Origin of the sequence: Nocardioides sambongensis (genome assembly GCF_006494815.1) — a bacterium.
GTDB classification, from domain to species: domain Bacteria; phylum Actinomycetota; class Actinomycetes; order Propionibacteriales; family Nocardioidaceae; genus Nocardioides; species Nocardioides sambongensis.
In genome coordinates this window covers 1,432,961-1,488,931 of record NZ_CP041091.1, presented here as the reverse complement: position 1 = coordinate 1,488,931, position 55,971 = coordinate 1,432,961, and the positions used below count along the sequence as shown (strand labels likewise).

Below are 55,971 nucleotides of genomic sequence, written 5' to 3'. Positions count from 1 at the left end.
CAGCGTTCCGGGGGTGGGCGGATGCGGCCGCCACGGACCCGCTCGAGGTGCGGCTGCGGGTCTCGGCACGGGTCCACGACGAAGACGCCGCGCACGCGGTCGGGTGGGAGGTCGAGTCGCTCTACACGAACGGCCCGGCAGGCGGCGGAGGTGCCCGCGGGCTGCGCCACGAACGGGTGGCGATCCGCTCGTGCCTGGTGCCGCGCGACCTCGTGACACCCCGGGTGGAGGTGATCTGACATGACGGTTCTCGACGACCTCGCCGACGTCCGGGCCGGCGACAAGGGCGACACCCTGATCCTCGCGGTGCTGCCACGAGACCCCGACGACCATCCCCGGCTCGTCGCCGGCCTGACCGAGGAGCGGGTGGCCGCGCACTTCGGTGGTGCGCTCACCGGCCCGGTCCGTGTGTCCGAGATGCCGACCCTGCCCGCGCTGGTGCTGACCCTGCCCGGTGCACTCGGGGCGGCGTCACCGGGTCGACGGTGCTCGACGGTCACGGCAAGGCGCTGAGCTACCACCTTCTGTCGATGGCGCTGGACTAGGGTCGTGCGGCGGTCGCGCGGCCACGGTCTCCCGCACGCCGCCGACCGCCGATGTGCGGGATGAGAGGGCTCTCATCCGGACCTCACGGACGCCTCACGGCGGCTCGGCAACGTACTCCCCGTCAGACACCCACGACGAGGAGGAACCATGAAGCTCAAGTCCACCGCCACGCTCGGTCTCGCCGGACTGGTCACCACCGGCCTGGTCGCGCTGCCGGTCGCCGCCTTCGCCGGCGACGACCTGTTCAAGCGCGACGACGACACCCCCGGGGTCACCCAGGTCGACGACGACGGTGACGACGACGTGGACCGCACCCGGAACGACCGCGACACCCGCTCCAAGAACACCAAGTCGAAGAACACCAAGTCGAAGAACACCAGGAACACCAGGAACGACCGGTCCCGCACCGGCAGCCGGAGCGGTCGTGACAACAGTCGGAACAAGAAGGTGAAGGACTGGACGCGCGACGGTGGCGACCGCACCCGTGACTGGTCGCGCAACAAGACCAACGACCGCAGCCGCAACAACACCCGCTGAACGGGCCGGGTCCGATGAGCACGCCCCTGACGATGCCCGGCACCGCCGGCACCACCCCCGACGGCGAGAGCTGGGCGCTCGTCGAGGGCGCCGCGATCACCCCCGAGCTGACCGCCCTGCGGTTGCTCGGGGGTGGGTCCGCCTTCGAGGCCTACCTCGCCTTCGACGAGATCACCTACGGCACCGTGGTGGTCAAGCTGGTCCGCCCGCACCTGATCGACGACGCAGCCACCCTGGCCGGCCTCGACCGGGAGGCCCGCGCGCTCGACATCGCCCACCACCCGGTGGTGGTGCGGGGACTGCGCCACGACAGCGCGGGAGCCCGGCCGCACCTGGTCCTCGAGCACGTCGAAGGCCCCCACCTGGGGCGTCTGCTGCGCCGGCACGGCCGCCTCTCCGAGCAGCAGTACCTGCCGCTCGCGGTCGATCTGGCCAGCGCGGTGCACTTCTTCGGACATGCCGACGTCTGTCACCTCGACATCAAGCCGAGCAACCTGATCATGGGCTCGCCCGCGCGGCTGATCGACCTCTCCGTGGCCCGCTCCGCCGCGGCGGCGGAGGAGATCACCGGGATCATCGGGACCGACGCCTACCTGGCGCCCGAGCAGGCCGATCCGGGAGGACGGTACGGCGCCCCCGGACACGCCTCGGACGTGTGGGGGATCGGCGCCACGCTGTTCCACGCGATCACCGGACGCCGCCCCTTCCGGTACGGCGAGCCCGACGCGCCGACGCCGGCCGCGCGGCATCCCCAGTTGGTCGAGGACGCGGCCCGCTTCGACGTACCGGTGGCGGCGGAGGTGCGCGAGGTGGTACTCGCCATGCTGGAGCGCAGCCCGGGCGACCGGCCGCTGCCGCACCAGGTGGCCGACGCGCTGGAGCCGGTGATGGCCCGCCAGCCGGCGCCCCAGCTCTCCTTCAAGGTCGGCGGTCGCTGAGCCGCCGGCCGCTCGGCGTGATCAGCGCCCGAACCGGTAGCCCATGCCGCGCACGGTGCTGATCGCGTCGGCGCCGAACTTGCGGCGCAGGTAGCCGACGTAGACGTCGACGACGTTCGACCCGGGGTCGAAGTCGAGCCCCCACACGTGGTCGAGCAGCTGCTCGCGGGAGAGCACCTGCCCGGCGTTGCGCAGGAAGATCTCGGCGAGCGCGAACTCGCGCGCCGACAGGTCGACCTGCCGGCCGGAGACCTGCGCCCGGCGGGTGCGCAGGTCCAGCGAGATCCCAGCGGCGCGGAGGCTCTCCTCGCGCCCGCCGGCGCCGGCCTCGGCGCGCAGCCGCAGCTTGATCCGGGCGTTGAGCTCGGCGAACCGGAACGGCTTGGCCATGTAGTCGTCCGCGCCGCCCTCCAGGGCGGAGACGGTGTCGCCGACGGAGTCGCGTGCCGTCAGCACGACGACCGGGACCCGCGACCCCTGCGAGCGCAGCTGGTCGAGCACCTCGAAGCCGTCCAGGCCCGGCAGCCCGATGTCCAGCACCACCAGGTCGAACTCGCCGGAGAGCGCGTGCTCCAGGCCGGTGTGGCCGTCGGCGGCGACCACGCTCTGGTGCCCCTCGGCGCGCAGCCCCTTCGCGACGAACGAGGCGATCCGCTCCTCGTCCTCGATGATCAGGATCCGGGCCATCAGACCTCCAGGGTGTCGAGCGGACGGACGGCGGGCAGCGCGAGCACGAAGCAGGCGCCGGGGCCCGAGGGCGGGTCGGTCACGAACGCCCGGCCACCGTGCGCGGCGGCGATCGCGGCGACGATGGAGAGGCCGAGGCCGAACCCCTCGTCCTGGTCCGGCACCCGGGATCGGCCGAACCGTTCGAAGATGCGGTCCCGGTCGGCGTCCGGCACGCCGCGGCCGGTGTCGCGGACCCAGTAGCGGACGGTGCCGCCGGACACCGCGGTGCCGATCCCGATCTCGGCGCCCGGGGCGGTGTGCTTGACCGCGTTGTCCGCGAGCTGCAGCAGCGCCTGGGTGATCCGCTGCTCGTCCAGCAGCAGCGGTCCGGCGGCCGCCGACCCAGCCGCCGACCCCGTCGCCGGGTCGAGCACCCAGCTGCGGTCGCCGAGGGCGCGGGCCTTGGCGAGCACCGTGGCGACCAGGTCGTCGGGGTCGGACTCGCCCAGCGCGAGGAAGTCGGGGCGGTCGCTCTTGGCGAGCAGGATCAGGTCGCCCACCAGCCGGGCCATCCGGTCCACCTCGTCCACCAGCAGCGCCCGGGTCTCGGCGACCTCCACCGGGTCGTCCGGGTCGAGCAGCTCCAGGTGGCCGCGCAGCACGGTCAGCGGGGTGCGCAGCTCGTGCCCGGCGTCGTCGAGGAACTGTCGCTGCCCGGTGAAGGCGGCCTCCAGCCGGTCCAGCATCCCGTTCACGGTGTGGGTCAGCGCGGTGACGTCGTCACGGCGGGTTGGCGAGCCGTCGTCCCGGGTGGCCTCCGGGATCCGGCGGGAGAGGTCGGTGGCGCTGATCTCCTCCGCGGTGTGCCGCAGGGTGCGCAGCGGGAGCAGCAACCGCCCGGCCAACCATCCGGCGGCGAGGGTGATCAGCAGCGCCGAGACGCCGGCGGTGATCGCGTAGGTGCGCATCGTGGACAGCAGCTCGGCGCGGTCCTCGGCCAGGTACGTCGCCACCAGCAGCGCGCCGTCCGCGTCGCCGGTGACCGGCTGGGACCGCACCCGCACCTCGCCGTCCGGGGTGGACAGGTAGGTCGTCCCGCCGTCGGTCACCAGCGGCGCGACGGCCTCCCGGAAGGCGGGATCGTCGACCAGCGGGTCCGCGGGGAACTGGGCGACCGGCCGGTCACCCACCCAGGCGACCAGCAGCTCGTCGTCGTCGGGGACGTTGCGGCGCAGGAACTCGGTGAGCAGCGCGCGCGTGCCGACGTCGGGGTCGGCTGCCACCATCGCGTCGCGCAGCGCCACGAACTCGTCCAGCTCCTGCTCGACCTCTCGCTCGGTGGAGTTCTCCACCCGCTCGGCCTCGATCACGAAGACGATCAGGCCGGCGCCGGCGAGGGCCACGGTGACCAGCAGCGCCACCAGCGCGGTGATCCGGACCCGGACGGACAGGCCGGGCCGCCGGGCGGCGTCACCCGTCGTCCCCGCTCCCGTCATCGTCGTCCTCGTCATCGTCGTCCGCGTCGTCGTGGGCCTCGCCTCGGTCGTCGTCATCATCCTCGTCGTCATAGGGCTCCGGGGTGATCACCTCGACGGTGTCGTCGTCCCGGTCGTCCCGGTCGTCCCGGTCGTCCCGGTCGTCGTCGCGGGGCGTGGGGGAGGGCGAGCCGCCGGGCCGCGGCCGCGCGGTGCGCCCCGGGGCCGGGCCGGTCGACTCCGTGGTGCGTTGGGTGGTGAGCTCGACCGGTGCGCGCTTCCCGGGGCCGTCGTCGGACGCGCCGACCACGGTCCCGGCCACGAATCCCGCCAGCGGCAGCACGACCGCGAGGGCGAGCACCGCTCGCCACACCGGGCTCCGCCACCCCTGCTCAGGCCACCACCGCATAGTGGGCACGATCCTGCCCCAAGGTGGCGCCCGGGTGAGAGCAGGATGAGAGCACTCTCATCCGGCCCGCACGGGCGGCCGTGCGGCGCGACACCCCATCGGGGGTGGACCGCGACCGACACCACCGGCCTATCGTGGCGACGATCACATCCACCTGGAGGGGTGTCCATGTTCGTTCCGTTCAGCGTCAACGACTTCCTCGACCGCGCCGTCACCGTGTACGGCGACCGCGTCGGCGTCGTGGACGAGCCGAACCAGCCCGCAGCCAGCCTCGGCGAGCTCACCTACGCGCAGGTCGCCGACCTGGCCCGCCGCCAGGCCGCCAAGCTGGACGAGCTCGGCATCGGCGTCGGCGAGCGCGTCGCGGTCGTCAGCCACAACAGCGCCCGCCTGCAGGTCGCCTTCTTCGGCGTCAGCGGCTGGGGCCGGGTGCTGGTGCCGGTGAACTTCCGGCTGCGGCCCGACGAGATCCAGTACATCGTCGACCACTCCGGTGCCCGGGTGCTCTACGTCGATCCCGAGCTCGAGGAGTCACTCAAGGGCATCGAGTGCGAGCACAAGTTCGTGCTCGGCACCGACTCCGACCTCTACGCCGACCCCGGCGCCGTACCGGTGCCGTGGGAGCACGACGAGGCGGCCACCGCGACGATCAACTACACCTCGGGCACGACGGCCCGGCCCAAGGGCGTGCAGATCACCCACCGCAACATCTGGACCAACGCGCTGACCTTCGGGCTGCACGCCCAGATCGGGGACCGCGACGTCTACCTGCACACGCTGCCGCAGTTCCACGCCAACGGGTGGGGGATGCCGTTCGCGATGACCGGGGTCGGCGCGCAGCACGTGATGCTCCGCAAGGTCGACGGCGCCGAGATCCTGCGCCGGGTCCGCGACCACGGGGTGACCGTGATGTGCGCGGCACCGGCCGTCGCCGCCGCCGTGCTCGAGGCGGCCCAGACCTGGGACGGTGAGATCCCGGGGCGCGACCGGGTGCGGATCATCATGGCCGGCGCACCTCCGCCGACCAAGACCGTGGTGCGCGTGGAGGAGGAGCTCGGGTGGGAGTTCATCCAGATCTACGGCCTCACCGAGACCTCCCCGCTGCTGACCTTCAACCGCACCCGCGCCGAGTGGGACGACCTGCCCGGCGAGGAGCGTGCGGCCCGACTGACCCGGGCCGGGGCGCCCGCGATCGGGGTGACGCTGAAGATCGACGACAGCGAGGAGGGCTCCGGCGAGGTGCTGGCCCGCTCCAACGTCGTGCTCGAGGGCTATTGGGACAACCCGGAGGAGTCCGCCCGGTGCCTGGCCGACGGCTGGTTCCACACCGGCGACGGCGGCACCATCGGTGAGGACGGCTACCTGACCATCGCCGACCGCAAGAAGGACGTGATCATCACCGGTGGGGAGAACGTCTCCTCGATCGAGGTCGAGGACGCGCTGTTCTCGCACCCGTTGGTCGCCGAGGTCGCCGTGATCGGAGTGCCCAGCGAGAAGTGGGGCGAGACGATCAAGGCGCTGGTGGTGCTCGCCGACGGTGGCGTCGCCGGCCCGGAGACCGAGGCCGAGCTGATCGCCTGGTGCAAGGAACGGCTGGCCGGCTACAAGGCGCCGACCTCGGTGGAGTTCCGCGACGAGCTCGCCCGCACCGCGACCGGCAAGCTGCAGAAGTTCAAGCTCCGTGAGGGCTACTGGAAGGACCGGGACCGTCAGGTGAACTGACGCCTGCGGCCACCCGGCCGAGGGTGACCTCCCAGCCCGCCTCGCGCCACGCCGCGGCGGTTCCCTCGGCCCAGCGGCTCCCCGACGCGGTCAGGATCGTCACCGCGGTCGGGTGGCGCGGTGGGCCGGGCGCCGGCAGGGGCGCGCCACTGATCGGGTCGTGGTCGTCGGCGGCATCGCGGCAGGTCACCGCGGCGAGGACCAGTCCGAGTCGGCGTTGGTGCAACGCCAGCGACAGCACGGCGACCCCTGAGCTGCCGTGCCCGACCAGGGTCAGCGCGCGGTCGGGGCGGGAGAGCCGGGCGGCTCCGACCGCGGCCAGGATGTCGGCGCGGGACAGGCCGTCGGGGAGCACCACGGGCGCACCGGCGTCCGCAGGGGCGGGCGCGGCGTCGTACGGCACGGGCCCACCGTAGGCTGTGCGCACCACACGTCCCGTGGAGCAGGAACCCGGTGAGACTCCGGGGCGGTTCCGCCACTGTGACCGCGTGGTCGACCTCGGTCGGCGACGCGCAGCCAGACACTGACCACGGGATGTCCGACCGATGAGGGGCGAGAACCCCGAGGAGGATCCGTGCGCACGATCGCGCTGCTGTCCACGTCCGACACCGACTTGCTCTCGGCCCGCGCCAGCGGCGCCGCCTGGACCTGGGCGAACCCGTCCCGCAGCGAGATCGGCGCCCTCGCCGCCGCGGCGGCGGCCGCGGACCTCGCCGTGGTCCGGCTCCTCGGCTCCCCGCAGGAGTACGACGCGCTGCTGGCCGCGCTGCACGCGACCGGCACTCCGCTGGTGGTGCTCGGCGGCGAGGCCGCCCCCAGCGCGGAGCTGATGGAGCGCTCCACCGTGCCGGTCGGCGTCGCGGCCGAGGCGCACCGCTACCTCGCCGAGGGCGGCCCGGCCAACCTGGCCCAGCTGCACGCCTTCCTGGGCGACACCGTGCTGCTCGAGGGGGACGGGTTCGAGCCGCCCGCGCAGATCCCCACCTGGGGGCTCGAGGAGCGGCCGACCCCGCCGACGGGTGACATGACGGCCGGGCGGGCCCGGGTCGGTGTGCTCTACTACCGGGCCCACCAGGCCAGCGGCAACACCGACTTCGTGCATGCGCTCGCGGACGCGATCGACGCCACCGGGGAGGCGGTCGCCGTCCCGGTCTTCGCCGGCTCGCTACGGTCCGCGCCCGACGACCTGTTCGAGGCGTTGCGGGACCTGGACGCGCTGGTGGTGACCGTGCTGGCGGCAGGCGGCGCGACGCCGGCGGCCGTCTCGGCCGGCGGCGAGGACGAGAGCTGGGACGTCGAGCGGATCGCGGCCCTCGACATCCCGGTGCTGCAGGGGCTCTGCCTGACCGGGAGCCGCGCGGAGTGGGAGGAGTCCGACGACGGGGTCAGCCCGCTGGACTACGCCAACCAGGTGGCGATCCCGGAGTTCGACGGCCGGATCAGCACCGTGCCCTTCTCGTTCAAGGAGCTCGACGCCGACGGACTGCCGCACTACGTCGCCGACCCCGAGCGCTGTGCCCGGGTGGCCGGCATCGCAGTCAACCACGCGCGGCTGCGGAAGGTGCCGGTCGCGGAGAAGCGGATCGCGCTGATGCTCAGCGCCTACCCGACCAAGCACGCGCGGATCGGGAACGCGGTCGGCCTGGACACCCCGGTCAGCACCGTCCGGCTGCTCCGCCGGATGCGGGAGGAGGGCTATCACCTGGGCACCGACAACGTGGTCACCCGGATCCTCGACGACCCCGCCCATGCCGAGGACGAGACCGCCGCGGGAGACGCGCTCATCCACGCGCTGATCGAGGCCGGCGGCCAGGACGAGGAGTGGCTGACCGGGGCGCAGCTGAGCGACGCTCACGTCCGGGTCGGCCGGTCCGCCTACGACGCGTGGACGGCGGACCTCCCCGCCCGGCTGCGCGCGGAGGTGGAGGAGGCATGGGGCGCGTCGCCGGGGACCCTCTTCGTCAACGACGACGGCGAGATCGTGCTCGCCACGCTGCCGGCCGGGAACGTGGTGGTGATGATCCAGCCACCGCGCGGCTTCGGCGAGAACCCGGTGGCGATCTACCACGATCCGGATCTTGCTCCGAGCCACCACTACCTGGCGGCGTACCGCTGGTTGCGGGCCGGTGTCGCGGACGGCGGGTTCGGCGCCCACGCCGTGGTGCACCTGGGCAAGCACGGCTCGATGGAGTGGCTGCCCGGCAAGAACGCGGCGCTCTCGGCCGCCTGCGCCACCGACGCCGCCATCGCCGACCTGCCACTGGTCTACCCGTTCCTGGTCAACGACCCCGGCGAGGGCGCGCAGGCCAAGCGACGCGCCCACGCCACCATCGTCGACCACCTGGTGCCGCCGATGGCCCGCGCCGAGAGCTACGGCGACATCGCACGCCTGGAGGGGCTGCTCGAGGAGTACGACAAGATCTCCGCGATGGACCCGGCCAAGCTGGCCGCGATCCGCGGCGAGATCTGGCAGCTGATGCACGCCGCGGAGATGCACCGCGACCTCGGGATGGCCGAGCGCGGCGCCGACGACCGGCCGGACGACGAGACCTTCGACGACTTCCTGCTGCACGTCGACGGCTGGCTCTGCGAGATCAAGGACGCGCAGATCCGCGACGGGCTGCACGTGCTCGGGAACGCCCCGGCCGGGGAGGCCCGGGTCAACCTGGTGCTCGCCATCCTGCGCGCCGCCCAGGTCTGGGGCGGCGCCAGCAACGCGGTGCCGGGTCTGCGTCGGGCGCTCGGGCTCGCCGACGACGCCGACGCGCCGACCACCGACCGGGTCGAGTCCCAGGCGCGGGACCTGGTGCAGGCGATGGAGGACGCCGGATGGCACCCCGCCGCCGCCGACGGCCTGCACGAGGACCCCGAGGTACGACGCGTGCTGGCCTTCGCCGCGACCGAGGTGGTGCCCCGGCTGGACGGCACGGTGGCGGAGATGGACGCCGTTCTGCACGCGCTGGCCGGCGGGTTCGTCCGCTCCGGGCCGTCCGGTTCGCCGCTGCGCGGACTGGTCAACGTGCTGCCGACCGGTCGCAACTTCTACACCGTCGACCCGCGCGCGGTGCCGTCCCGACTGGCCTGGGAGACCGGGCAGGCGCTGGCCGACTCGCTGCTCCAGCGCTACCTCGACGACGAGGGCGACTATCCGAGCTCGGTGGGCCTCTCGGTGTGGGGCACGTCGGCGATGCGGACCTCCGGCGACGACATCGCCGAGGTGCTCGCACTGCTGGGCGTGCGGCCCGAGTGGGACGAGGCGTCCAAGCGGGTGCGGTCGTTGGAGGTGGTGCCGCTGGCGGAGCTCGGCAGGCCGCGGATCGACGTCACGGTGCGGATCTCCGGCTTCTTCCGGGACGCGTTCCCGCACGTCGTGACGATGCTCGACGACGCGATCGCGATGGTCGTCGACCTGGACGAGCCCGACGAGATGAACCACGTGCGCGCCCACGCCCGCGCCGACCTGGCTGAGCACGGTGACGCCCGTCGGGCGAGGACCCGGATCTTCGGGTCCAAGCCGGGCTCCTACGGCGCCGGCCTGCTGCAGGCCATCGAGGCGGGGTCCTGGCGCGACGACAACGACCTCGCCGAGGTCTACACCGCGTGGGGCGGCTTCGCCTACGGCCGCGACCTGGACGGTGTCGCGGCCGCCGACGACATGCGTGCCAACTACCGCCGGATCAAGGTGGCCGCGAAGAACCTGGACACCCGCGAGCACGACATCGCCGACAGCGACGACTACTTCCAGTACCACGGTGGCATGGTGGCCACCGTCCGGGCGCTCACCGGACGCGACCCGAAGGCCCTGGTCGGCGACTCGACCTCGCCGGACGCGGTCCGCACCCGCAGCCTGCAGGAGGAGACGAACCGGGTCTTCCGGGCCCGGGTGGTCAACCCCCGGTGGATCAGCGCGATGCAGCGGCACGGCTACAAGGGGGCGTTCGAGCTGGCCGCGACGGTCGACTACCTCTTCGGCTTCGACGCCACCACGGGCGTGGTGCACGACTGGATGTATGAGTCGCTGGCCAACTCCTACGTGCTCGACGCGGAGAACCAGGCCTTCCTCAAGCGGTCGAACCCGTGGGCGCTGCGTGGCATGGTGGAGAAGCTGCACGAGGCGGTCGACCGCAAGCTGTGGGCCGAGCCGTCCGCCCGGACGCTGGCTGCGCTGCAACAGGTCTACCTCGAGGTCGAGGGCGACCTCGAGGACCGGTGAGGTCGCGGTGAGCACACGCAGGGTGCGGGTGATCGGGATCGGCCCCGGCGGGGTCGACCAGGTCACCGTCGAAGCCGTCGCGGCGATGCGCTCGGTCGACTGGTTCCTGGTGCTCGACAAGGCGGCGTCGGTGCGCGACGGCGCACCGGACCCGCTGGTGCGGGCCCGGGAGGCGGTGCTCGCCCGTCACGTCGGACCGTCCGCGACGGTCGTGTACGTCGACGACCCGCCCCGCGAGCGTCGTACCGGGGCCGTGGGGGCCGATGCCGACTACCGGGCGGCGGTGGCGGCCTGGCACGACGCCCGCACCGAGAGGGTCGCCGACGCGATGGCGGCCCGTCCCGGCGACGTCGGGTTCCTGGTCTGGGGCGACCCGGCCTTCTACGACTCCACGCTCCGGGTGCTCGACCGGGTCGCGGACCTGCCGGCGTCGCGGACCGGCTCCGGGGAGGCCGTCGAGGTCAACGTGCTGCCGGGGATCTCCGCCCTGCAGCTGCTCGCTGCCCGGCACCGGATCGTGCTGCACGAGGTCGGCCACCCGCTGCACGTCACCACCGGCCGGGCGCTGCGCTCGGCGGTGGACGCCGGCCAGCGCAACATCGTGGTGATGCTCAACCGCGACCTCGACGAGCTCGAGCAGACGGACCTGGCCGCGTGGTCGCTGTGGTGGGGCGGCAACCTGGGGACCACCACCGAGCGCCTGGTCACCGGGCGGGTGGCCGAGGTGCTGCCGCAGGTGCGAGCCGCCCGGGATCGGCTGCGCGCGGCGGCCGGATGGGTGATGGACGTCTACCTGCTGCGCGCGCCGGAGGGGGAGCGATGAGCCTGCCCGATCGCGACGTGCTGCGGCCCCATGCGTTCGAGGGCCGCCGGTGAGTGCGCTGCTGGTCGCCGGGATGACCTCGGACGCCGGCAAGACCGTGCTCGTCACCGGGCTGTGCCGGGCGTTCGCCCGGCGCGGCATCCGGGTGGCGCCGTACAAGGCGCAGAACATGTCCAACAACTCGATGGTGGTGCCGCTCGGCGCCGACCCGTTCGACGGCCACGGCGAGATCGGCCGGGCGCAGTGGGTGCAGGCCCTCGCCGCGGGGGTGCCGCCCGAGGTCGCGATGAACCCGGTGCTGCTCAAGCCCGGCAGCGACCGGCGCAGCCACGTCATCCGGATGGGTCTGCCCGACGGTGAGGTCACCGCCCGGGACTTCGTGGACGGCCGCCGCCGGCTCGCCGCCGCGGCCTTCGACGCCTACGACGACCTCGCCGGCCGGTTCGACCTCGTGGTGGCGGAGGGCGCGGGGAGTCCGGCCGAGATCAACCTGCGCACCTCCGACTACGTGAACATGGGGCTGGCGCAGCACGGCCGGATCCCGACCGTGGTGGTGGGCGACATCGACCGCGGCGGCTGGTTCGCGTCCGCCTTCGGCACCGTGATGCTGCTCGACGCCGAGGACCGGGCCCTGGTCCGCGGCTTCGTGGTCAACAAGTTCCGCGGCGACGTCGACCTGCTGCGCCCCGGCCTCAGCGACCTGCAGGAGCGGACCGGCCTGCCGACCTTCGGGGTGCTGCCCTGGCACCCCGACCTCTGGCTGGACTCCGAGGACGCGCTCGACCTGGAGGGCCGCCGCGCCGCCGACGGAGCGCGACGGGTCGCGGTGGTCCGGCTGCCGCGGATCAGCAACTTCACCGACCTCGACGCGCTCGGGCTGGAGCCCGACCTGGACGTGAGCTTCGTCAGCGATCCCGGGCGACTGGCCGACGCCGACCTGGTCGTGCTGCCCGGCACCCGGGCGACGCTGGCCGACCTGGCCTGGCTCCGCGCCCGCGGACTCGACCGCGCCATCGCCCGCCACGTCGCGGCCGGTCGTCCGGTGCTGGGGATCTGCGGCGGGTGCCAGATGCTTGGGCGCCGGATCGAGGACCCGGACGGCGTGGAGGGCCCGGTGGGGGGCGCCGCCGAGGGACTGGGGCTGCTCGACCTGGTCACCCGCTTCACCCGGGACAAGCGCCTGGCCGTGCACGCGCCGGCCGGCTACGAGATCCACCACGGACGGATCGACGGCGAGACCCGCAGCGGCGGCGTGGTCGGCACGATGGTGCACGGCTCCCTGGAGGACGACCGGGTCCGCGCGGACTACCTCCACGAGATGCTCGGCGTGCGGTCGCGGGCCTCGTTCCCCGCCGCCCGAGCCCGGAGGCTGGACCTGCTCGGCGACCTGGTCGAGCAGCACCTCGACCTCGACGCGCTGCTGGAGGTGGCGGATGGCTGAGCGGACCGCCGCCGGCGCGGCGCCCCGCGTCCTGCTGCTGGGCGGTACGTCGGAGGCCCGCACGCTGGCCGAGCTGCTCGTCGGCGACGGGGTGGAGGTGGTCTCCTCGCTGGCCGGCCGCGTGGCCCGTCCCCGCCTGCCCGTCGGCGAGGTGCGGATCGGCGGGTTCGGAGGAGTGCCGGGGCTGGTGGCCGAGCTGGCGTCGTACGACCTGATGGTCGACGCCACCCACCCGTTCTCCACCGGCATGTCGGCCAACGCGGCGCAGGCCGCCCGCCGGACCGGGGTCGGGCTGCTGCGGCTCGAGCGGCCAGGGTGGGCGGACCGGACGGCACCCTCGTGGATCTGGGTCTCCACCCACGAGCAGGCGGCGACCGTCGCCGGCGAGCTGGGCAACCGTCCCTTCCTGACCGTGGGCGGCAGGAGCTCGGCCGGTTCGCGCCGGCGCTGGCGGAGAAGGAGGTGCTCGCCCGGGTGGTCGACCCACCGGAGGGGGAGATCCCGGCCGCCTGGCGGCTGGTGACCAGCCGCGGACCCTACGACCTGGACGGAGAGCGTGAGCTGATGCTCGACCACGGTGTCGACGTGGTGGTCACCAAGGACTCCGGCGGCGGCTACACCTGGCCCAAGATGGAGGCTGCCGCCGAGCTGGGGCTGCCCGTGGTGCTGGTGCGCCGTCCGGCGCCCGAACCCGACGTCGAGGTGGTCCACGACGTCGAGGCTGCGCGCAGGTGGGTGCTCAGCCGGCGTCCCTGAGGTCGTCCATCGCGACCACGCGCACCACCGTGTCCGTGGCGAGGTGGACGGGCCACCCGTCGCCGCGGACGGAGAGCTCGTGGGCCCAGGCCAAGTCGGCGGGCGTCAGTGCCGCGCCACCGGGGCGGGCGTAGAGGAACGCCAGCCGGTCCTCCGCCCGGTCGGTGAGGTGCTGGAAGCACCCCACCATGGTCGCCACGGTCCCCGGGTCGGGGCAGAGCGGCACGTCCTCCACCTTGGTGACGAAGCGGGCGGCGCCCCGGCGCAGGACCATCACCCACACCTGCGGCTCGGTGAAGCCCAGCTCGCCCATCATGGCGCGCCAGAGATGCTCCAGCGAGGCCTGGTCGACAACCGGTGGCATCTGGTCGGGCGGCAGCAGCGCCGGGATCTCGTGGTCGGTCATGACGTCCACTGTGCGCCTGTTCGCGGATCGCCGCAGGCGTTCTCCACAGGTGCTCCGAATCGGCTGCGTTCCGGACCCGGACCGCTGCCGAGTCTGCCGATCCGTCAGGCGACCTCGTCCACCACCAGCCGGTCGCCGACCGCGATCGGCCCGGCCTCGATCACGCGCGCGTAGATGCCGAAGTTGGCGCCGAGACCGAGGATGGAGGGCTGGCGTCCGCGATAGCCCTTGATCAGGCGGAGCGTCTGCAGGTCGGACTCGCCGGAGTCGGGGTGCCGGGTGGTGGCGGCGCAACGCTTGACCGGACCCTCGCACGAGAGGACCGCGCCGCCGACGCGGAGCCGGCGCCCGTCCCAACCGTCCTCCACGTGCGGGTCCTCGCTGGAGAAGTCGATCAGCATCCGGAACCGGCGAGCGTCCACCCCGTCGAGCCCGGCACGGTCCGCCAGCTCCCGCACCGAGGCGGAGCCGAGCAGGGTGACCGGTGCGACGTCGTAGGCGGAGTCACGGGCCTGCACCAGGCGGACCCGTCGGCCGACGGCCTCGGAGAAGAGCTCGCCCCACATCGGGTCGGTGACCGTGTCGGCCTCCAGCGTCCGGAGGCCGGACATGTCGGTGGCCACGGGTCGGTCGCGCTCGATGACGCCGGCCGCGACGACGTCGTCGCCGCGGCGGACCTCGAGACGGCGGGAGGACTCCTCCCACGACGCGCTCAGCTCGTAGAGCCCCTGGTTGCGGGTGCAGCTCTGCACCGTGCCGGCCTCGTCGACGAGGTAGAAGCGGCGGTCCCCGGCCGCGCCGGACGGGGTGAGCTCGACGGCATCGGGGTGATGCAGCCGCAGGCCCTTGACCGGAGTGGTCGACAGTCGGGTGATCAGGTGTTCGGTCGCCACGGGACCAGCCTGTCACGGGCGGGGCGCGCGGCGACGCCCGGCTCGGTGCTCACGCGTCGGTCACCCCCGGGCCGCCGCGCTCAACCCGGCCACGGCCAGCGCGCCGAGGTCCACGGCCAGCGCCAGCCTCCGCGCCCGGGACAGGTCGGCGACCTCGGGTGTCCGCCCGTCGCCCATCACCGCCCGATCCTCGACCCACTGGTCGCCGGGCGGTCCGTAGACGTTCCGGCCGCCGAGCCGGACGCCGAGTGCGCCCGCGAACGCGGCCTCCACCGGTCCCGCGTTGGGGCTGGGGTGGGCCGCGGCGTCCCGACGCCAGGCGCGCAGCGCGCCGGAGCGGTCCGGGCCGACCAGGCAGGTCAGCGCCGCCGACAGCCGGGAGCCCGGCAGGTTCAGTACGTCGTCGAGGCGGGCGCCGGCCCAGCCGAACCGCGCGTAGCGGGTGGACCGGTGACCGACCATGGCGTCGAGAGTGTTCGCGGCCCGGTGCGCCAGCAACCCCGGGACACCGGCCACCGCACCCCACACCAACGAGGAGACCACGGCGTCGGAGGTGTTCTCGGCCAGCGACTCGAGCGCGGCGCGAACGATCTCGGGCTCGGTCAGCCGGCTGGTGTCCCGGCCCACCAGGTTGCGCAACCGCCGCCGGGCCCCGTCCAGGTCGCCGGTGAGCAGCAGCGACTCCAGCGCCGCCACCTCGCGATCCAGCGACCTGCCACCGAGCACGGCCCAGGTCGCGGCGCCGACCAGCAGCGTGCGGGGGAGCGGTCGACGTACCTGCTCGGTCAGGGCGCCGAGGGCGATCGCGCCGCCGACGAGGACGCCGACGTGCACGGCGCCGGCCGGGCGGGAGTCCTGCCAGGTCCGCTGCTCCAGCACTCCCGCGACCCGTCCGAAGCCGGCGACGGGGTGGAGTCGCCGCGGATCGCCGAGCAGGCGGTCCGCGGCGAAGCCGAGCGCGAGACCGGCGGCCCGAGTCCCGGCGGCCCGACTCACAGGGTCGCGGCGAGCGCGCGGCGCCGGTCCTCCGCCCGGACGCGGTCGGTGAGGCGCCCGACGGACGCGACCAGGCCGACGCCGAGGGTGGCCCAGAGCGCGGCCAGGGTGAACAGCGAGGAGCGTCGGAAGTACCAGAGCGTGTCGGCGGGGAAGGCTCCCAGTTCGTTGACCGTGGGGAGCAGCGCGGCGGCGACACCGACCACCACCAGGTAGCCGAGGCCGGCCACGCCGACCGCGGTCCAGGGGTCGAGCCGGGTGCGCAGCCGGTTCGCGACCAGCACGGCCGCGATCATGGCGAGCACGGAGACCAGCAGCATCGCGAAGTACTCCGCGGTCCGGGACCCGATCGTGTCCCCGCTGCCGACGGCCGGAGGCGTCGCCGGGTACTTCAGGAACGGCACCAGAGCGACGGCGACGAAGCCGAGCCCGGCGACCAGCGCGGTGCTGGCGCGTGGCGACAGCGAGCCGAGCCGGCCGAGCGCGCCGGCGGCGGCCAGCGAGATCAGTCCGCCGAGCGCGGCGCCGATCGCCAGGGTGCCGGTCAGCAGCCCCCAGGACTTCTGGTTCTCCCGGGACACCTCGACCATGCCGGGCTCGTCGGCCTCGGCCTCCTCGGCGGCGATGTCGGCCGGGGTGGCGTCGGCGGAGGCGGCCTCCTCGAGCGCGATCGCGTCGTCGATGTGCGGCTCGCCGAGGGCGAAGGCGACCAGGAAGGCGATCAGGCCGGCGGCGAGGCCGGCGGCGAGGCCGCGGACCACGAAGGCGGCCGGCGTGAGGGCAGGGGTGTGCTGCGAGTCCACGACCGCAACCCCTCAGTGGCAGGGGTAGCCGAGCAGGTGGCGGGCGTCGTGCACCCACTCGTGCACGGCGTTGCCGGCCGGCAACGAGACGGCGCCCTGGTCGGCGCTGACGAAGAAGATGACCAGCATCGCGAGCAGGCCGACGAAGACCAGCCAGGTGCCGACCGCCATCAGCGGGACGGTGGGGAGCGCGACGGGCGAGCCGGCGACGGGGGCAGCAGACGACTGCGACATGAGTCCTCCTCAGGGATTCAGCGTCCCTGTCTCGACGTGGTGGAGTGTGCTCGCCGTCGGGTCTGACTCCACCACCCCTGGCCGGTCTCCCGGCCCGGAGGCGATGTCACAGTAGCGCGACTGTGCCGGACTTCCACCGGCTTCCTCGGGCGTGCCGGCTCAGCCTAGGGCATCGACGACAGCGCGTGCAGCAGTACGTCGCAGGTGTCCGGGGGCCGGACGGCGACCCGGATCCAGGTGTCGTCCAGACCGGGGAAGGTGTCCGCACGCCGGACCGCGATCCCGCGATGCCGCAGCACGTCGCGGACGCCGCGACCGGGCCGCGCCAGGACGAACGACGCGGCCGACGCGACGTGCTCCACCCCGAGGTCGGTCAGCCCGCGTTGCAGGTGGTCGCGCCACACCGCCACCGCCTCGGTACGACGCCGGGCCTCCGCCGCGGCCCAGGGACCCAGGCACGCCTCGACCGCGGCGGCGGCCGTGGTCGCCAGCGACCACGGCGTCTGGGCCCGACCGAGCGCGGCCACCGTCTCCGGCGGCCCGAGCAGGTAGCCGGCCCGAATCCCGGGGATGCCCCAGTGCTTGGTCAGCGAGCGGATCACCACCAGCCCGGCGCGGGACTCCCCGGTCAGGGAGGCGTCGGGGTCGTCGACGCAGTCCATGAAGGCCTCGTCCACGACGACCAGTCGGCCTGGGCGCAGCAGCGCACGGATCGTCTCCGGTGGGTGCAGCACCCCGGTCGGGTTCGTCGGGTTGCCGACGACCACGAGATCGGCGTCGGCGGGCACCGCCGCCGGGTCGAGCCGGAACGGCGCGGTGAGGACGTGCTCGGTGACCCGGTGACCGGCCTGCGCCAGCGCGGCGTGCGGCTCGGTGAACTGCGGGTGCACGACGACCGGGCGGCGCCACGGCCGGAGCCGGGACACCAGCGTGAAGGCCTCGGCCGCCCCGGCGGTGACCAGCACCTCCGTGCCGGGTCGCCGGTGGTGAGCGGCCACGGCGGCCGCGGCCCGGTCGGCGCTGGGGTAGCGATCGACCTCGTCCAGGGAGGCGAGCAGGGCGGCATCCAGCCACTCGGGACGGGGGCCGGCGAACACGTTCACCGCGAAGTCGAGGAGGCCGGTCCGGGCCTCCACGTCACCGTGGTGTCGCAGCGGGTCGGGGAGCGGATCGGGCTGTGGGCCGGGCTGCCGGTCGGGGATCGGGTCACGCACCGGCGCGCACCGCCTCGGCGAAGCGCGCGGCCAGCTGCGGGTGGCCGGCCCAGTGGGTGTGCAGGTAGGAGGCGTGCAGGGTGGCGGAGGCGAAGCCGACGACCTCCTGGTCGATCTGCCACGCGGGGGACGCGCCGGTGGGCGGACTGGTGGTGGTGCGGTGGAACTCGTGGCCGGTGACCCGCTCGCCGTGCCGGGTCAGCAGCGAGTCGGACACCGCGGTGGCGGTCGGATAACGCAGGGTGAGTCGCCCGCTCATCGCCGCGTCGGCCGGCAGCACGCCGGCCATCGGTGTGCCGTCGAGGCTGCGGCACAGGTAGAGCAGTCCGGCGCACTCGGCCACGGTCGGCATTCGGTCGGTGACGGCGTCGCGGATCGTCGTACGCAACCGCGTGTTGGCGGCCAGGGCCTTCGCGTGCTCCTCGGGGAATCCACCGCCGAGGTAGAGGCCGGCGGTGCCGGCCGGGAGGTCGGGGTCGGTGGTCGGGTCGAAGGTGACCACGTCGAGTCCGGCGGCGGTGAGCAGCTCGGTGGTCTCGGCGTAGTGGAAGCTGAAGGCGCGGCCGCCGGCCAGTGCGACGGTGGGCCGGGAGAGCGGCTCCGCCCGCGACCTCACCCCTGCCTCCACCTCCGGGTCCGGGACGGGCGCGCAGGGGCCGGGGTCCACGTGGCCGCGGTCAGCGGAGCTGCGCTGCCGGCGATGGCGAGGACCGCGTCCAGGTCGACGTGCTCGGCCACCAGGGCGCCCAGCCGCTCGACGACGGCGGCGGCGTCGCCGCGCTCGGCGGCGGTGACCAGCCCCAGGTGGCGTGACGGGGTCGCCACCTGTTCCTCGCGCGGGATCACACCGAGCACGGGCAGCCCGATCGAGTCGGCGACCTCGCGGGCGTGCCGCGGCGACCCGGCCCGGTTCAGGATCACCCCGGCCACGCGGACGCCGGGGTCCCAGGTGGCCAGCCCGTGCACCACGGCGCCGATCGTGCGGGAGGAGCGTGCGATGTCGACGACCAGCACCACCGGCGACCCGGTCAGCGCGGCGACGTGCGCGGTCGAGGAGAACCCCTGACCGCCGATCCGCCCGTCGAAGAGGCCCATCACGCCCTCGATCACCGCGACGTCGGCGGGAGTCGGCGTCCGCGCCCCGTGCCGCAGCAACGGCGCCACCAGCTCCTCGCCGACCAGGTGCGGGTCGAGGTTGCGGCCGGGGCGGCCGCAGGCCAGTGCGTGGTAGCCGGGATCGATGTAGTCCGGGCCGACCTTGTGCCCGCTGACGGTGCGCCCGGTGGCGCGCAGCGCGGCCATCAGGCCGGTCGCCACGGTGGTCTTCCCCTGACCCGTGGACGGCGCGGCCAGGACCACCCTCGGCAGCGCCGCCGGGTCTGCAGTGGAGTCCGCCGTGGAGTCCGCCGTGGAGTCCGCCGTGGAGTCCGCCGGGCTCACCACTCGATGCCTCGCTGGCCCTTCTGGCCGGCATCCATCGGGTGCTTGACCTTCGTCATCTCGGTGACCAGGTCGGCGGCGTCGAGCAGCGCGGGATGGGCCCGGCGCCCGGTCACCACCACGTGCTGGCGGCCCGGGCGCTGCGCCAGCGTGGTCGCGACGTCCTCGGCGTCCACCCAGCCCCAGTGGATCGGGTAGGTGAACTCGTCGAGCACGTAGAGGTCGTGGGTCTGCGCGGCCAGCCGGCGCTTGATCTCCGCCCACCCCTCGGCCGCGGCCGCGGCGTGGTCGGCCTCGGTGCCCTCCTTGCGACGCCAGGACCAGCCCGACCCCATCTTGTGCCACTCCACCGGGCCGCCCTCGCCGGTCTCCTCGTGCAGCACGCCGAGGCGCTCCAGCACGGTCTGCTCGCCGATCCGCCACTTCGCGGACTTCACGAACTGGAAGACGCCGATCCGGAACCCCGCGTTCCAGCCGCGCAGGGCCAGGCCGAACGCGGCGGTCGACTTCCCCTTGCCGTCACCGGTGTGCACCATCAGCAGCGGACGGTTGCGGCGCTGGCGCGTGGTCAGGCCGTCCTCGGGTACGGCGACGGGCTGTCCCTGTGGCATCAGTGGCTCCAGGTCTCGTGGTGCACGGCGTCGGCCAGCGGTCGCCGCGAGCGCCAGCCGTGCCGTTCCAGGTCGGGGACGTCGGCGAGGTGGGTGACCGTGCCCAGGCACAGCCAGGCCACCGGGCGGACCTGCGCGGGGATGTCGAGCAGTCCGCGCAGGAACTCCTCGCGGTAGAACGAGACCCAACCGAGGCCGAGGCCCTCCGCGGTCGCCGCCAGCCACAGGTTCTGGATCGCCAGCACGGTCGAGTAGAGCCCGGTGTCGGCGATCGTGCGCCGGCCCAGCACGTTCGGCCCGCCGCGGCGCTGGTCGTGGGTGACCACGACGCCGATGCTCGCCTCCCGGATGCCCTCGACCTTGATCCGGTCGAAGGTGGCCCGCCGCTCGGGGTCGAGGTCGTCGGCGAACGCCGCGCGCTCGGTCGCCACGTGCTGGGCGAACGTCTCGCGGGTGGCCGTCGAGGTCACCAGCACGAAGTCCCACGGTTGGCTCATCCCGACACTCGGCGCGCGATGGGCCGCCTCGAGGACCCGGGTGAGCACCTCGGGGCCAACGGCTCACCGGTGAACTCGGCCCGCACGTCGCGGCGGCGGGCGATCACGTCGTAGAGCGGATGCGTCATGCGGCGCGCTGCCGGGCGGCGTCCACGAGCAGCTCGGCGCTCACCTCGGCGACCGGCACGTGCTCGGCGCCGAGCCGGTCGGCGAGGATCCGGGCCAGCCCCAGCCGCATCGGACCGGCCTCGCAGTCGACCACCAGCGCGGCCACGCCGCCGTGGGCCAACCGGTCGGCGGAGGCGCGGGAGCGTTGCACCGGGTCGCGGCCGGCGGTGGCGCGGCCGTCGGTGACCACCACCAGCAGCGGACGCCGGCGCGGGTCGCGCAGCGCCTCGACCCGGAGCAGCTCGACCGCCGCGTCCAGCCCCTCGGCCAACGGAGTGCGTCCGCCCGCGGGCAGCTCGTCGAGCCGGCGGGCGGCCACCTCGACCGAGCCGGTGGGCGGCAGCAGCACCTCGGCGGACTCGCCGCGGAAGCTGATCACCGCCACCTTGTCGCGGCGCTGGTAGGCGTCCATCAGCAGGCTGAGCACGGCGGTCTTCACCTGCTCCATCCGCCGCCGGGCGGCCATCGACCCGGATGCGTCGACGCAGAACAGGACCAGGTTGGACTCCTTGCCCTCCCGGACCGCGGTGCGCAGGTCCTCGACCTCCAGGCGCAGGCGGTCCGTCGACCCGGGTCGACGGCCCCGTCGCACCTGGTGCGGTACGGCGGCGCGGATCGTCTCGCTGAGGTGGATGCCCCCGGTGCCGGCGCCGGGAACCCGCGCCGTCGCCCCGACCCGGCGTCCGGTGCTGGTCACCGCCCGGCTACGGCGGCCCGAGGTGCCCTGTCCGACGCCGGTCACGGTGAACCGGCGGGTGCGGAACGCCTCGCCCGCAGCGGACGTCGCGGTGCGGTCGGAGGTCGCATCGTCCGACTCCTGGCCGGGAGCGCCCGGCGCGCCGGACGCGTCGCCCGTGCCGTCCTGCCCGCCCGGGTCGGCGCCGTCGCTCGTGCTGTCCGTCCCGCCGCCGTCCGTCCCGCCGGCGTCCGGCCCACCGCCTCCCGGCGGCTCCGGATCGTCGTCGGGACCCTGGGGCTCCCCGGGCTCCTCCGGTCCGAGCACGTCGTCGAGCAGGTCGTCGTCGAAGCCGGGGGAGTCGAACGGGTTGCGGCGGCGCCGGTGCGGCAGCGCCAGCCGGGCCGCCACCCGGATGTCGGCGTCGGTGACCTCGGTGCGGCCGCACCAGGCGGCGTGCGCGGCCGCGGTCCGGGCGGTGACGATGTCGGCGCGCAGTCCGTCGACGCCGAACGCCGAGCAGACCTCGGCGATCCGCACCAGGACGCTGTCGTCGAGCTCCACCGAGGCGAGCAGGATCTGGGCGGTCGCGATCCGCTCGCGCAGCCGTGCCGAGGCACCGTCGTAGCGGCGGGCGAAGGCGGCCGGGTCGGCGTCGTGATCGATCCGTCGGCGCACCACCTCGGCGCGGGCCTTCGCCTCGCGCGGAGCCGCGACCTCGACGGTGAGGCCGAACCGGTCGAGCAGCTGGGGCCGCAGCTCGCCCTCCTCGGGTTCATCGTGCCGACCAGCACGAACCGCGCGGGTGGGCGATCGAGACGCCGTCACGCTCCACGGTCACCCGGCCCATCGCGGCGGCGTCGAGCAGCACGTCCACCAGGTGGTCGTGCAGCAGGTTGACCTCGTCGACGTAGAGCACGCCGCGGTGAGCGCGGGCCAGCAGCCCCGGCTCGAACTCCGCGCGGCCCGCGGAGAGTGCGGACTCCAGGTGCAGCGAGCCCAGCACCCGGTCCTCGGTCGCGCCGACGGGCAGCTCGACCAGACGCACCGGGCGGCTCTCCTGCGCCGTGCCGGCCGGGAACGGGCCGTCCGGCGACGCGTCGGCCTCCCCGTTGCCGGGGTCGGAGGAGAACCGGTCACCGGCCAGCACCCGGATCGGCGGCAGCACGTCGGCCAGGCCGCGCACCGCGGTCGACTTCGCGGTGCCCTTCTCGCCGCGCACCAGCACGCCGCCGATCGCCGGCGAGAGCGTGGTGAGGACGAGGGCGAGGCCCATGTCGTCCAGACCGTCAGGGGTCTCGGGGTCGCAGCCCAGGACGGCTGCGAAGGGGTAGTTCACTGGCATGGGAGGCTCCCGCTCGTGTGCCGTCGGATCGCCCCGAGGCCGGTCTTCGGACTTCCGGCGTCGAGCGCCGGTCACCGCAGCGGGCCTGTGCCGGACTCTCACCGGCTTCCCAGATTCTCCCCTTCCGCTGGTGGGCGGTCGGGGCACCTCGTGGCTCGGGGAGCACGATAGCGTCCGTGCCCGTGTCCGATCCCGCCGCGTCCGTCCCCGACCCGCACAGCGCCGAGCCGATCCGGGTCGTCGCCGTCTTCGTCCGGGACCTCGCGGGGCGGATCCTGACCGTCCGCAAGCGCGGCACGGACGCGTTCATGCAGCCGGGTGGGAAGCCGGAGCCGGGGGAGTCGCCGGAGCAGACCGGCATCCGCGAGCTCGCCGAGGAGCTCGGCGCCGAGCTCGCCGACCTGCGGCTGCTCGGCGAGTGGACCGCGGCCGCCGCCAACGAGGCCGGTCGCCTCGTCCAGGCGGTGGTGTTCAGCGCCCGGCTGGTCCGGATGTCCGGGGTGCAGGCGGAGATCGAGGAGCTGCACTGGTACGACCCCGCCGCTCCGGACATCCCCGCCGAGCGGCTGGCCCCGCTGCTCCGCGACGTGGTGCTGCCGTGGGTCGGCCCGCCCCCGCCGGTCACCGTGGTCGGCATCGGGGCCGACGGGCACCTCGCCCCGGGTGCCGCCGAGGCGGTCGCCGACGCCGAGGTGCTGCTCGGCGGCCGCCGCCACCTGTCCCTGGTCCCCGAGCGGCCCGACCAGGTCCGCCGCCCCTGGCCCTCGCCGCTGGCCGAGGCGTTGCCGTCGCTGCTGGCCGAGGTGGCCGAGCGGCGCGTCGTCGTGCTCGCCTCCGGCGACCCCCTGCTCTCCGGGATCGGTACGACGCTCGCCTCCCTGGTGGGCAACCGGCTCCGGCTGCTCCCGACGGTGTCGTCGGTCGCGCTGGCCCGCGCCCGGACCGGGTGGTCGGCCGAGGAGACCGAGGTGGTCACCGTGGTCGGCCGCGACCTCGACGTCCTGCGACGCCAGCTCGCCCCCGGCCGACGGCTGCTGGTGCTCTCCTCGGACGAGCACACCCCGGCCGCGATCGCGCAGCTGGTCCGCGAGGAGGGCCACGGCGGCACGGAGGTCGTCGTGCTCGGCGACCTGGGCTCGGCGGCGGAGAGCCGGGTCGCGGCCCGTGCCGCGGAGGAGGCGTTCTGGGCCGAGGCGCGGCTGCCGCGGCTGAACGTGGTCGCGCTCGAGGTCGTCGGGCCGGCCGGCAACAGCTGGTCGACCGGACTGCGCGACGAGCTCTTCGAGCACGACGGCCAGCTGACCAAGCGGGACGTCCGGGCCGGTGCGCTGTCCCGGCTCGAACCCGCCCCGGGCCTGCTGCTGTGGGACGTCGGCGCGGGAGCCGGATCGGTCGGCATCGAGTGGATGCGGGCGCACCCGACCTGCCGCACCATCGCCGTCGAGGCCGACGCCGAGCGTGGCGCACGGATCGACCGCAACGCGGCGCGGCTCGGCGTGCCCGGTCTCGAGGTCGTCGTCGGCCGGGCTCCCGACGCGCTGGGCCCGCTGCCCACCCCGGACGCGATCTTCGTCGGCGGCGGAGCCACCGCGGCCGGCCTGATCGACCGCTGCGCGCACCGGCTGCGGCCCGGTGGGCGCCTGGTGGTCCACGGGGTCACGGTGGAGACGGAGGCGGAGCTGCTGGCGTCGTACCGTCGGCTGGGCGGGGAGCTGACCCGGATCTCGGTGGAGCGCGCCGAGCCGCTCGGCACCTTCACCGGCTTCACCCCGGCCCGCGCGGTCACCCAGTGGGCGTGGACCAAGCCCGTCCCCGAGCCGACCACCGACGGGAGCGTGGACCGATGAGCGTGCACTTCGTGGGCGCGGGGCCCGGCGCCGCCGACCTGATCACCTTGCGGGCCGCCGGCCTGCTCGCCGCCGCGGACGTGGTGCTCTATCCGGGCACCTACCTGGACCGGGAGGTGCTCGGCCACTGCCGCAGCGACGCCCGTCTGGTCGACACCCAGGACCTGGACCTGGACCGGATGACCGCGGTGATGGTGGAGGCCGACGCGGCCGGGCAGGACGTGGTGCGGCTGACGTCGGGCGACCCGTCGCTCTACTCCGCGCTGCACGAGCAGACCCGACGGCTCGACGCCGCCGGGGTCGCCTGGGACGTCACGCCGGGGGTGCCGGCCTACGCCGCGGCGGCCGCGCGGGTGGGTCGCGAGCTCACCGTGCCGCTGGTCAGCCAGTCGGTGGTGCTCACCCGGACGCAGGCGCGCTCGACCGCGATGCCGACCACCGAGTCGCTCGCCGCGTTCGCGGCCACCCGGGCGACCCTGGTGCTGCACCTGGGCATCACCCGGGTGCGAGAGCTGATGGCCGAGCTGGCCGCGCCCTACGGCACCGACTGCCCGGTGGTCGTCGTCCACCGCGCCAGCCAGCCCGAGGAGCAGGTGCTGCGCGGCACCGTCCTCGACATCGCGGACCAGGTGGAGCGCGCCGGGCTGCGCCAGGCGGCGGTGATCCTGGTCGGCCGGGCGCTGGCCGGACCGGAGGCGCCGGGTGCGGGGGAGTCCTTTCTCTACTCCGCGGACCGGGAGCGCTCGACGCGCGACTCCCCGACGCAGGAGTCCGCGCGCCGGTCGCGGTGAGTCACCGCTCCACGAACCTCGGCGTCCAGACCGCCCCGCCGGGGGTCACCCGGGTCGACGAGGCGCCCACGATCAGCAGGCACTTCATGTCGATCGCGGCGACGTCCACGGCGCCGAGGGTGGTCACCGTCAGCGACTCCTCGGCGCGTCCGATGTCGCGGCCGACGACGACCACCGTGTCGGCGCAGCGGTGCTCGAGCAGCACCTTGACCGCATCGGCCACCTGCTCGCGCCGGGAGCGGGACGCGGGGTTGTAGATGCCCAGCACGAGGTCGGCCTCGGCGATCGCGCGCAGCCGTCGCTCCACCACGGTCCAGGGCTTGAGCCGGTCGGAGAGGCTGACCACGGCGAAGTCCGCCCCGATCGGGGCGCCCGCCCGGGCCGCGACCGCCTGGATGGCGCTCACGCCGGGCAGGACCCGTACCTCGACCTCGGTGTACGCCGGGTCCTCGGCCGCCTCGAACACGGCCGCAGCCATCCCGAAGACGCCGGCGTCGCCGCCCGAGACGACCGCGACCCGCTCCCCGGCCAGCGCCAGGTCGAGCGCCTGTCGCGCCCGATCCACCTCCACGGTGTTGCCGGAGGCGTGCCGGGTCAGGCCGCGGCGCTGCGGCACCCGGTTGACGTACGGCGCGTAGCCGACCACGTGGTCCACCTCCGCCAGTGCGGTGGCGACCTCGGGGGTGAGCCAGGCGTCCGGTCCGGGGCCGAGACCGACCACGAGGAGGGGGGCCGAGGCCGGCCCCGGCCGCGCCTCGTCCGCGGTCCGCGCACCCACCTCCGTCCGGGCCTCCCGGCCGCCGCGGAGCCGGTCCGCGGTGCGGGCCGGCGCGGTGTCGCCGCGGAGCCGGTCCGCGGTGCGGGCCGGCGCGGTGTCGCCGGGCACCACGACGAGGGAGAAGTAGGGGACCGAGGCCGGGTCGACCTCGGCCACCGGGCGCCACTCCTGCTCGGGCATCGAGGCGCGCTCGACGTACCAGGCGCCGTCGAGGCGGCCGGCCTGCTCCAGGGCGCTGCGCACCGCGGGGAAGGTGCGGCCGAGCTTCATGATCACCGCGCCGTCGGTGTCGGCGAGGCGCCGGGCGAGCTCGGCCTCGGGGAGCGTGCCGGGCAGCACGGTGAGCACGTCCTTCTGCCGGACCAGCGGCGCGCCGACCGCCGCGGTGGCCGCGGAGAACGCCGGCACCCCCGGGACGACCTCGGTGCGGTAGCGGTCGGAGAACCGGTCGTGCAGGTACATCGAGGAGCCGTAGAAGAGCGGGTCGCCCTCGGCGAGCAGGACCACGTCCCGGCCGGCGTCGAGGTGGGCGGAGAGCCGGGTGGCGCACTCGGCGTAGAAGTCGGCCAGCGCGCCGGCGTAGCCGCCGGGATGGTCGGTGGTGCCGGTGGTCACCGGGTAGCGCAGCTCCTCCTCGCGTGCGCCGGCCGGGATCAGATCGGCGGCGATGCGGCGCGCGTGGGACTGCTTGCGCACCCCGGCGTGGTAGGCCACCACCGCGGCCGCCCCGATCACCCGGGCCGCCTTGAAGGTGATCAGCTCGGGGTCGCCGGGGCCGATCCCCACCACGGTGAACGCCCCGGACCCGCCCGGGCCGTTCACTCCGCCTCCCGGGCCAGCGCGTTGACCGCCGAGGAGGCCATCGCGGAGCCGCCACGCCGGCCCCGCACGGTCACGTAGGGCACGTCGATGCCGTGCTCGGTGGCGAGGTCGACCAGGGCCTGCTTGGACTCCGCTGCGCCGATGAAGCCGACCGGGCAGCCGATGATCGCCGCCGGTCGCGGGGCACCGTCGACCAGCATCTCCAACAGGTGGAACAGCGCGGTGGGCGCGTTGCCGATGGCGACCACGGCGCCCGCCAGGTGGGGCTCCCAGAGCGACACCGCCGCCGCCGTGCGCGTCGTGCCCCACGCCGCGGCCAGCCCCGGCACCTCGGGCTCGGTCAGGAAGCAGTGCACCGCGTTGCCCGCGGGCAGGCGGCTGGCGGTGACGCCCATCGCCACCATCCGGGCGTCGCAGAGCACCGGCGCGCCCGCCGCCAGCGCCGCGCGCCCCGCGTCGCCGAGGCGCGGGTGCACCACCAGGTCGCGGGTCAGGTCGGTCTGGCCGCTGCCGTGGATCATCCGGACCGCGACCTTCTCGGCGCTGGCCGGCACCCGGCTCAGGTCCGCCTCCCGGCGGATGGTGGCGAACGAGTCCAGGTAGATCGCGGGGCCGTCGGCGACGTAGTCGTAGCGGCGGGTCGGTGGGGTCATCGGCTCTCCTCCTCGGGGACGAGCACCCCGCCGAACGGAGTGAGCACGACCAGGTCGGTGGTGGTCGCCCAGTCGGCGACCAGGGCGGCGTGGATCGCGCCGTCGGGATCGATCGGGACGTGGCGGCCGCCCGGCACCGGGCCGAACGGGAGGGCGGGCGCGCGGACCTCGGCCCCCGGCTCGGCCGGTACCGCGGGCGCCAGCGGGGTGGTCAGCTCGGCGACGTGCCAGGCCGCGCCCGGCCCGGCGCCGCGCCGGCACAGGAACTTCCGGGCGAGGTCGACCAGAGCGGCCGGGGCCCGGGGGCGGGCAGCACGGCGCCCCATCCGGTGCCGACCCGCAGCTGCACCCGGTCCGCGTCCAGCGCGACCAGGCCGAGATCGCGGTGCCGGTCGGCCAGGTCGCCGCGACCGTCGTCCAGGGTGAACAGGAAGCGCCCCGGCAGGCCGGCCAGGTCCGGAGCGGCCAGCAGCGCGGCGTCCAGGTCGGCCAGCACCGGGGTCAGGTCGGCGCGACCACCGGCCAGCCCGGTCTGCGGGGAGACCAGCACGTTGCGGGCCAGGTCGTGGGCGCGCGAAGGGAGCAGGCCGGTGGCCTCGATCGCGGCCACCACCTCCTCGGGCAGCCGGACCTCGACGCCGTCATCGGTGCTGCCGGTGATCGTCGGGAAGGCGCGGAGCTGGAGGTTGGCGCGGCCGGTCAGGCGGACCAGCCCGTCGCCGTACCGGGTGGCGACGTCGACCAGCGCGCGCAGCGCCGGCACCGGGAGCCGACCGCCGGGCACCCGCACCCGCACCAGCGCGCCGTCGGCGGCCGGCCACGGCCGGAGCACGCCGGGGCAGCGGTCCGGTCTGGCTCGCACCATGGTGTGTCCTTCGAGGTCCGGACCCCCGCGCGGCCCGCGTTCCGACCTCGCGACGGATGCCGCAAGGGCCAGCAGGTCTTCGGACTCGGGATCCACCGGTGCGGAGCGCCTTCCCAGGCCCGTCCTCGCGTCGGGGCCCAGTGGCTTCGTGCTCCGCCCGTCACCCATACCGCTGCGCGTCAGTCCCGGATTCGCACCGGGTTCCCTGACCTCTCGGAGGTCGACTGGCACGGCCACGGTAGTGCCTCGATACGCTGCTGCGCATGCCGGCCCTCTCCGATCTGCTCGACCTGATCCACACCTGGTACCCACCGGCCACCGCGGAGGAGTGGGACGCGGTGGGCCTGGTGCTCGGCGATCCGGAGCGCGAGGTGAGGCGGGTGATGTTCGCCGTGGACCCCGCTCCGGCCGTGGCCGCCGAGGCCGCCGACTGGAAGGCCGACCTGCTGGTGGTCCACCACCCGCTCTTCCTCAAGCCGGTCCACGGGTTCGCCGCGACCACACCCAAGGGACGGACCCTGGCCACCCTGGCCGGTGCCGACTGCGCCCTGCTGACCGCCCACACCAACGCGGACCAGGCCGCCGACGGCGTCTCCGAGGCGCTGGCCGGCGCCCTCGGGCTGACCGACCTGGCGCCGATCCTCAGCGCCCCCGGTGAGCCGGTGGACAAGCTGACCGTCTTCGTGCCCGCCGACGCCGCCGCGCCGGTCCGCGCCGCGATCGCCGAGGCCGGCGCCGGCCGGATCGGCGACTACGAGTTCGCCTCCTTCACCTCCGCCCCCGGCCAGGGGCGGTTCCGGCCGCTGCAGGGTGCCCACCCGATGATCGGCACCATCGGCGAGATCGAGACCGTCGAGGAGGTGCGGGTGGAGGCGGTGCTCGGCCGCTCGGTGCGCACCGCGGTGGTCCGCGCGATGCTTGCCGCGCACCCCTACGAGGAGCCCGCCTACGACGTGAGCGAGCTCGCCGACCCCGGCACCACCCGCACCGGCACCGGGCGGGTGGGCTCGGTCGCCGCGACCACCCTCGGCGAGTTCGCGGAGACGGTGGCCGAGGCGCTGCCCACCACCCACCACGGGGTCCGGATCGCCGGTGATCCCGGCCGGCCGGTGCGGCGGGTCGCGGTCTGCGGCGGGGCCGGAGACTTCCTGCTCGACCGGGTGGCCGGCAGCGACGTCGACGTCTACCTGACCAGCGACCTGCGCCACCACCCGGCCGCCGAGTTCGTGGAGCGGGGCGGCCCGGCGCTGATCGACGTGGCCCACTGGGCCGCGGAGTGGACCTGGTTGCCGGTGGTCGAGCGCAAGCTCCGCGACGCCCTCGGTGACGCCGTCGAGACCCGGGTGAGCCGGACCGTGACCGATCCTTGGACAATGAGACTGTGAGCGCAGTGAGGGGCACCCGATGAAGGCCGAACCGTCCGCGCAGCTGCGGCTGCTGGAGCTGCAGGAGGTCGACGCCCGCGTCGACCAGCTGCGCCACCAGAAGGCGAACCTGCCGCAGACCGCGGAGATCGCCGCACTGACCGCGCGTCGTACCGAGACCCAGGGATGGATCCGCGACGAGCAGATCAAGGTCGACGACCTGACCGCCGTGCAGGAGCAGGCCGACCGCGACGTCGAGCAGGTCAAGGCGCGCCGCAAGCGCGACCAGGACCGGATCGACGCAGGGCTGATCGGCAACCCCAAGGACCTCGAGCGGATGCAGCACGAGCTGGAGAGCCTGGACCGCCGGATCTCCACCCTGGAGGACGAGGAGCTCGAGGTGATGGAGCGCCTCGAGCAGGCGCAGACCGGTCTGGCGCAGCTGCGCAGCGACCTCGACGAGGTCGATCGTCAGCTCGACGCGCTGACCACCGAGCGCGAGGAGCAGACCGCGGCTCTGGAGGAGCGGATCGGGGAGACGGGCGAGCGGCGTGCGCCGATCGTCGCAGCGATCCCCGACGACCTGCTCGCGCTCTACGAGAAGCTGCGCACCACCCGCAACGGGGTCGGCGCCGCCCTGCTCCGCGCCCGCCGCTGCGGCGCCTGCATGCTCACCCTCGACGCCGCCGAACTGGCCGCGATCCGTGGACGCGCCGCGGACGACGTGGTGCGCTGCGAGGAGTGCTCCCGGATCCTGGTCCGCAACGAGGAGAGCGGGCTCTAGGGCGGCAGCCGATGAGCGATCCGCGCGGCGGAGCGTCGACGACGCTGGTCCTGGTCCGGCACGGGGTCACCACGCACACCTCCGGGCGCCGGTTCTCCGGGGGCCTGGGGGGCGACAACCCGCCGCTCTCCGACGAGGGCCGGGACCAGGTCGGCCACACCGCCGCCTGGTTGGGCGAGCTGGGCGACCGGCTCGACGCCGTCATCGCCTCCCCGGTACGCCGCACCCGCGAGACCGCCGACCTGATCGCGGCCCGGCTGGGGCTGGAGGTCACCGAGGAGCCGGCGTTCGCCGAGATGGAGTTCGGCTCGTGGGACGGCAAGTCCTTCGCCGAGGTCGCCGCCGCGGACCAGGCGGGGATGGATGCCTGGTTCAGCGACCTGACCGCCGCACCGCACGGCGGGGAGTCCTTCCACGACGTGCACCGCCGGGTGCTGCTCGGCCTGGGGCGCGTCCTCGACGCGCACGCCGGAGGCACCCTGGTGGTCGCCTCGCACGTCACCCCGATCAAGACGCTGGTCGGGCACGCCGTCGGCGCGCCGCTGGAGTCGCTGTTCGCCTTCGAGCTGGCCCCGGCCTCGGTGTCGGTGGTCGCCTTCCACCCGGACAGCAGCGTGCAGGCCGGCTACCGGGCGTCGCTGCGGATGTTCAACGCGCTGCCGCCCGGTCGTCGTACGTTGCTCGACACCGGGCGCTGGTAGTCGCGTCGCCGGGGCCCAGACGCCGACCATCCAGCCGCCGGCCGTTCAGTCGCCGGTCTCAGTCGCCGAGGACGCGACGCAGGTAGGCGTTGGTGAAGACCCGATCCGGGTCGAGCCGGTCCCGCAGCGCCAGGAAGTCGCCGAAGCGCGGATAGAGATCGGCCAGCCCGTCGGCCTGCCGGGTGTGCAGCTTGCCCCAGTGCGGCCGGCCGTCGTGCGCCTTGACGACCTCCTCCATGAGCGCGAAGTACGCCGCGTGGTCGGCGTCGCGGTGGGTGTGGAAGGCCAGGTAGAAGGAGTCGCGACCCGACGCGGTCGACAGCGGTACGTCGTCGGCCGGCGCCACCCGGATCTCGACCGGGAACGAGACCCGCAGGCCGGAGGCCTCGAACACCCGGCGGCACTCGCGCAGCGCCGGCAGACCGGCCTCGCGGGGGACGGCGTACTCCATCTCCCGGAAGACGACGTCGCGCGAGGTGGTGAACACCCGGTGGGCGACGTCGGTGTAGGTCCGCGGCCCGAGCAGGCGGGCGGCCAGCCGGTTCGCCTGCGGGATCGCCGCGGGTGCCCGGTTCAGCGCCGCGGTCTGCACCCCGAACAGGGTGTTGGAGAGGAACTCGTCGTCCAGCCAGCCGCGCCAGCGGGCCAGCGGCTCGGCCGCGGAGAGGTCGGTGCCCATCCGGGTGTTGCGCTTGGTGAGCAGCCGGTCGGTGTGCGGGAACCAGTACATGTCCAGGTGGTCGGAGTCGGCGACCATCCCGTCGAAGGAGTCCAGCCCCTCGTCCCAGCCCATCGGCTGCTCGACGGCCCGCAGCAGGAACAGCGGCTCGACCGCGAAGGTGATCATGGTGAGGACGCCGAGCGCGCCCAGCCCGACCCGGGCGTGCTCCAGGATCTCCGGGTTCTGCGTGGCGTCGGCCCGGACCACCTCCCCGGTGCCGGTCACCAGCTCGAGGCCCACCACCTGCGCAGCCAGACCGGCGGCCCGGCCACCGGTGCCGTGGGTACCGGTGGAGATCGCGCCGGCCAGGGTCTGCTCGGCGATGTCGCCCATGTTGTGCAGGCTCAGGCCCAGCCGCTCCAGCGTGGCGTTGAGGACCTTCAGCTGGGTGCCGGCCCGGGCGGTGACCGTCATCGCCGCACGGTCCACCGCGACGATCCCGGTCATCGCGTGGGGGAGCAGCTGGACGTGCTCGGGCCGGGCGATGGCGGTGAAGCTGTGGCCGGTGCCGGCGGTCTTCACGGTGCGGCCGGCCTCGCGCGCCCGCACCACCTCGGCGGCCACCTCGGCGGCATCGGTGGGCGTGCACACCTCCAGGTCGCTGGCGTGCTCCAGACCCGACCAGTTACGCCACGACGCCGGGTTCTGTGCCCGCTGCGAGGTCCTCATGGGAACGCACCGTAGTGGGTACCCGCACCAGGGTCGCCCCCAGGAGGGCGATCGCGCCGCCCGCGAAGCAGACCAGGTACGCCGGCGAGGCGCCGCCGTGGTCGATCACCACTCCGGCGACGGCGGCTCCGGGCGCGAGCCCGGCCGCGATCCCGGTCTGCAGGAAGGCCATCCCCTCGGTCATCCGGGAGGTGGGCAGCACCTGCTCGGCGAGCGACATCGCGGCGATCAGCGTCGGGGAGATGGCGAAGCCGCCGACCAGCAGCACGAGTGCCATCACCGGCAGCGAGGGCACCACGAAGAGCGGCGCCATCGCCAGGGCCATCGCCAGCGCTCCCCAGCGCAGCCGGGTCGCCGCGCTGCTGCGCCAGGTGACCGCGCCGGAGATCAGGCCCGCGAGCAGGCTGCCCAGCGCCCAGATCGCCAGCAGGAACCCGGCCGCGCCCTTGCTGCCCTCCTCCTCGGCGAACGCGACGGTGGTCACCTCGGCCGCGCCGAAGAGCACCCCGAGGGAGGCCGTCACCAGGGTCAGCGGCGCGATCGCGCCCCACGGGATCGGAGCGCGGGCGGTGCGCACCTCGACGTGCGGGTGCGGCGGGGGCGCGGTGCTCCGCAGCAGCGCGAAGACCCAGGTCCCGAGCAGGCCGCTGACCAGCGCCGCCAGCAGGCCGGCGGCCGGGTGCACGGTGGTGGCCAGCACGGTGACCGCGATCGGGCCGATCAGGAAGACCGCCTCGTCGGCGACCGCCTCGAAGGAGAAGGCGGTGTGCAGCCGCTCGGGCCGGTCCGCCAGGACGTGCGACCACCGCGCCCGCACGCAGGTGCCGACCGACGGCATCGCGGCGCCCGCGACGGCGGCGCAGGCGAAGGTGAGGACCCGGGACCACTCCGCCTGCAGGGACCACATGCCGGCACCGAGAGCCAGGGCCCAGACCGAGATCACCACCGGCAGCACCCGCCCTGGCCGAAGCGGTCGAGCAGGCGGCCCTGGACGATCGCGAAGACCGCGTTGAACAGCAGCGCCACGGCCGACACCGCGCCGGCGAACGCGTAGGACCCGGTCTCGTGCTCGGCGAGCAGCACGATGCCCAGCCCGACCATCGAGATCGGCAGGCGGGCGACGAGCCCGGTCAGGCTGAACGCGGCGGTGGCGCGCGTGAAGATCGCGCGGTAGTGCTCGAGCATGGTGCGGGCATCCTGCACCGAACCGGGCCGGGCCACCAATCCCGCCAGCGATCCGGCCGCTGATCGCGCCACCGGCCCGAGCGGCATCGGCGGCTCCCTAGGATGAGGGCGTGTCCGAGTCCAGCTCCGCAGCCCCCAGCGCCACCGCCGCCACCGCCCCGTACGACGCCCTGCTCCTGGTCTCCTTCGGCGGACCGGAGAAGCCCGAGGACGTCGTACCGTTCCTGGAGAACGTGACCCGCGGCCGCGGGATCCCGCGCGAGCGGCTCGAGCAGGTGGGGGAGCACTACTTCCTCTTCGGCGGCCGCTCGCCGATCAACGACCAGAACCGCGAGCTGCTCGGCGCCATCGAGGCGGACCTGGCGGCGAACGGGATCGACGTCCCGGTCTACTGGGGCAACCGCAACTGGGGGCCGTACCTGACCGACGTGGTCACCCAGATGGCCCGCGACGGGGTGCGCCGCGCCGCCTGCATCGTCACCTCCGCCTACTCCTCCTGGTCCAGCTGCCGGCAGTACCGGATCAACCTGGAGGACGCGGCGGCCGCCGTGCCCGACGACCTGACCGCTCCGGTGCTGGACAAGCTGCGGGCCTACTACGACCACCCCGGCTTCGTGACGCCGGTCGTCGACGCCACCGTGCACGCGCTGGCCGAGCTGCCCACCGGCCACGACCCGGCGACGAGGCTGGTCTTCGTCACCCACTCGATCCCCACCGCGATGAACGAGGAGAGCGGCCCCGAGGGCGGTGCCTACCAGGCCCAGCACCTCGATGTCGCCGCCGTGATCGCCGAGGAGGTCGCGGCCCGCACCGGCATCCGGCGGCCGCACGAGCTTGTCTACTGCTCCCGCTCCGGGTCCCCCCGCACACCCTGGCTGGAGCCGGACGTCAACGACCGGCTCGAGGAGCTCGCCGCCGAGGGGTGCCCGGGGTGGTGCTGATCCCGGTCGGCTTCGTCTCCGATCACATGGAGGTCGTCTACGACCTCGACACCGAGGCCCTGGCGACCGCCGAGAAGGTCGGCATCCCGGCGCTGCGGGTGGCCACCACCGGCACCGATCCGCGCTTCGTCGCCGCGATCCGCGACCTCTTCCTGGAACGGGCCGCCGCCGAGCGCGGCGAGGAGCCGCGGCGCCTCGGGGTCGGCACCCGGGGACCGGTCTGCGACCGCTGCCCGTCGCACTGCTGCCTGCCCCGCGAGACGCCGGCCGGAGCCCGGTGACCGCGGAGGCGCCGGGCCCGTCCGGACTCCCCGCCGACCTGGCCGCGATCGCCGCCGAGGTCGCCACCGAGGCCGCCGCGCTGGTACGTCGACACGCCGCGGCCGGAGTCGGCGTCACCGCCACCAAGTCGAGCGAGGTCGACGTGGTCACCGAGGCCGACCGGGCGGCCGAGGAGCTGATCCGCGCCCGCCTGCTCGCCCGGCGTCCCGGCGACGCGATCCTGGGCGAGGAGGGCGACGACGTCGCCGGAACCACCGGGGTCCGCTGGATCGTCGACCCGATCGACGGCACGGTCAACTTCCTCTACGGCCGTCCCGACCACGCCGTGTCGATCGCGGCGGAGCTGCACGGGCGGGTGGTGGCCGGGGTGGTGCACCGCATCCCCGACGACCGGCGCTACCAGGGGCACGTCGGGCCCGACGGCAGCGCCGTGGCCACCGTGGACGGCCGGCCGCTGCGGGTTCGGGGCCCCGCACCGCTGGCGCACCGGCTGATCTCGACGGGCTTCAGCTATCGGGCCGAGGTCCGCGCCGTGCAGGGCGCGGCGGTCGCCCGGCTGCTGCCGGTGGTGCGTGACATCCGCCGCGCCGGTTCGTGCGCACTCGACCTGTGCGCGGTGGCCGAGGGGGCGTTGGACGGCTACTCCGAGGAGGGCGTCAACCTGTGGGACCACGCCGCCGGTGCCTTCCTCGCCCGGGCGGCCGGAGCCCGGTTCGAGGTGCTCCACGGCGCGGCCGGCGGCGACCTGGTGGTCTGCGCACCCGAGCACGGCTTCGAGGAGCTGCGCGACGCGATCGTCGCCGCCGGCTTCGCCGCGGGCGACGCGCCGTCCTCACCTGCCTGAATACCTTGCCGGGGGCGGGAATAGCGCGACCGATCGCACTGTTCGGAGACTCGCAAGCCATCCGGTGTCGCGACCCGAGGCCGGATGGTGCACAATCTGCGGCGCCGATCAGGTGAGCAGATCACCGCGCAGCACCCCCGCCGGGAAGAGGAGATTGTCATGGCGACTGACTACGACGCACCGCGTAAGAACGAAGAAGATCAGTCCGAGGAGAGCATCGAAGAGCTCAAGGCTCGTCGTCACGACAAGAACTCCGGCAAGGTCGACGAGGACGAGGTCGAGGCGGCGGAGTCGTTCGAGCTCCCCGGTGCCGACCTCTCCCACGAGGAGCTGGCGGTCGAGGTGAAGCCCAAGCAGGAGGACGAGTTCACCTGCATGAGCTGCTTCCTGGTGCACCACCACAGCCAGCTCGCGGACTCCAAGAAGATGATCTGCCGCGACTGCGCGTGACCCCGCGCTGAGCCTGGTGCCCGTTCGCACGGGCACCGCGAGCACGTACGACGCCCGCCCGGTGAACCGGACGGGCGTCAGCGCTTCTCGGGGCCGGTCAGGCCTTGCCGGCGTCCTTGCGCAGCGGCGGCGGCAGCTGCCCGGTGGACCTGCGGTAGTAGTTCGCCGCACGGCGGGTCGCGGCCATCCGGACCAGGGCGACCGCGGTGCCGCTGGCCACCGCCCAGGCCACCGCCTCCCAGAGGTCGACGTCGGGGTCGGCCGGGTTCTCCGGGGGCTGCTTGCCGGTGGCGACCTTCCAGCCGGAGTTCAGCGCCTTCTTCGCGATCGCCGCGCCACCGAGCCCCGCCGCGAGGGAGAAGACGGTCCAGACCTTCGAGCTGTCGTCAGACATGGTCCGACCCTAGCGCCCACTCAGGAGTCGTGGCGGGCGCGGTCCGCCTCCAGCGCGTCGGCCAGCGCGTTCGGGTGGCGCGAGCTGAGCAGCCAGTACGGCGTCGGGTCGGCCGGGTCGTCGAGACGGACCTGCACGGCCCGGCGCACGTAGGGCCGCAGCAGCAGGAACGCCCGGGCATCGGCGTCGGGACCGGAGACCCGCCACGCCTCCTTCTGGTCCAGCGCCCGGACCTCGGCGATGTAGCGGGTCTCGATCCGGGCACGCCCGGCGCGCAGCCAGCCGTCGCGCACCACGATCCGGGCGTCGCCGTAGGCGAACAGGCAGAGGGCGAGCAGGGCCAGGGCGGCTCCGGTCGCCACCCACGGGATCGCGTTGTCCGGGATGGCCACGATCATCGCGATCCACAGCGTCGCGATCAGCATGGTGCCCTGGACCCACCAGCGCAGGGGGACGCCGAGGCGCTCGTTGTACTCCACCCGCGTGGCGCCGTCGTTCACACAGCGAATGATCCCATCCGCCCCATGGCACAGGTTGCGTAGGGTCGACCCCCGTGACCGAGCAGAGCACCCCGACCTCGCCGATCCCGATCGCCATCCAGCTGCTCGACCCCGGGTGGAGCCCCCGCGCTACGCGCACCACGGGGACGCGGGCGCCGACCTGACCACCACCGTCGACCTGCGGCTGGCCCCCGGCGAGCGTGCACTGGTGCCGACGGGCATCGCGATCGCGCTGCCGGACGGCTTCGTCGCGCTGGTGCACCCCCGCTCCGGGCTGGCGGCCCGGCACGGGCTCTCGATCGTCAACACGCCGGGGACCATCGACGCCGGCTACCGCGGTGAGATCAAGGTGCTGCTGATCAACCACGACCCGGCGGAGACGATCGAGCTGCGGCGCGGCGACCGGGTGGCGCAGCTGGTGGTCCAACGCTTCGAGCGGGCGGCGTTCCAGGTGGTCGACGAGCTCGAGGACTCCGCGCGTGGCGCGGGCGGCTACGGCTCGACGGGCGGGTTCGCGTCCGGCGGGTGAGCGCGCTGCGGGTGCGCCCGTCCGTCCCGTGGACGGTGGGGCTACGGTTTGTCGGTGGAGGTCTCGGCCCACCGCCGAGGCGGCACGGGCCGAGGAAGGACGAGGAGGAGCAGGACGTGAGATTGCGTCGCAAGGCCAACCAGGCCGAGGAGACCACGTCGGTCGACGCCGAGTCGACCGACTCGACCGGCGCCGCGGGCGAGGACCAGGCCGCGGGACCGCTGGACGTCGACGAGGTCCCCGCCGACCAGCACCCGCCGCTCGACCTCGGCGCGCTCCTGCTCGCCCCCAGTCCCGGCCGGGACCTGCGGGTCCAAGTGGATGAGAAGTCGGGCACCGTGCGCGCCGTACTGCTCGCCGACCAGTCCGGTGCCGTCGAGCTCCGCGCCTTCGCCGCCCCGCGCAACGGGGACCTGTGGAGCGAGGTGCGTCCGCAGATCGCCGCGGACACGGCGCGTCGCGGAGGCACCGCCACCGAGCGGGAGGGACGCTTCGGCACCGAGCTGGTGTGCGAGGTGCAGGTCAAGCGCTCCGACGGTGCCCAGGGCACCCAGGTCTCCCGGGTGGTCGGGGTGAACGGCCCGCGGTGGCTGCTGCGCGCCACGTTCCTCGGCGAGCCGGCCCGCGACGCGGCCGCCGCTGCCGCCTGGGACGACACCCTCAACGGTGTGGTGGTGCGCCGCGGCGACCACGCGATGCCGGTGGGGGAGCAGCTCCCGCTCGCGCTGCCCGAGGGCATCGAGCGCGCCGACAAGCCGGCCGGGTGACCCACGCCGATGGCCGGCAGGAGCCGTCTGCGGCGCACCATCAGCCGCTGGGCCAGCAGCGAGGAGGCCGAGGCCCGCGACCTGCAGCGTGAGTTCACGCACACCGGGGTGGTGCCGATCGGCGACGCACCCGACCGCGAGCAGGTGCACCTGCGCGGCACGCTGCGCACGGTCACCCTGCGGCCGCGCGGCGGCGTCCCCGCCCTCGAGGCGGAGCTGTACGACGGCACCGGCACCGTGACCGTGATCTGGCTCGGACGTCGGCGGATCGCCGGCATCGACGCCGGACGCGGGATCGAGGTCTCCGGCAGGATCGGCCGACAGGAGGGCCACCGCGTGCTCTACAACCCGCGGTACGAGCTGCTGTGACCGAGGAGTCCGAGCGTCCCGACCCGCACCCGGAGGAGACCGTGGAGCACACCGAGGCCACCGCGCCCACCCCCGACCACGTCGGCATCGACACCGTCGAGGCGCTGGTCCGCCAGCAGCTCTCCCGGGCGCTGGGCGGGCGCCGGGGGATGCTCGAGGCCGGCGTGCCGGGCATCGTCTTCACCCTGGTCTGGCTGGTGGTCAAGGACCTGCAGGCGGCGCTGATCGGCAGTCTGGCGGTGGCCGGTGTGGCACTGGTGCTGCGTCTGGTCCAGCGCTCCACCCTGCAATACGTCTTCAACGCGATCTTCGGCATCGGCATCGGCTGGCTGTTCGTGCGCATCGCCGCCGGGTCGGGCGGGTCGGAGAGCGACCAGGCGCTGGCCTTCTTCCTCCCCGGCATCCTGGTCAGCCTGGGCTACACCATCGTGCTCGGCTTCTCCTGCCTGATCCGCTGGCCGATGCTCGGCTTCATGCTGGGCAGCGTCACCGGGGACCCCACCGCCTGGCACGACGACCCCCAGGTGGTCACCCTGTGCAGCCGGCTGACCTGGGTGATGCTGCTGCCGGGCGCGGTCGGGGTGCTGCTCCAGGGGCCGGTGTGGCTGATGGGGCACGCCGACGTGATCGAGGTCGACCTCGCGGTCCTGCTGATCACCATCCTGCGCACCGGCCTCGGCTGGGTGCTGCGGATCGGCTCCTGGTCGGCGATGTTCTGGTTGCTGGCGCGCGACGCCACCCCGCTGTCCCGGGCCGGCGGACAGCACGGTCTCGCGCCGCAGACCGACTGAGCAGGCTGGGCCGGTCCGGGGCCCACCCGGGCTGATCCGGGGCCGGCCGACAGCGGCGGACTATCCGGGGTGCGCCGACGGCGCCAGCAGCCGCTCGAGCTCGTCCTCGGCCTCGGCAGGCACCACGAAGAGCAGTTCGTCGCCGGACTCGACCGGCTGTTCGGGGCGGGGACGTAGACCTGTCCGTCGCGCAGGATGGTGACCAGCGCGCAGTTCTCGGGCAGCGGGATCAGACCGCACTGCTTGCCCACGTAGGGGGAGTCGGCCGGCAGCGTCATCTCGACCAGGTTGGCGTTGCCCTGACGGAAGGTGAAGAGCCGGACCAGGTCGCCGACGCTGACCGCCTCCTCGACGAGCGCGGACATGATCCGCGGGGTGGAGACGTTGACGTCGACCCCCCACGCCTCGGTGAACAGCCACTCGTTGTTCGGGTGGTTGACCCGGCCGACGGTGCGCGGCACACCGAACTCGGTCTTGGCCAGCAGCGCGGTGACCAGGTTGGCCTTGTCGTCGCCGGTAGCGGCGATCACCACGTCGCAGCGGTCCAGCCGGGCCTCCTCCAGCGAGGAGAGCTCGCAGGAGTCGGCCAGCAGCCACTCCGCGTCCGGCACCCGCTCGGGCCGGATCGCGGAGGCCGACTTGTCGATCAGCAGCACCTCGTGGCCGTTCTGGATGAGCTCGCGTGCGATCGATCGACCGACCGCGCCGGCCCCGGCGATGGCTACCCGCATCTGTCGTCCTCAGCTTCCCTGCTCGGGCCCGCGGGCGAGCACCTCGTAGGCATGGGTGGCGTTCTCCTCGCGGACCACCACGTGCAGCAGGTCGCCCTCCTGGATCACCGAGTCGCGGTCGGGCAGCATGCCCTCGCCGAGCCGGTCGATCCAGGCGACCCGGGCCCGGGCCTGCTCCTGGAACTCGCCGACGCGACTGCCGATCCAGCGCTCGGGGACCACGTGGTGGTCGACCCGGATGGTGCCGGAGGGGTCGCGGAAGTCCGGCTCCGCGCCGGCCGGCATCAGGCGGCGCAGCACCTGGTCGGCGGTCCACTTCACGGTCGCCACCGTGGTGATGCCGAGTCGCTGGTACACCTCGGCGCGGCCCGGGTCGTAGATCCGGGCGACGACGCGCTGGATGCCGAAGGTCTCCCGCGCGACACGCGCGGCGATGATGTTGGAGTTGTCGCCGCTGGAGACCGCGGCGAACGCGTCGGCGCGCCGGATGCCGGCCTTCTCCAGCACCTGCTGGTCGAAGCCCATGCCGGCCACCTTGTCGCCGTTGAAGCCCGGTCCGAGGCGGCGGAAGGAGTCCGGCTCGCTGTCGATGACCGCAACGGTGTGGTTGCGATCCTCCAGGCTTCGCGCGAGCGTCGAGCCCACGCGGCCGCATCCCATGATCACGACGTGCACGGGATCACCGTAGCGCGGGCGCGCCGAGGGGTCGCGTGCCGTACGCTTCTCGGCCGTGGGTGTCGGCGACGTCTCCAAGCGCATCCTGCTCGGGCGCAAGTTGCGCAGCGCCCAGTTGGGCGAAACGCTTCTGCCGAAGCGGGTCGCCCTTCCGGTGTTCGCCAGCGACGCCCTCTCCTCGGTCGCCTACGCGCCCGACGAGGTGTTCATCATGCTGTCGCTGGCGGGCGCGTCGGCGTACGTGTGGTCCTGGAAGGTCGCCATCGCGATCGCCGTGGTGATGGCCGCCGTGATCGCCTCCTACCGGCAGACCGTCTACGCCTACCCCTCCGGCGGCGGCGACTACGAGGTCGCCCGGGCGAACCTCGGCCCGACCGCCGGCGCCACCGTCGCCAGCGCCCTGCTGGTGGACTACGTGCTCACCGTCGCGGTCTCCATCTCGGCCGGTTCGCAGTATGCGGCGGCGGCGATCCCTGCGGTGCAGGACCACGAGGTGATCGTCGCGGTCGGCATGGTGCTGCTGCTGATGGCGGCCAACCTGCGGGGCACCCGGGAGTCGGGGATCCTCTTCTCCTGGCCCACCTACGCGTTCATGTTCGCGATCCTCGGCATGTGCCTGTTCGGCTTCGGCGAGATGATCACCGGCGACCTGCCGCGGGTGGAGAGCGCCGACCTCGAGATCATCCCCGAGCCCGGCATGGAGCAGCCGCTGACCACGCTCGGTCTGCTGTTCCTGCTGGCCCGCGCGTTCTCGTCCGGGTGCGTCGCCCTGACCGGCGTCGAGACGATCTCCAACGGGGTGCCTGCGTTCCGCCGGCCGAAGAGCAAGAACGCCGCGACCACGCTGCTGCTGCTCGGGCTGATCGCCATCACGATGATGGTCAGCGTCATCGTGCTGGCCCGCCAGATGGGGTTGAAGTACGTCGACCCGCACGACCTCGACCGGCTGACCCGCAACGGTGAGGCGCTGCCGTCGGACTACGACCAGTCCGCGGTGATCGCACAGATCGCGCGCGCCGTCTTCCACGACTTCCCGCCGGGCTTCTACCTGGTGGTCACGGTGACCGCGATCATCCTGGTGCTGGCCGCCAACACCGCCTTCAACGGGTTCCCGGTGCTCGGCTCGATCCTCGCCAAGGACGGGTTCGCCCCCGCGCGCTCGGCTCCCGCGGCGACCGCCTCGCCTACAGCAACGGCATCGTCTTCCTGGCGGTGCTGGCGATCGCGCTGATCGTCATCTTCGACGCCGAGACCACCCGGCTGATCCAGCTCTACATCGTCGGCGTCTTCGTCTCGTTCAACCTGAGCCAGGCCGGGATGATCCGGCACTGGACCCGAGCCCTGGAGCGCGAGCACGACCCCGCCCTGCGCCGGCGGATGCAGCGCTCGCGGGTGATCAACGCGATCGGTCTCAGCTTCACCGCGGTCGTGCTGGTCGTCGTGCTGATCACGAAGTTCCTGGCCGGCGCCTGGATCACCGTGCTGGCGATGACCTTCTTCTTCCTGGTGATGCGCGGCATCAAGGGCCACTACGACAAGGTCAACGAGGAGCTGGCCGCCGACGACGAGGACAAGGTGCTGCCCACCCGGGTGCACGCCATCGTGCTCGTCTCCAAGCTGCACAAGCCGACGCTGCGGGCGTTGGCCTTCGCCAAGGCGACCCGGCCGAACGCGCTCGAGGGCGTCTACGTCTCGGTCGACCAGGCCTCGACCGCCAAGCTGCTGGAGGAGTGGGACCAGCGCAACACCGGCGTCCCGCTCAAGGTGCTGCACTCGCCGTACCGTGAGGTGGTCAAGCCGATCGTGGAGTACGCCAGCGCGATCCGCCGGGCCAACCCGCGCGGGGTGGTCGCGGTCTACATCCCGAGTACGTCGTGGGCCGCTGGTGGGAGCAGCTGCTGCACAACCAGACCGCGCTGCGGCTCAAGGGACGACTGCTGTTCAGCCCCGGCGTGATGGTCACCTCGGTGCCCTACCAGCTGCGCTCCTCCCAGATCGCCCAGGAGCGCGAGGAGCGTGACGAGCAGCGGGTCCGGCCCGGGGACCTGCGACGCGGTCGGGTCGGTCAGAACCGCAACCGGCAGATCCAGCGGTGAGCGGCCGGCGGGGGGCGCCCCGGCGTGGTGGCCGGCGGCCCGACCGACGGCGCGCGGCCCGCGGCGCCTCGGTGGTCGGCCGGCGCTACGAGGTCGAGGTCGGCCCGATCGCGCACGGGGGGCACTGCGTCGCGCGGGTCCCCGACGGCGACGCGACCCGGGTGGTCTTCGTCCGCCACGCCCTCCCCGGCGAGCACGTGGTCGTGGAGCTGACCGAGGGCACCGAGGGAGACCGGTTCTGGCGCGGTGACGCGGTCCGGGTGCTGAGCGCCTCGCCGGACCGGGTCGCGGCGCCCTGCCCGGTCGCCGGCCCCGGGCTCTGCGGTGGCTGCGACTTCCAGCACGTCACGCTGACCCGCCAGCGCGAGCTCAAGGCCGAGGTGGTCCGCGAGCAGCTGCGCCGGATCGCCGGCCTGGACCGCGACCAGCCCGAGCCGCTGGTCCGCGACCTCGTCGTGGAGCCGGTCCCCGGCGACGTCGACGGCCTGCGCTGGCGGACCCGGCAGCGGTACGTCGAGCTGCCGGACGGTCGCCGGGGGATGCGCAAGCACCGCTCGCACGAGGTGGTGCCGGTCGATGACTGCCTGCTCGAGGCGGCCAGCGGTCCGTCGTACCGGGTGCGGGAGCATGCGTTCGAGGTCGCCGACGGCGGCTTCTGGCAGGTCCACCCCGGCGCTCCGGAGGCATTGGTCGGTGCGGTGCTCGACGCGCTCGCGCCCCGCCCGGGCGAATCGGCCCTCGACCTCTTCGCCGGCGTCGGCCTGTTCAGCCGGTTCCTCCTCGACGCTGTGGGGCCCGAGGGCCGGGCCGCCGCGGTGGAGGGCGACCCGGTGGCCAGCGGGCTCTCCCGACGCAACTGCCCGGGCATCGACACCACCGCCGGCGACGTCGCCGAGGTCCTGCGCGAGGAGTATCCGGGGCACTGGGACCTGGTGGTGCTCGACCCGCCCCGCACCGGCGCCAAGCGGGCCGTCGTGGAGCAGGTCGTCGCCCGCAGCCCTCGCGCCGTCGCCCACGTCGCCTGCGACCCCGCGGCACTGGCCCGGGACGTGTCGATCTTCGCCGAGCACGGCTACCGTCTGGCCGGCCTGCGGGCGTTCGACCTCTTCCCGATGACGCACCACGTGGAGTGCGTCGCGCTGCTCGAGCCCGCTGACCGCGCGGCCCGTCAGCGCACCACCTCGTAGACCAGCTTCTGGACCCCGTTCGGGTAGGACTCGCTCTCGGTCAGGCGGAGCATCTGCTTCGCCTTGTCGGTCTCGCTGAAGAGTCGCTGTCCGGCGCCGAGAAGGGTCGGGAAGACGAGCAGGTGGTAGCGGTCGATCAGGCCCGCGTCGGACAGCGCACGATCGAGGGTCGCACTGCCGTGGATCGAGATCGGGCCGCCGTCGGACTCCTTGAGCGCGGCCACGTCGTCGACGGAGCGGAGCAGGTGGATCTCGCCCCAACCCTCGATCAGGTCAGATTCCGTGAGGGTGGTGGAGACGACGTACTTGGGCATCGCGTTGTAGCGCGCGAAGTCCTCGGTCATCGACGGCCACACCGGGGCGAACGCCTGATAGCTGACCCGGCCCATCATCAGGGCGGTCGCCTCGTCCTGCTCGCGCCCCTTGAGCTCGTACGCCGCCGGGACGAAGTCGATGTCCTTGAAGGTCCACCCGGAGCTGCGGTGCCCGGGCTCTCCTCCGGGCGCCTCGACGACGCCGTCGAGGGAGATGAAGGCGGTGGCGATCAGGGTGCGCATCGGTGACTCCTCGGTCGGGGTTGCTGTCATCCTCTCCACGAACGCCGCCGCCCGCCTACGACACCGACCGGGATTTCTTCTGGTTCCCCGCCCGTGCGAGCCTGGATGGAGCCCGACGAGGGCCCGGACGAGGGAGCCGTACCCGGCGTGCGACAAGACGGCCAGGAAGGTCTCGTCATGTCCTGGTTCGTTCTCGTCCTGTCCGGTGTCCTGGAGGCGGTCTGGGCCACCGCGCTGGGGCGCTCCGAGGGACTCACCCGGCTCTGGCCGTCACTCACGTTCGTGGTCGCGCTGGTCGCCAGCATGGCCGGCCTGGGCTACGCGATGCGGACGCTGCCGGTCGGCACCTCCTACGCGATCTGGGTGGGCATCGGCGCGGCACTGACCGTCGCCGTCGCGATGGTCACCGGGGCCGAGGAGTTCAGCGTGGTCAAGGCGCTCCTGGTGGTCGGGGTGGTCGGCTGCGTGGTGGGCCTCAAGCTCGCGCACTGATCCGCCGGCGGGCGTCGGCGTCGGGCTCGTTCCCTGTTGGCTTGCCCTCATGTCGGCTTGAAGTTCTAGCGTTCTCGTCATGAGCATCGAATCGGTCGCCTGGCAGCAGATGTATCGCCGGTCCCAGGCGCCCCGGGAGCGGCGGCGGTTCTCCCGCGCCACCGCGCGCCGGATCCTCGCCTTCGCCCGGCCGCACCGGCGCGAGCTGATCGGCTTCCTGGCGTTGAGCATCGGCTCGGCCGCGCTCGCCGTGGCCACCCCGGTGCTGGCCGGTCGCACCGTCGACGAGATCGTCGCCGGCGCCCCGTCCCGGGTCGTGGTCACCCTCGCGTTGATCATCGCCGGCGTCGCCCTGGTCGACGCGGCGGCCGGCCTGGCCACCCGGTGGCTCTCCTCGCGGATCGGCGAGGGGTTGATCCTGGACCTGCGCACCGAGGTCTTCGACCACGTGCAGCGGATGCCGGTCGCCTTCTTCACCCGCACCCGCACCGGCGCGCTGGTGAGTCGGCTCAACAACGACGTGATCGGCGCCCAGCGGGCGTTCAGCGACACGCTCTCCGGAGTGGTCGGCAACCTGGTCATGCTGGTGCTCACCCTGATCGTGATGCTCGGCATCTCCTGGCAGATCACCCTGCTCGCGCTCGCGCTGCTGCCGGTCTTCGTTCTGCCGGCCCGCGCGATGGGCACCCGGCTCGCCGCGATCCAGCGCGAGGCGGCGGACCACAACGCGGCGATGGGCAACCAGATGACCGAGCGGTTCTCCGCCCCGGGCGCCACGCTGGTCAAGCTCTTCGGTCGTCCCGACGCCGAGTCCGAGGCGTTCGCCGCCCGAGCCCGCCGGGTCGCCGACATCGGGGTGCGCACCGCGATGGTGCAGACCACCTTCGTCACCGCGCTGACGCTGGTCTCGGCGCTCGCCGTCGCGGTCGTGTACGGCGTCGGCGGGCTCGCCGCTCTGCGCGGCAGCCTCGACGCGGGTGCCGTGGTGACGCTCTCGCTGCTGCTCGCCCGGCTCTACGCGCCGCTGACGGCGCTGGCCAACGCCCGGGTGGAGGTGATGTCCGCGCTGGTCAGCTTCGACCGGGTCTTCGAGGTGCTCGACCTCGAGCCGCTGATCACCGAGCCGGAGCACCCCCGGCACCTGCCGGCGGGGCCGCTGGCGGTCGAGTTCGACGACGTGCGGTTCGGGTACCCGGCCGCGGACCGGGTCTCGCTGGCCTCCCTGGAGGACGTCGCGGTGCTCGACACCCGCGGTGGTGCGGAGGTGCTGCACGGGATCGACTTCCGGGCCGAGCCCGGCCAGGTGGTGGCGATCGTCGGGTCCTCCGGGGCGGGGAAGTCCACGCTGGCGCAGCTGGTGCCGCGGCTCTACGACGTGGACAGCGGTGCGGTCCGGCTCTCCGGCGTCGACGTCCGCGAGGTGGCGTCGGCCGAGCTGCGCGACGCGGTCGGCGTGGTCACCCAGGACGGCCACCTCTTCCACGACACGATCCGCGACAACCTGACGCTGTCCCGTCCCGGGACGTCGGAGGACGAGCTCTGGGAGGCGTTGGACCGGGCCCGCCTGGCCGCCCTGGTCCGGTCGCTGCCGGACGGGCTGGACACCGTGGTGGGGGAGCGCGGCTACCGGCTCTCCGGCGGCGAGCGTCAGCGGCTCACCATCGCCCGGCTGCTGCTGAAGCGCCCCCGTGTGGTGATCCTGGACGAGGCCACCGCCTCGCTGGACTCGACCTCCGAGGCCGCGGTCACCGCCGCCCTCAACGCCGCCCTGGAGGGGCGCACCGCCCTGGTGATCGCGCACCGGCTCTCCACCGTGCGGGCGGCCGACGTACTCCTGGTAGTGGAGGACGGCCGGATCGTGGAGCGCGGGAGCCACGCCGACCTGCTCGCGGCGGGCGGTCGCTACGCGGAGCTCTACCGGACGCAGTTCGCCGAGGACTCGCCGGTGGGGCGTGATCGGCGGGTGTGGCTTGGAACCACCCAGCGCGTGATGTATCTTGATATCAAGATACCCCGGTGACTGCGCCACCGGATGCGGTTTAGGTTCGCCTCACTATCACGCTCGCCCCAACGGCGGCAGGATGGGAGGCAGCGACCGGACCGGTCCCGGCTCACCAGAACCGGACAATCCACGAGGACGGAGAGACGCGGATGCCCAGCGTGAACAGCTTCGGTGCCAAGAGCACCTTGGACGTGGAGGGGAAGGCCTACGAGATCTTCCGCCTCGACGCCGTCAAGGGCGAGGGACTCGACGTCGCCTCGCTCCCGTACTCGCTCAAGGTGCTGCTGGAGAACCTGCTGCGCACCGAGGACGGGGCGGACATCACCGCCGACGACATCAAGGCGCTGGCCGGTTGGGACGCCGACGCGGAGCCCACCAAGGAGATCCAGTTCACGCCTGCCCGCGTGATCATGCAGGACTTCACCGGCGTGCCCTGCGTGGTGGACCTCGCCACCATGCGTGAGGCGATGGCCGACCTCGGCGGCGACGCCACCAAGATCAACCCGCTCGCGCCGGCTGAGATGGTCATCGACCACTCCGTCATCGCCGACGTCTTCGGCAGCCCCGAGGCGTTCGAGCGCAACGTCGAGATCGAGTACGAGCGCAACCGCGAGCGTTACCAGTTCCTGCGCTGGGGCCAGGGTGCCTTCGACGACTTCAAGGTCGTGCCCCCCGGCACCGGCATCGTGCACCAGGTCAACATCGAGCACCTGGCGCGCACCGTCTTCACCCGCGAGGTCGACGGCGAGCTGCAGGCCTACCCGGACACCTGCGTCGGCACCGACTCGCACACCACGATGGTCAACGGCATCGGCGTCGTCGGCTGGGGCGTGGGCGGCATCGAGGCCGAGGCCGCGATGCTCGGCCAGCCGGTCTCCATGCTGATCCCGCGCGTGGTCGGCTTCAAGCTCTCCGGCGACCTGCCCGAGGGCTCGACCGCCACCGACCTGGTGCTGACCATCACCGAGATGCTGCGCAACCACGGCGTGGTCGGCAAGTTCGTCGAGTTCTACGGCCCCGGCGTCTCCGCGCTGCCGCTGGCCAACCGCGCCACCATCGGCAACATGAGCCCCGAGTTCGGCTCCACGATCGCGGTCTTCCCGATCGACGAGCAGACCGTGGACTACCTGCGGATGACCGGCCGCTCCCAGGAGCAGCTCGACCTGGTCGAGTCCTACGCCAAGACCCAGGGCATCTGGCACGACCCCGCCGCCGAGCCCCGCTACTCCGAGAAGCTCGAGCTGGACCTCTCCACCGTCGTGCCGAGCATCGCCGGACCGAAGCGCCCGCAGGACCGGATCGAGGTCACCGCTGCGGACACCTCGTTCGAGCAGGCGCTGGGCGACTTCACCGACGACAAGGACAAGTCGGTCCCGTTCTCGCTCGACGGCCAGGAGCTGGAGCTGGAGCACGGCGCGGTCACCATCGCGGCGATCACCTCCTGCACCAACACCTCCAACCCGTCGGTGATGATCGGCGCCGCCCTGCTGGCGAAGAACGCGGTCGACAAGGGCCTGGCCCGCAAGCCGTGGGTGAAGACCACCCTGGCTCCCGGCTCCCAGGTCGTCACCGACTACTTCGAGCGCTCCGGCCTCACGCCGTACCTGGACAAGCTGGGCTTCAACCTGGTCGGCTACGGCTGCACCACCTGCATCGGCAACTCGGGCCCGCTCATCCCCGAGGTCTCCGCCGCAGTCAACGAAGGCGACCTCGCGGTCACCTCGGTGCTCTCGGGCAACCGGAACTTCGAGGGCCGGATCAACCCGGACGTGAAGATGAACTACCTGGCCTCCCCGCCGCTGGTGGTCGCCTACGCGCTGATGGGCACGATGCGCAAGAACCTCTTCGAGGACCCGCTGGGCCAGGACACCGACGGCAACGACGTCTACCTCAAGGACATCTGGCCCTCGCCGTCCGACGTCCAGTCGGTCATCGACCAGGCGATCAACACCGAGATGTTCGACAGCCGCTACGCCGACGTGTTCAAGGGCGATGAGCGGTGGCAGTCGCTGCCGACGCCGGAGGGTGACACCTTCGCGTGGGACGCGGACTCCACCTACGTCCGGCGCCCTCCCTACTTCGACGGGATGCCGGCCGAGCCCGAGGCGGTCACCGACATCTCCGGCGCTCGGGTGCTGCTCAAGCTGGGCGACTCGGTCACCACCGACCACATCTCGCCCGCCGGCGCGATCAAGAAGGACAGCCCGGCCGGTCAGTACCTGGTGGAGAACGGCGTCCAGCAGCGCGACTTCAACTCCTACGGCTCGCGCCGTGGCAACCACGAGGTGATGATCCGCGGCACGTTCGCCAACATCCGGCTGCGCAACCAGATCGCCCCCGGCACCGAGGGTGGCTACACCCGCGACTTCACCCAGGCCGACGGCCCGGTCACCTTCGTGTACGACGCCAGCGTCAAGTACCAGGCCGCCGGCACCCCGCTCGTGGTGCTCGCCGGCAAGGAGTACGGCTCCGGCTCGTCCCGTGACTGGGCGGCCAAGGGCACCTCGCTGCTGGGCGTGAAGGCCGTCATCGCCGAGAGCTACGAGCGGATCCACCGCTCGAACCTGATCGGCATGGGCGTGATCCCGCTGCAGTTCCCCGCGGGCGAGAGTGCCGAGTCCCTCGGGCTGACCGGCGAGGAGGAGTTCTCCATCTCCGGCATCACCGAGCTCAACGAGGGTCGTACCCCCAAGACCGTCAAGGTCAAGGCCGGCGACGTCGAGTTCGACGCGGTCGTCCGGATCGACACCCCCGGCGAGGCGAACTACTACCGCAACGGCGGCATCATGCAGTACGTGCTGCGCAACCTGCGCAAGGGCTGAGTCCCGGCCAGGTCGCTGCCGACGGCCCGTCACCCGCGTGGGTGGCGGGCCGTCGTGCCTCCCACCTCCGAGGGCCGGTGCGCGGCAGGATGGTCGGATGCACCGCACCCCCTCCGTCCTCGCCTCCTCCGCGATGACCCTGGTCCTGGCGGTCCTCGGCGGCGCACTGACGGCCTGCGACGCCTCGAGCCAGCCGACCGGGCTGCCCGCACCCGTCGCGCCCAGCGCGAGCGACTCCACCGCCGGCCCCGACGCGAGCCCCGGAACGACGCCGGGATCGACCCGGTCCCCGGATCGGTCCGCCTCCGCCTCGACGACCGACCGCACCGACGCCCCCGAGGAGACCGCGACGGACGACGCTCCCGCCTCGCCGTCCGAGCCCACCTCGGTCCCCACCTTCGGCGGCACCGCCTCGGACGCGCCCGCCGCGTCGGGTGCCCCGACGAACTATCCCGAGGCGCAGGCCCGGGTGAGCGCGCTGCGGGGCGGCAACGCGCGTGATCTGCGGCGCTTCTCGACCCCGGGCGACCGGATCTACTGCGTCCTCGCCGACCCGGTGCTCGGCACCGCCTGCGAGCTGCGCAGCGGTGCCATCACGGACCCCGAGGTGTGCGGCGGTGGGGTCGCCGATGCGGTCGGCCGGATCGAGCTGATCGGCGCCGGCGCCGTGCCGCAGTGCAACACCGACACCATCCGGGAGCCGGGCGCACCCACCGTGCGGCCCGCCGCCCTCGTCGGTCGTGGCGGCGTGCTCTGCGCCGTGGAGGAGATCGGCGTCACCTGCGTGCGCGAGGCCCGCGGGACGGGTTCTTCCTCGCGCCGGGCCGCTACGCCACCTTCGGCTGAGCGCGTCCCGGCCGCCGCGTAGGGTCGCGCCATGATCGTCGCCTTCTCCGTCGCGCCCAGCGGCACCGGCCGGGCCGACGGCTCGGTCGCCGACGCCGTCGCCGCCGCCGTCCGGGTGGTCCGGGACTCCGGCCTGCCGCACCGCACCAGCTCGATGTTCACCGAGCTGGAGGGGGAGTGGGACGAGGTGATGGAAGTGGTGAAGCGGGCCACCGCCGCGGTCGAACCGTTCGGCACGCGGGTGTCGCTGGTGCTGAAGGCCGACATCCGGCCGGGCTACCAGGGTGAGCTGGACGCGAAGGTGGACCGGCTCGAGCGAGCCCTGGGCGCCGGCGACGCGGCGGACGCGCGCCGATGAGCGACGACAACTCACCGACTCCGCCACCACCACCACCCTTCGACCGGTCCAGGCCGCCGGCCGGTCCGCCTCCACCGTCGGGTCCGCCGTCCCTCCCCGCCGCGCCGCCCGCGCCGTACGGCCCGCCGCACTACGGTCCGCCCGCCTTCCCGCCGCCTCGCCGCAACCGCACGCTGCCGGTGGTGCTCGGCGTGGTCGCCGCCGTGGTCGTGCTCGCCGTCGCGCTGATCGTGCCGGTGCTGATGCTCGGCGACGACGACGGGGACGAGGGGGCCCGCGGTGGTGAGGACGCCGGTCGCGCGATCCCCGAGGACCTCGACGACGTGCAGGTCTACGACGACCTCGACCCCACGCACCGGACCGGGGAGATCGACTACCCGACCTCCCCGCCGGTCGGTGGCCCGCACAACCCCGCCTGGCTGGAGTGCGGCGTCTACGACCGCCAGGTGAACGCGGAGAACCTGGTGCACGACCTGGAGCACGGCACCGTGGTGATCACCTACCGCGACGACCTCGTCGACGACGACGCCGTCGACCTGCTGGCCGCGGCGCTGCCCGACAACGGCATCCTCACGCCCTGGGCCGAGCAGCAGGCCCCGGTGGTGATCACCGTCTGGGGACGGCAGCTCGAGCTGGTCGGAGCCGAGGATCCACGGATCGAGCTGTTCATCGACGCCTTCGGGGCCGGAGAGACGGCACCCGAGCCGTTCGCGTCCTGCGCCGGTGGACTCGCCGATGCCGGCGGGACCCTGGCCTGAGGGTCGCGGCGCGGCGGCTCGCTACGGTAGCCCGGTGATCCGGTTCGCCTGCGTCGTGCTCGTCGACCCCCGCGGCTGGATCCTGCTGCAGGAGCGCGACGAGCACGCCGTGATCGCCCCGGAGCGCTGGGGCTACAGCGGCGGACACGTCGAGCCGGGTGAGACCGACCTCGAGGCGGCGGTGCGCGAGCTCGCCGAGGAGACCGGGTTGGCGCTCTCGCCCGCCGACCTGCGCCTGCACGGCTGCTTCGAGGTGCACCACCCCGAGACCGGCAGCGATGATGTGATGGCCTTCTACGCCGCGGCGACGACGGCGGGCGACGCCGACATCGTGCTCGGTGAGGGTCGCCGGATCGTCTTCGTCGACCCGGCCGACGCCCGTCGGCTGCCACTGACCGGGTCGGCTGCGCTCACCCTGCCCGACTTCCTCGCATCCGACCTCTACGCCGAACTGACCAGGAGCCTTGCATGACCTTCACCGTGATCCCCGTCCCCGGCGACGGCGCCGAGGACGTCCTGGTCGCCCGGAGCGGCCCGTACGCCGGCAGCGTCTACACCGGCACCGCGGACGGCTCGGTCTACCGGGTCGCGCCGGACGGCTCCCGGATCGACCGGGTCGGCCACACCGGGGGGAGGCCGCTCGGCATCGAGGAGGGGCCGGACGGTCGGCTGCTGGTCTGCGACGCGCACCGCGGACTGCTCCGCCTCGATCCGGCCGACGGGTCCGTGGAGGAGGTCGTCGCGAGCAGCGGCGCCGCCGGCACCGAGCTGACCTTCTGCAACAACGCCGCGATCGCCGCGGACGGCACCATCTTCTTCAGCGACTCCTCCACCCGCTACGGCATCGAGCGGTGGAAGGACGACTTCCTCCAGGTGACCCGCACCGGGCGGCTGATCCGGGTCGACCCCGACGGCTCGCGTCGTACCGTGCTGGACGGACTCGCCTTCGCCAACGGTGTGGCGCTGGCGGCGGACGACTCCTACGTCTGCGTGGCCGAGACCAGCACCCGGACCGTGGTGCGGCTGTGGCTGACCGGGCCCAGCGCCGGGATGCGCGACCGCCTCTGCTCCGGGCTGCCCGGCTATCCCGACAACATCTCCCGGGGCAGCGACGGGTTGATCTGGGTGACCATCGCCAGCCCGCTCGACCCCGTGGTGGAGCGCCTGCAGCGCGGTCCGATGCTGCTGCGGAAGGCCGCCACCAGGCTGCCCGAGGCGCTGCAGCCGAAGCCGCAGCGCACGGTGCGGGCGCAGGCCTTCGACGACAAGGGACGACTGGTGCACGACGTCGACATCACCCCGGACGCCCACGGTGCCAGCTATCACATGGCCACCGGCGTCCGTGAGCACGACGGAGTGGTGTGGTTCGGGAGCCTCCATGAGCCCGCCGTCGCCCGCTACGACCTCTGATCCGGATCGGGTCGCGGGCCGACCCGACCCGACCGACCACCACCCGTGACCACCTAGACTCGGACCCATGGCACTGCTCGACACGATCAACGGACCGCGTGACCTGCGTGGACTGACCGAGGACGAGTTGGCCACCCTGGCCGCGGAGATCCGGGACCTGCTGATCCGCACCGTCGCGACCAACACCGGTCACCTCGGCCCGAACCTCGGCGTCGTCGAGCTCACGCTGGCCATCCACCGCGTCTTCGACTCACCCCGCGACCGGGTGGTCTTCGACACCGGCCACCAGGCCTACGTGCACAAGCTGGTCACCGGACGGCACACCACCTTCGACACGCTGCGCCGCGAGGGCGGGCTGAGCGGCTACCCGAGCCGGGCGGAGTCCGACCACGACATCGTGGAGAACTCCCACGCCTCCACCGCGCTGAGCTACGCCGACGGGATCGCCAAGGCGTTCGCGATCCGCGGCGAGGACCGGCACACGGTGGCGGTGATCGGTGACGGCGCGCTGACCGGCGGGATGGCCTGGGAGGCGCTGAACAACATCGCGATCGCCGAGGACTCCCGGCTGGTCATCGTGGTCAACGACAACGGTCGTTCCTACACGCCGACGATCGGGGGTCTGGCGCAGGCGCTGGCCGGGCTGCGCACCAACCCGCGCTACGAGCAGGTGCTCGACCTGGTGAAGAAGCGGCTCAACGCCGTGCCCGGGGTGGGTCCCGCCGCCTACGACGCGCTGCACGCGGTCAAGCGCGGTCTCAAGGACGCCCTGGCCCCGCAGGGCCTGTTCGAGGACCTCGGCCTGAAGTACGTCGGCCCCATCGACGGCCACGACGAGACCGCCATGGAGAACGCGCTCACCCAGGCGAAGCGCTTCGGCGGGCCGGTGATCGTGCACGCGATCACCCGCAAGGGCTACGGCTACGACCCGGCCGAGCGGCACGAGGCGGACCAGTTCCACGCGCCCGGCCCGTTCGACGTCCAGACCGGAGCGGAGAAGCCCAAGGGGCCGATCTGGACCGACTACTTCGCCGACCACGTCGTCGAGATCGGTGAGCGGCGCGAGGACGTGGTGGCGATCACCGCGGCGATGATGCACCCGGTCGGCCTCGACAAGTTCCAGGCCAGGTTCCCCTCCCGCACCTTCGACGTCGGCATCGCCGAGCAGCACGCCACGACGTCGGCGGCCGGCCTCGCCATCGGTGGCCTGCACCCGATCGTGGCCGTCTACGCGACGTTCCTCAACCGTGCGTTCGACCAGGTCCTGATGGACGTCGCACTGCACCGGTGCGGGGTCACCTTCGTGCTCGACCGCTCCGGGGTCACCGGTGACGACGGCGCCTCGCACAACGGGATGTGGGACATGTCGATCCTGCAGGTGGTGCCCGGCCTGCGGCTGGCCGCCCCCCGGGACGTACGCCGGATGACCCAGCTCCTGGACGAGGCGATCGAGGTCTCCGACGCCCCGACCGTGGTGCGGTTCCCCAAGGGCGCCCCGCCCGAGGACGTCGAGGCCGTCGACACCATCGCCGGCGAGCACGGCCCGATCGACGTGCTGGCCCGCGCCGGCGACCAGGACGTGCTGGTGGTCTCGGTCGGCGCCATGGCCCCGATCGCGCTGGACGTCGCCGACCGGCTCCAGGCCCAGGGGATCGGGGTCACCGTGGTGGACCCGCGCTGGGTGAAGCCGGTCGACCCGGCCCTGGTCGAGCTGGCCCGCGGGCACCGCCGGGTGGTCACCATCGAGGACAACGGGCGTGTCGGCGGCGTGGGCTCGGTGCTGCTGCAGACCCTGAACGACGCCGGCGTGCACCGACCGGTCCACCTGCACGGCATCCCGCAGGAGTTCCTCGACCACGCCAAGCGAGCGGTGATCCTGGAACGCGTCGGGCTGTCCGCCCAGAGCATCGCGCTCGAGGTGGTGCACGCGATCACCGCGGACGGCGACGGCGCGGACCCCGCGCCGACGGCCTCGGACCACGCCCGGCGAGCCCTGCTCGATGTGGACGGGACGCACTGACCTCCGGCGGGTCCTGGCTCCGACGCTGGCGCTCGCACTGCCCGGCCTGGTCGGGCTGAGCGCCTGCTCGGGTGACGACTCGGACGACGCGCCGACCGCCGTCTCGCTCACCGACGCCGCCGAGGAGATCGGTGGGCTGCTGCGCAAGCGCACCCGGG

Annotated in this window: 52 protein-coding genes, 6 pseudogenes and 5 riboswitches (2 of these 63 only partly in view); of the genes and pseudogenes, 33 read left to right on the top strand and 25 right to left on the bottom strand. The window is 73.6% G+C overall.

The window, feature by feature from the left end; genetic code table 11:
- The 4 genes from FIV43_RS06960 to FIV43_RS06945 all read left to right on the top strand — a co-directional run.
- Positions 1-239 carry the 3' end of an acyclic terpene utilization AtuA family protein gene (locus FIV43_RS06960; RefSeq protein ID WP_196780996.1) on the top strand. The gene continues 1,108 nt to the left of window position 1, outside the view, so 239 of the gene's 1,347 nt are visible here — the last part of the coding sequence; its start codon lies off the left edge, out of view; its stop codon occupies positions 237-239.
- A 1-nt stretch (position 240) separates the two neighbouring features.
- A complete protein-coding gene (locus FIV43_RS06955) occupies positions 241-513 on the top strand; it encodes an AtuA-related protein (RefSeq protein WP_196780995.1) in 273 nt (90 codons plus the stop codon).
- Positions 514-693: 180 nt separating this feature from the next.
- Positions 694-1,083: a hypothetical protein gene (locus FIV43_RS06950; protein WP_141013540.1), complete on the top strand. Its 390-nt coding sequence runs from the start codon at positions 694-696 to the stop codon at positions 1,081-1,083.
- Between the two features lie 14 nt (positions 1,084-1,097).
- Positions 1,098-2,021, top strand: coding sequence for a serine/threonine-protein kinase (locus FIV43_RS06945; protein ID WP_231123797.1), 924 nt, complete (start codon positions 1,098-1,100; stop codon positions 2,019-2,021).
- A 21-nt stretch (positions 2,022-2,042) separates the two neighbouring features.
- On the opposite strand, the gene FIV43_RS06940 is transcribed toward FIV43_RS06945, so the two are convergent.
- From FIV43_RS06940 to FIV43_RS06930, 3 genes are read right to left on the bottom strand one after another with little or no spacing between them, the layout of a single operon-like run.
- Complete coding sequence (locus FIV43_RS06940; RefSeq protein WP_141013539.1) at positions 2,043-2,708, bottom strand: response regulator transcription factor; 666 nt, start codon at positions 2,706-2,708, stop codon at positions 2,043-2,045.
- Positions 2,708-4,186 carry a sensor histidine kinase gene (locus FIV43_RS06935; protein WP_231123796.1) on the bottom strand — a complete coding sequence of 493 codons (1,479 nt, stop codon included), beginning with the start codon at positions 4,184-4,186 and terminating at the stop codon, positions 2,708-2,710. Before FIV43_RS06935 ends, FIV43_RS06940 begins: the two co-directional genes overlap by 1 nt.
- On the bottom strand, positions 4,161-4,574 hold the full coding sequence (locus FIV43_RS06930; protein ID WP_141013537.1) for a hypothetical protein: 414 nt from the start codon (positions 4,572-4,574) through the stop codon (positions 4,161-4,163). Before FIV43_RS06930 ends, FIV43_RS06935 begins: the two co-directional genes overlap by 26 nt.
- 168 nt (positions 4,575-4,742) lie before the next feature.
- Between FIV43_RS06930 and FIV43_RS06925 the strand changes: the two genes are divergently transcribed.
- Positions 4,743-6,296: an AMP-binding protein gene (locus tag FIV43_RS06925; RefSeq protein WP_141013536.1), complete on the top strand. Its 1,554-nt coding sequence runs from the start codon at positions 4,743-4,745 to the stop codon at positions 6,294-6,296.
- Here FIV43_RS06925 and FIV43_RS06920 read toward each other — a convergent pair.
- On the bottom strand, positions 6,247-6,699 hold the full coding sequence (locus tag FIV43_RS06920) for a hypothetical protein (protein ID WP_141013535.1): 453 nt from the start codon (positions 6,697-6,699) through the stop codon (positions 6,247-6,249). The genes FIV43_RS06925 and FIV43_RS06920 overlap by 50 nt on opposite strands.
- Positions 6,693-6,842, top strand: a riboswitch (cobalamin riboswitch). Its footprint overlaps the gene before it by 7 nt.
- A gap of 28 nt (positions 6,843-6,870) precedes the next feature.
- Between FIV43_RS06920 and cobN the strand changes: the two genes are divergently transcribed.
- The 4 genes and pseudogenes from cobN (at position 6,871) to FIV43_RS06900 (ending at position 13,529) form a co-directional block, all read left to right on the top strand.
- Positions 6,871-10,509 (top strand): cobaltochelatase subunit CobN, encoded by a 3,639-nt coding sequence (cobN, locus tag FIV43_RS06915; protein WP_141013534.1) that lies wholly within the window; start codon positions 6,871-6,873, stop codon positions 10,507-10,509.
- Between the two features lie 7 nt (positions 10,510-10,516).
- Positions 10,517-11,332: a precorrin-6A synthase (deacetylating) gene (gene cobF, locus FIV43_RS06910; protein WP_141013533.1), complete on the top strand. Its 816-nt coding sequence runs from the start codon at positions 10,517-10,519 to the stop codon at positions 11,330-11,332.
- 49 nt (positions 11,333-11,381) lie between these two features.
- Positions 11,382-12,773, top strand: a complete 1,392-nt coding sequence (locus FIV43_RS06905) for a cobyric acid synthase (RefSeq protein WP_141013532.1) — start codon at positions 11,382-11,384, stop codon at positions 12,771-12,773.
- A pseudogene (locus FIV43_RS06900) lies at positions 12,766-13,529 on the top strand (cobalt-precorrin-6A reductase). Before FIV43_RS06905 ends, FIV43_RS06900 begins: the two are co-directional and overlap by 8 nt.
- Here FIV43_RS06900 and FIV43_RS06895 read toward each other — a convergent pair.
- From FIV43_RS06895 to FIV43_RS23710, 9 genes and pseudogenes are all read right to left on the bottom strand, one after another.
- Positions 13,513-13,935, bottom strand: coding sequence for a hypothetical protein (locus FIV43_RS06895; protein WP_141013531.1), 423 nt, complete (start codon positions 13,933-13,935; stop codon positions 13,513-13,515). The pseudogene FIV43_RS06900 and the gene FIV43_RS06895 sit on opposite strands and share 17 nt — an antisense overlap.
- 104 nt (positions 13,936-14,039) lie before the next feature.
- Positions 14,040-14,828: an MOSC domain-containing protein gene (locus tag FIV43_RS06890; RefSeq protein ID WP_141013530.1), complete on the bottom strand. Its 789-nt coding sequence runs from the start codon at positions 14,826-14,828 to the stop codon at positions 14,040-14,042.
- A 60-nt stretch (positions 14,829-14,888) separates the two neighbouring features.
- Entirely contained in the window at positions 14,889-15,824 is a 936-nt protein-coding gene (locus tag FIV43_RS06885) for a cobalamin biosynthesis protein (protein ID WP_141013529.1), read from the bottom strand.
- Positions 15,821-16,627 (bottom strand): CbtA family protein, encoded by an 807-nt coding sequence (locus FIV43_RS06880; RefSeq protein ID WP_141013528.1) that lies wholly within the window; start codon positions 16,625-16,627, stop codon positions 15,821-15,823. Before FIV43_RS06880 ends, FIV43_RS06885 begins: the two co-directional genes overlap by 4 nt.
- A 12-nt stretch (positions 16,628-16,639) precedes the next feature.
- On the bottom strand, positions 16,640-16,861 hold the full coding sequence (locus FIV43_RS06875; RefSeq protein ID WP_141013527.1) for a CbtB domain-containing protein: 222 nt from the start codon (positions 16,859-16,861) through the stop codon (positions 16,640-16,642).
- A gap of 62 nt (positions 16,862-16,923) precedes the next feature.
- A riboswitch (cobalamin riboswitch) is annotated at positions 16,924-17,044 on the bottom strand.
- A pseudogene (locus tag FIV43_RS23715) lies at positions 17,026-19,428 on the bottom strand (cobyrinate a,c-diamide synthase). (Overlaps the previous riboswitch by 19 nt.)
- Positions 19,429-19,511: 83 nt before the next feature.
- Positions 19,512-20,126, bottom strand: a complete 615-nt coding sequence (gene cobO, locus FIV43_RS06860) for a cob(I)yrinic acid a,c-diamide adenosyltransferase (protein ID WP_141013526.1) — start codon at positions 20,124-20,126, stop codon at positions 19,512-19,514.
- Positions 20,126-20,623: a 5,6-dimethylbenzimidazole synthase gene (gene bluB, locus FIV43_RS06855; protein WP_231123791.1), complete on the bottom strand. Its 498-nt coding sequence runs from the start codon at positions 20,621-20,623 to the stop codon at positions 20,126-20,128. The genes cobO and bluB overlap by 1 nt, the downstream gene beginning before the upstream one ends.
- 124 nt (positions 20,624-20,747) lie before the next feature.
- Positions 20,748-22,743, bottom strand: a pseudogene (locus FIV43_RS23710) (VWA domain-containing protein).
- A 103-nt stretch (positions 22,744-22,846) separates the two neighbouring features.
- Positions 22,847-22,963: riboswitch (cobalamin riboswitch) on the bottom strand.
- A 31-nt stretch (positions 22,964-22,994) separates the two neighbouring features.
- On the opposite strand from FIV43_RS23710, the gene cbiE reads away from it, so the two are divergent.
- Both cbiE and cobM read left to right on the top strand, forming a co-directional pair.
- Positions 22,995-24,659, top strand: coding sequence for a precorrin-6y C5,15-methyltransferase (decarboxylating) subunit CbiE (cbiE, locus tag FIV43_RS06845; protein WP_231123790.1), 1,665 nt, complete (start codon positions 22,995-22,997; stop codon positions 24,657-24,659).
- Positions 24,656-25,450 carry a precorrin-4 C(11)-methyltransferase gene (cobM, locus tag FIV43_RS06840; RefSeq protein WP_141013525.1) on the top strand — a complete coding sequence of 265 codons (795 nt, stop codon included), beginning with the start codon at positions 24,656-24,658 and terminating at the stop codon, positions 25,448-25,450. The genes cbiE and cobM overlap by 4 nt, the downstream gene beginning before the upstream one ends.
- A gap of 1 nt (position 25,451) precedes the next feature.
- Here cobM and cobJ read toward each other — a convergent pair whose 3' ends face one another.
- From cobJ to FIV43_RS06825, 4 genes are all read right to left on the bottom strand, one after another.
- A complete protein-coding gene (gene cobJ, locus FIV43_RS06835; protein ID WP_141013524.1) occupies positions 25,452-27,050 on the bottom strand; it encodes a precorrin-3B C(17)-methyltransferase in 1,599 nt (532 codons plus the stop codon).
- Positions 27,047-27,703 carry a precorrin-8X methylmutase gene (locus FIV43_RS06830; protein ID WP_141013523.1) on the bottom strand — a complete coding sequence of 219 codons (657 nt, stop codon included), beginning with the start codon at positions 27,701-27,703 and terminating at the stop codon, positions 27,047-27,049. The genes cobJ and FIV43_RS06830 overlap by 4 nt, the downstream gene beginning before the upstream one ends.
- Positions 27,700-27,840, bottom strand: a complete 141-nt coding sequence (locus tag FIV43_RS22080; protein ID WP_231123789.1) for a hypothetical protein — start codon at positions 27,838-27,840, stop codon at positions 27,700-27,702. The genes FIV43_RS06830 and FIV43_RS22080 overlap by 4 nt, the downstream gene beginning before the upstream one ends.
- Before the next feature lie 74 nt (positions 27,841-27,914).
- On the bottom strand, positions 27,915-28,568 hold the full coding sequence (locus tag FIV43_RS06825) for a hypothetical protein (RefSeq protein WP_231123788.1): 654 nt from the start codon (positions 28,566-28,568) through the stop codon (positions 27,915-27,917).
- A 53-nt stretch (positions 28,569-28,621) separates the two neighbouring features.
- Positions 28,622-28,812, bottom strand: a riboswitch (cobalamin riboswitch).
- A gap of 19 nt (positions 28,813-28,831) precedes the next feature.
- On the opposite strand from FIV43_RS06825, the gene FIV43_RS06820 reads away from it, so the two are divergent.
- The 3 genes from FIV43_RS06820 to FIV43_RS06810 are packed head-to-tail and all read left to right on the top strand — an operon-like array spanning position 28,832 to position 31,417.
- A complete protein-coding gene (locus FIV43_RS06820; RefSeq protein ID WP_181407705.1) occupies positions 28,832-29,953 on the top strand; it encodes a Nif3-like dinuclear metal center hexameric protein in 1,122 nt (373 codons plus the stop codon).
- A gap of 19 nt (positions 29,954-29,972) precedes the next feature.
- Positions 29,973-30,716 carry a zinc ribbon domain-containing protein gene (locus FIV43_RS06815; protein ID WP_231123787.1) on the top strand — a complete coding sequence of 248 codons (744 nt, stop codon included), beginning with the start codon at positions 29,973-29,975 and terminating at the stop codon, positions 30,714-30,716.
- An 11-nt stretch (positions 30,717-30,727) separates the two neighbouring features.
- Positions 30,728-31,417: a histidine phosphatase family protein gene (locus FIV43_RS06810; protein WP_141013521.1), complete on the top strand. Its 690-nt coding sequence runs from the start codon at positions 30,728-30,730 to the stop codon at positions 31,415-31,417.
- A gap of 58 nt (positions 31,418-31,475) precedes the next feature.
- Here FIV43_RS06810 and FIV43_RS06805 read toward each other — a convergent pair whose 3' ends face one another.
- The 3 genes from FIV43_RS06805 to FIV43_RS06795 are packed head-to-tail and all read right to left on the bottom strand — an operon-like array spanning position 31,476 to position 33,992.
- Positions 31,476-32,807, bottom strand: coding sequence for a D-arabinono-1,4-lactone oxidase (locus tag FIV43_RS06805; protein ID WP_141013520.1), 1,332 nt, complete (start codon positions 32,805-32,807; stop codon positions 31,476-31,478).
- On the bottom strand, positions 32,764-33,753 hold the full coding sequence (locus tag FIV43_RS06800) for an MFS transporter (RefSeq protein ID WP_141013519.1): 990 nt from the start codon (positions 33,751-33,753) through the stop codon (positions 32,764-32,766). The genes FIV43_RS06805 and FIV43_RS06800 overlap by 44 nt, the downstream gene beginning before the upstream one ends.
- Positions 33,747-33,992, bottom strand: a complete 246-nt coding sequence (locus FIV43_RS06795) for a hypothetical protein (protein ID WP_141013518.1) — start codon at positions 33,990-33,992, stop codon at positions 33,747-33,749. The genes FIV43_RS06800 and FIV43_RS06795 overlap by 7 nt, the downstream gene beginning before the upstream one ends.
- Positions 33,993-34,102: 110 nt before the next feature.
- Between FIV43_RS06795 and FIV43_RS06790 the strand changes: the two are divergent.
- The 3 genes and pseudogenes from FIV43_RS06790 to FIV43_RS06780 all read left to right on the top strand — a co-directional run bounded on the left by FIV43_RS06790 (position 34,103) and on the right by FIV43_RS06780 (position 36,509).
- Positions 34,103-35,214, top strand: a pseudogene (locus tag FIV43_RS06790) (ferrochelatase).
- Positions 35,211-36,059: an inositol monophosphatase family protein gene (locus FIV43_RS06785; RefSeq protein ID WP_141013517.1), complete on the top strand. Its 849-nt coding sequence runs from the start codon at positions 35,211-35,213 to the stop codon at positions 36,057-36,059. Before FIV43_RS06790 ends, FIV43_RS06785 begins: the two are co-directional and overlap by 4 nt.
- 159 nt (positions 36,060-36,218) lie before the next feature.
- Positions 36,219-36,509: a DUF4193 domain-containing protein gene (locus FIV43_RS06780; protein WP_141013516.1), complete on the top strand. Its 291-nt coding sequence runs from the start codon at positions 36,219-36,221 to the stop codon at positions 36,507-36,509.
- Between the two features lie 97 nt (positions 36,510-36,606).
- On the opposite strand, the gene FIV43_RS06775 is transcribed toward FIV43_RS06780, so the two are convergent.
- Together FIV43_RS06775 and FIV43_RS06770 are read right to left on the bottom strand one after the other, a co-directional pair.
- Positions 36,607-36,903 (bottom strand): DUF4235 domain-containing protein, encoded by a 297-nt coding sequence (locus FIV43_RS06775; RefSeq protein WP_141013515.1) that lies wholly within the window; start codon positions 36,901-36,903, stop codon positions 36,607-36,609.
- Between the two features lie 20 nt (positions 36,904-36,923).
- On the bottom strand, positions 36,924-37,403 hold the full coding sequence (locus tag FIV43_RS06770; RefSeq protein WP_231123786.1) for a DUF3093 domain-containing protein: 480 nt from the start codon (positions 37,401-37,403) through the stop codon (positions 36,924-36,926).
- 115 nt (positions 37,404-37,518) lie between these two features.
- Between FIV43_RS06770 and dut the strand changes: the two genes are divergently transcribed.
- The 4 genes from dut to FIV43_RS06750 all read left to right on the top strand — a co-directional run bounded on the left by dut (position 37,519) and on the right by FIV43_RS06750 (position 39,859).
- On the top strand, positions 37,519-37,932 hold the full coding sequence (gene dut / locus FIV43_RS06765; RefSeq protein ID WP_231123785.1) for a dUTP diphosphatase: 414 nt from the start codon (positions 37,519-37,521) through the stop codon (positions 37,930-37,932).
- A 116-nt stretch (positions 37,933-38,048) separates the two neighbouring features.
- Entirely contained in the window at positions 38,049-38,699 is a 651-nt protein-coding gene (locus tag FIV43_RS06760) for a DUF3710 domain-containing protein (RefSeq protein WP_231123784.1), read from the top strand.
- Positions 38,700-38,708: 9 nt separating this feature from the next.
- A complete protein-coding gene (locus tag FIV43_RS06755; RefSeq protein ID WP_141013513.1) occupies positions 38,709-39,068 on the top strand; it encodes an OB-fold nucleic acid binding domain-containing protein in 360 nt (119 codons plus the stop codon).
- Positions 39,065-39,859, top strand: coding sequence for a DUF3159 domain-containing protein (locus tag FIV43_RS06750; protein ID WP_231123783.1), 795 nt, complete (start codon positions 39,065-39,067; stop codon positions 39,857-39,859). The genes FIV43_RS06755 and FIV43_RS06750 overlap by 4 nt, the downstream gene beginning before the upstream one ends.
- A 60-nt stretch (positions 39,860-39,919) precedes the next feature.
- Here the strand turns inward: FIV43_RS06750 and FIV43_RS06745 are convergent.
- Positions 39,920-40,590 (bottom strand): annotated as a pseudogene (locus tag FIV43_RS06745) (potassium channel family protein).
- A gap of 9 nt (positions 40,591-40,599) precedes the next feature.
- On the bottom strand, positions 40,600-41,250 hold the full coding sequence (locus FIV43_RS06740) for a potassium channel family protein (protein WP_407938886.1): 651 nt from the start codon (positions 41,248-41,250) through the stop codon (positions 40,600-40,602).
- A 70-nt stretch (positions 41,251-41,320) separates the two neighbouring features.
- On the opposite strand from FIV43_RS06740, the pseudogene FIV43_RS06735 reads away from it, so the two are divergent.
- Both FIV43_RS06735 and FIV43_RS06730 read left to right on the top strand, forming a co-directional pair.
- Positions 41,321-43,361: pseudogene (locus tag FIV43_RS06735) on the top strand (APC family permease).
- On the top strand, positions 43,358-44,548 hold the full coding sequence (locus tag FIV43_RS06730; protein WP_141013511.1) for a class I SAM-dependent RNA methyltransferase: 1,191 nt from the start codon (positions 43,358-43,360) through the stop codon (positions 44,546-44,548). The pseudogene FIV43_RS06735 and the gene FIV43_RS06730 overlap by 4 nt, the downstream one beginning before the upstream one ends.
- Here FIV43_RS06730 and FIV43_RS06725 read toward each other — a convergent pair.
- Positions 44,530-45,105 carry a dihydrofolate reductase family protein gene (locus FIV43_RS06725; protein WP_141013510.1) on the bottom strand — a complete coding sequence of 192 codons (576 nt, stop codon included), beginning with the start codon at positions 45,103-45,105 and terminating at the stop codon, positions 44,530-44,532. The genes FIV43_RS06730 and FIV43_RS06725 overlap by 19 nt on opposite strands.
- Before the next feature lie 105 nt (positions 45,106-45,210).
- Positions 45,211-45,271, top strand: a riboswitch (guanidine-III (ykkC-III) riboswitch).
- 11 nt (positions 45,272-45,282) lie between these two features.
- On the opposite strand from FIV43_RS06725, the gene FIV43_RS06720 reads away from it, so the two are divergent.
- From FIV43_RS06720 to FIV43_RS06675, 10 genes are all read left to right on the top strand, one after another.
- A complete protein-coding gene (locus FIV43_RS06720) occupies positions 45,283-45,597 on the top strand; it encodes a DMT family transporter (RefSeq protein ID WP_141013509.1) in 315 nt (104 codons plus the stop codon).
- Positions 45,598-45,676: 79 nt separating this feature from the next.
- The gene (locus FIV43_RS06715) at positions 45,677-47,617 is read left to right on the top strand and encodes an ABC transporter ATP-binding protein (protein ID WP_141013508.1); all 1,941 of its coding nucleotides are present in this window, start codon (positions 45,677-45,679) and stop codon (positions 47,615-47,617) included.
- A gap of 131 nt (positions 47,618-47,748) precedes the next feature.
- Positions 47,749-50,421 carry an aconitate hydratase AcnA gene (gene acnA / locus FIV43_RS06710; RefSeq protein ID WP_141013507.1) on the top strand — a complete coding sequence of 891 codons (2,673 nt, stop codon included), beginning with the start codon at positions 47,749-47,751 and terminating at the stop codon, positions 50,419-50,421.
- Positions 50,422-50,518: 97 nt separating this feature from the next.
- Positions 50,519-51,289, top strand: coding sequence for a hypothetical protein (locus FIV43_RS06705; RefSeq protein WP_141013506.1), 771 nt, complete (start codon positions 50,519-50,521; stop codon positions 51,287-51,289).
- Between the two features lie 9 nt (positions 51,290-51,298).
- Complete coding sequence (locus tag FIV43_RS06700; protein WP_141013505.1) at positions 51,299-51,625, top strand: thiamine-binding protein; 327 nt, start codon at positions 51,299-51,301, stop codon at positions 51,623-51,625.
- Positions 51,622-52,383, top strand: a complete 762-nt coding sequence (locus FIV43_RS06695) for a DUF3105 domain-containing protein (protein WP_141013504.1) — start codon at positions 51,622-51,624, stop codon at positions 52,381-52,383. The genes FIV43_RS06700 and FIV43_RS06695 overlap by 4 nt, the downstream gene beginning before the upstream one ends.
- A gap of 34 nt (positions 52,384-52,417) precedes the next feature.
- Entirely contained in the window at positions 52,418-52,855 is a 438-nt protein-coding gene (locus tag FIV43_RS06690) for an NUDIX domain-containing protein (RefSeq protein WP_269204066.1), read from the top strand.
- Positions 52,852-53,793 carry an SMP-30/gluconolactonase/LRE family protein gene (locus FIV43_RS06685; protein WP_141013502.1) on the top strand — a complete coding sequence of 314 codons (942 nt, stop codon included), beginning with the start codon at positions 52,852-52,854 and terminating at the stop codon, positions 53,791-53,793. Before FIV43_RS06690 ends, FIV43_RS06685 begins: the two co-directional genes overlap by 4 nt.
- Positions 53,794-53,860: 67 nt before the next feature.
- Positions 53,861-55,813 carry a 1-deoxy-D-xylulose-5-phosphate synthase gene (gene dxs, locus FIV43_RS06680; protein WP_141013501.1) on the top strand — a complete coding sequence of 651 codons (1,953 nt, stop codon included), beginning with the start codon at positions 53,861-53,863 and terminating at the stop codon, positions 55,811-55,813.
- Positions 55,794-55,971: the start of a hypothetical protein gene (locus tag FIV43_RS06675; protein ID WP_141013500.1), read on the top strand. The gene runs 1,085 nt beyond the window's last position; only the first 178 of its 1,263 coding nucleotides appear in the window; it begins with the start codon at positions 55,794-55,796; its stop codon lies off the right edge, out of view. The genes dxs and FIV43_RS06675 overlap by 20 nt, the downstream gene beginning before the upstream one ends.

Bases quoted from the DNA above. Each gene is read 5' to 3' on its own strand.
- FIV43_RS06955 (WP_196780995.1), top strand. From the start codon at position 241: ATGACGGTTCTCGACGACCTCGCCGACGTCCGGGCCGGCGACAAGGGC.
- FIV43_RS06950 (WP_141013540.1), top strand. From the start codon at position 694: ATGAAGCTCAAGTCCACCGCCACGCTCGGTCTCGCCGGACTGGTCACC.
- FIV43_RS06945 (WP_231123797.1), top strand. From the start codon at position 1,098: ATGAGCACGCCCCTGACGATGCCCGGCACCGCCGGCACCACCCCCGAC.
- FIV43_RS06940 (WP_141013539.1), bottom strand. From the start codon at position 2,708: ATGGCCCGGATCCTGATCATCGAGGACGAGGAGCGGATCGCCTCGTTC.
- FIV43_RS06935 (WP_231123796.1), bottom strand. From the start codon at position 4,186: ATGACGGGAGCGGGGACGACGGGTGACGCCGCCCGGCGGCCCGGCCTG.
- FIV43_RS06930 (WP_141013537.1), bottom strand. From the start codon at position 4,574: ATGCGGTGGTGGCCTGAGCAGGGGTGGCGGAGCCCGGTGTGGCGAGCG.
- FIV43_RS06925 (WP_141013536.1), top strand. From the start codon at position 4,743: ATGTTCGTTCCGTTCAGCGTCAACGACTTCCTCGACCGCGCCGTCACC.
- FIV43_RS06895 (WP_141013531.1), bottom strand. From the start codon at position 13,935: ATGACCGACCACGAGATCCCGGCGCTGCTGCCGCCCGACCAGATGCCA.
- FIV43_RS06875 (WP_141013527.1), bottom strand. From the start codon at position 16,861: ATGTCGCAGTCGTCTGCTGCCCCCGTCGCCGGCTCGCCCGTCGCGCTC.
- cobO (WP_141013526.1), bottom strand. From the start codon at position 20,126: ATGCCACAGGGACAGCCCGTCGCCGTACCCGAGGACGGCCTGACCACG.
- bluB (WP_231123791.1), bottom strand. From the start codon at position 20,623: ATGAGCCAACCGTGGGACTTCGTGCTGGTGACCTCGACGGCCACCCGC.
- cobM (WP_141013525.1), top strand. From the start codon at position 24,656: ATGAGCGTGCACTTCGTGGGCGCGGGGCCCGGCGCCGCCGACCTGATC.
- FIV43_RS06830 (WP_141013523.1), bottom strand. From the start codon at position 27,703: ATGACCCCACCGACCCGCCGCTACGACTACGTCGCCGACGGCCCCGCG.
- FIV43_RS06825 (WP_231123788.1), bottom strand. From the start codon at position 28,568: ATGGTGCGAGCCAGACCGGACCGCTGCCCCGGCGTGCTCCGGCCGTGG.
- FIV43_RS06820 (WP_181407705.1), top strand. From the start codon at position 28,832: ATGCCGGCCCTCTCCGATCTGCTCGACCTGATCCACACCTGGTACCCA.
- FIV43_RS06815 (WP_231123787.1), top strand. From the start codon at position 29,973: ATGAAGGCCGAACCGTCCGCGCAGCTGCGGCTGCTGGAGCTGCAGGAG.
- FIV43_RS06810 (WP_141013521.1), top strand. From the start codon at position 30,728: ATGAGCGATCCGCGCGGCGGAGCGTCGACGACGCTGGTCCTGGTCCGG.
- FIV43_RS06805 (WP_141013520.1), bottom strand. From the start codon at position 32,807: ATGAGGACCTCGCAGCGGGCACAGAACCCGGCGTCGTGGCGTAACTGG.
- FIV43_RS06795 (WP_141013518.1), bottom strand. From the start codon at position 33,992: ATGCTCGAGCACTACCGCGCGATCTTCACGCGCGCCACCGCCGCGTTC.
- FIV43_RS06780 (WP_141013516.1), top strand. From the start codon at position 36,219: ATGGCGACTGACTACGACGCACCGCGTAAGAACGAAGAAGATCAGTCC.
- FIV43_RS06775 (WP_141013515.1), bottom strand. From the start codon at position 36,903: ATGTCTGACGACAGCTCGAAGGTCTGGACCGTCTTCTCCCTCGCGGCG.
- FIV43_RS06755 (WP_141013513.1), top strand. From the start codon at position 38,709: ATGGCCGGCAGGAGCCGTCTGCGGCGCACCATCAGCCGCTGGGCCAGC.
- FIV43_RS06740 (WP_407938886.1), bottom strand. From the start codon at position 41,250: ATGGGATGCGGCCGCGTGGGCTCGACGCTCGCGCGAAGCCTGGAGGAT.
- FIV43_RS06725 (WP_141013510.1), bottom strand. From the start codon at position 45,105: ATGCGCACCCTGATCGCCACCGCCTTCATCTCCCTCGACGGCGTCGTC.
- FIV43_RS06720 (WP_141013509.1), top strand. From the start codon at position 45,283: ATGTCCTGGTTCGTTCTCGTCCTGTCCGGTGTCCTGGAGGCGGTCTGG.
- FIV43_RS06715 (WP_141013508.1), top strand. From the start codon at position 45,677: ATGAGCATCGAATCGGTCGCCTGGCAGCAGATGTATCGCCGGTCCCAG.
- acnA (WP_141013507.1), top strand. From the start codon at position 47,749: ATGCCCAGCGTGAACAGCTTCGGTGCCAAGAGCACCTTGGACGTGGAG.
- FIV43_RS06705 (WP_141013506.1), top strand. From the start codon at position 50,519: ATGCACCGCACCCCCTCCGTCCTCGCCTCCTCCGCGATGACCCTGGTC.
- FIV43_RS06700 (WP_141013505.1), top strand. From the start codon at position 51,299: ATGATCGTCGCCTTCTCCGTCGCGCCCAGCGGCACCGGCCGGGCCGAC.
- FIV43_RS06695 (WP_141013504.1), top strand. From the start codon at position 51,622: ATGAGCGACGACAACTCACCGACTCCGCCACCACCACCACCCTTCGAC.
- FIV43_RS06685 (WP_141013502.1), top strand. From the start codon at position 52,852: ATGACCTTCACCGTGATCCCCGTCCCCGGCGACGGCGCCGAGGACGTC.
- dxs (WP_141013501.1), top strand. From the start codon at position 53,861: ATGGCACTGCTCGACACGATCAACGGACCGCGTGACCTGCGTGGACTG.